This is a genomic window from Phaeovulum sp., assembly GCF_047638075.1.
Classification (GTDB): domain Bacteria; phylum Pseudomonadota; class Alphaproteobacteria; order Rhodobacterales; family Rhodobacteraceae; genus UBA6197.
In genome coordinates this window covers 1-46761 of sequence record NZ_JBLJBV010000019.1, presented here as the reverse complement: position 1 = coordinate 46761, position 46761 = coordinate 1, and the positions used below count along the sequence as shown (strand labels likewise).

44 protein-coding genes, 1 tRNA gene and 2 pseudogenes are annotated in these 46761 nt (G+C 58.2%); 31 read left to right on the top strand and 16 right to left on the bottom strand.

Annotated features, from left to right (window positions below):
• From ACM62R_RS02710 to ACM62R_RS02685, 6 genes and pseudogenes are all read right to left on the bottom strand, one after another.
• A pseudogene (locus ACM62R_RS02710) lies at positions 1-519 on the bottom strand (transposase zinc-binding domain-containing protein); the annotation flags it as partial.
• 10 nt (positions 520-529) lie between these two features.
• Entirely contained in the window at positions 530-1399 is an 870-nt protein-coding gene (locus ACM62R_RS02705) for a tyrosine-type recombinase/integrase (protein WP_415182534.1), read from the bottom strand.
• A 124-nt stretch (positions 1400-1523) separates the two neighbouring features.
• On the bottom strand, positions 1524-3443 hold the full coding sequence (locus ACM62R_RS02700; protein WP_415182533.1) for a polysaccharide biosynthesis protein: 1920 nt from the start codon (positions 3441-3443) through the stop codon (positions 1524-1526).
• A 110-nt stretch (positions 3444-3553) separates the two neighbouring features.
• Positions 3554-4159 (bottom strand): sugar transferase, encoded by a 606-nt coding sequence (locus tag ACM62R_RS02695; protein ID WP_415182532.1) that lies wholly within the window; start codon positions 4157-4159, stop codon positions 3554-3556.
• Positions 4156-5055 carry an NAD-dependent epimerase/dehydratase family protein gene (locus tag ACM62R_RS02690; RefSeq protein WP_415182531.1) on the bottom strand — a complete coding sequence of 300 codons (900 nt, stop codon included), beginning with the start codon at positions 5053-5055 and terminating at the stop codon, positions 4156-4158. The genes ACM62R_RS02695 and ACM62R_RS02690 overlap by 4 nt, the downstream gene beginning before the upstream one ends.
• A gap of 36 nt (positions 5056-5091) precedes the next feature.
• On the bottom strand, positions 5092-5376 hold the full coding sequence (locus tag ACM62R_RS02685) for a hypothetical protein (RefSeq protein ID WP_415182530.1): 285 nt from the start codon (positions 5374-5376) through the stop codon (positions 5092-5094).
• On the opposite strand from ACM62R_RS02685, the gene ACM62R_RS02680 reads away from it, so the two are divergent.
• The 12 genes from ACM62R_RS02680 (at position 5363) to ACM62R_RS02625 (ending at position 15801) form a co-directional block, all read left to right on the top strand.
• Positions 5363-6229: a branched-chain amino acid aminotransferase gene (locus ACM62R_RS02680; protein ID WP_415182529.1), complete on the top strand. Its 867-nt coding sequence runs from the start codon at positions 5363-5365 to the stop codon at positions 6227-6229. The two genes, ACM62R_RS02685 and ACM62R_RS02680, sit on opposite strands and share 14 nt — an antisense overlap.
• Before the next feature lie 60 nt (positions 6230-6289).
• Positions 6290-6745 (top strand): universal stress protein, encoded by a 456-nt coding sequence (locus tag ACM62R_RS02675; protein ID WP_415182528.1) that lies wholly within the window; start codon positions 6290-6292, stop codon positions 6743-6745.
• A 102-nt stretch (positions 6746-6847) separates the two neighbouring features.
• A complete protein-coding gene (locus ACM62R_RS02670; protein ID WP_415182527.1) occupies positions 6848-7411 on the top strand; it encodes a NifU family protein in 564 nt (187 codons plus the stop codon).
• Entirely contained in the window at positions 7401-8045 is a 645-nt protein-coding gene (gene tsaB, locus ACM62R_RS02665) for a tRNA (adenosine(37)-N6)-threonylcarbamoyltransferase complex dimerization subunit type 1 TsaB (RefSeq protein WP_415182526.1), read from the top strand. The genes ACM62R_RS02670 and tsaB overlap by 11 nt, the downstream gene beginning before the upstream one ends.
• Positions 8046-8047: 2 nt before the next feature.
• On the top strand, positions 8048-8458 hold the full coding sequence (locus ACM62R_RS02660; protein ID WP_415182525.1) for a GNAT family N-acetyltransferase: 411 nt from the start codon (positions 8048-8050) through the stop codon (positions 8456-8458).
• A 189-nt stretch (positions 8459-8647) separates the two neighbouring features.
• Entirely contained in the window at positions 8648-9637 is a 990-nt protein-coding gene (locus ACM62R_RS02655; protein ID WP_415182524.1) for a BMP family lipoprotein, read from the top strand.
• Between the two features lie 6 nt (positions 9638-9643).
• On the top strand, positions 9644-11215 hold the full coding sequence (locus ACM62R_RS02650; protein WP_415182523.1) for an ABC transporter ATP-binding protein: 1572 nt from the start codon (positions 9644-9646) through the stop codon (positions 11213-11215).
• Positions 11215-12306 (top strand): ABC transporter permease, encoded by a 1092-nt coding sequence (locus tag ACM62R_RS02645; RefSeq protein WP_415182522.1) that lies wholly within the window; start codon positions 11215-11217, stop codon positions 12304-12306. Before ACM62R_RS02650 ends, ACM62R_RS02645 begins: the two co-directional genes overlap by 1 nt.
• Entirely contained in the window at positions 12306-13271 is a 966-nt protein-coding gene (locus tag ACM62R_RS02640) for an ABC transporter permease (protein ID WP_415182521.1), read from the top strand. The genes ACM62R_RS02645 and ACM62R_RS02640 overlap by 1 nt, the downstream gene beginning before the upstream one ends.
• Complete coding sequence (locus tag ACM62R_RS02635) at positions 13255-14058, top strand: purine-nucleoside phosphorylase (RefSeq protein ID WP_415182520.1); 804 nt, start codon at positions 13255-13257, stop codon at positions 14056-14058. Before ACM62R_RS02640 ends, ACM62R_RS02635 begins: the two co-directional genes overlap by 17 nt.
• 73 nt (positions 14059-14131) lie before the next feature.
• Entirely contained in the window at positions 14132-15049 is a 918-nt protein-coding gene (locus ACM62R_RS02630) for a sulfite exporter TauE/SafE family protein (RefSeq protein ID WP_415182519.1), read from the top strand.
• Positions 15046-15801: a TIGR02186 family protein gene (locus ACM62R_RS02625; protein ID WP_415182518.1), complete on the top strand. Its 756-nt coding sequence runs from the start codon at positions 15046-15048 to the stop codon at positions 15799-15801. Before ACM62R_RS02630 ends, ACM62R_RS02625 begins: the two co-directional genes overlap by 4 nt.
• Positions 15802-15988: 187 nt before the next feature.
• Here the strand turns inward: ACM62R_RS02625 and ACM62R_RS02620 are convergent, their stop codons facing one another.
• A complete protein-coding gene (locus ACM62R_RS02620) occupies positions 15989-16924 on the bottom strand; it encodes a DMT family transporter (RefSeq protein ID WP_415182517.1) in 936 nt (311 codons plus the stop codon).
• A gap of 731 nt (positions 16925-17655) precedes the next feature.
• Between ACM62R_RS02620 and ACM62R_RS02615 the strand changes: the two genes are divergently transcribed.
• The 10 genes and pseudogenes from ACM62R_RS02615 to ACM62R_RS02570 all read left to right on the top strand — a co-directional run bounded on the left by ACM62R_RS02615 (position 17656) and on the right by ACM62R_RS02570 (position 29982).
• Entirely contained in the window at positions 17656-18918 is a 1263-nt protein-coding gene (locus ACM62R_RS02615; RefSeq protein WP_415182516.1) for a tyrosine-type recombinase/integrase, read from the top strand.
• Between the two features lie 309 nt (positions 18919-19227).
• A complete protein-coding gene (gene tnpA, locus ACM62R_RS02610; RefSeq protein ID WP_415182515.1) occupies positions 19228-19602 on the top strand; it encodes an IS66-like element accessory protein TnpA in 375 nt (124 codons plus the stop codon).
• Complete coding sequence (gene tnpB / locus ACM62R_RS02605; RefSeq protein ID WP_415182514.1) at positions 19599-19892, top strand: IS66 family insertion sequence element accessory protein TnpB; 294 nt, start codon at positions 19599-19601, stop codon at positions 19890-19892. The genes tnpA and tnpB overlap by 4 nt, the downstream gene beginning before the upstream one ends.
• Before the next feature lie 16 nt (positions 19893-19908).
• A complete protein-coding gene (locus ACM62R_RS02600; protein WP_415182513.1) occupies positions 19909-22668 on the top strand; it encodes a DEAD/DEAH box helicase family protein in 2760 nt (919 codons plus the stop codon).
• The gene (locus ACM62R_RS02595; protein WP_415182512.1) at positions 22665-24011 is read left to right on the top strand and encodes a restriction endonuclease subunit S; all 1347 of its coding nucleotides are present in this window, start codon (positions 22665-22667) and stop codon (positions 24009-24011) included. Before ACM62R_RS02600 ends, ACM62R_RS02595 begins: the two co-directional genes overlap by 4 nt.
• Positions 24004-25002 (top strand): DUF4917 family protein, encoded by a 999-nt coding sequence (locus tag ACM62R_RS02590; RefSeq protein ID WP_415182511.1) that lies wholly within the window; start codon positions 24004-24006, stop codon positions 25000-25002. Before ACM62R_RS02595 ends, ACM62R_RS02590 begins: the two co-directional genes overlap by 8 nt.
• Positions 24999-26477, top strand: coding sequence for an N-6 DNA methylase (locus ACM62R_RS02585; RefSeq protein ID WP_415182510.1), 1479 nt, complete (start codon positions 24999-25001; stop codon positions 26475-26477). The genes ACM62R_RS02590 and ACM62R_RS02585 overlap by 4 nt, the downstream gene beginning before the upstream one ends.
• A 392-nt stretch (positions 26478-26869) precedes the next feature.
• On the top strand, positions 26870-27283 hold the full coding sequence (locus tag ACM62R_RS02580; RefSeq protein WP_415182509.1) for a hypothetical protein: 414 nt from the start codon (positions 26870-26872) through the stop codon (positions 27281-27283).
• 1082 nt (positions 27284-28365) lie between these two features.
• A pseudogene (locus tag ACM62R_RS02575) lies at positions 28366-29393 on the top strand (IS110 family transposase).
• Between the two features lie 463 nt (positions 29394-29856).
• A complete protein-coding gene (locus ACM62R_RS02570; protein ID WP_415182535.1) occupies positions 29857-29982 on the top strand; it encodes a hypothetical protein in 126 nt (41 codons plus the stop codon).
• 181 nt (positions 29983-30163) lie between these two features.
• Here ACM62R_RS02570 and ACM62R_RS02565 read toward each other — a convergent pair whose 3' ends face one another.
• From ACM62R_RS02565 to ACM62R_RS02545, 5 genes are all read right to left on the bottom strand, one after another.
• On the bottom strand, positions 30164-30433 hold the full coding sequence (locus ACM62R_RS02565; protein ID WP_415182508.1) for a helix-turn-helix transcriptional regulator: 270 nt from the start codon (positions 30431-30433) through the stop codon (positions 30164-30166).
• A 69-nt stretch (positions 30434-30502) separates the two neighbouring features.
• Complete coding sequence (locus ACM62R_RS02560) at positions 30503-31558, bottom strand: hypothetical protein (protein WP_415182507.1); 1056 nt, start codon at positions 31556-31558, stop codon at positions 30503-30505.
• A gap of 71 nt (positions 31559-31629) precedes the next feature.
• On the bottom strand, positions 31630-31992 hold the full coding sequence (locus tag ACM62R_RS02555; protein WP_415182506.1) for a hypothetical protein: 363 nt from the start codon (positions 31990-31992) through the stop codon (positions 31630-31632).
• Positions 31993-32090: 98 nt separating this feature from the next.
• Entirely contained in the window at positions 32091-32666 is a 576-nt protein-coding gene (locus tag ACM62R_RS02550; protein WP_415182505.1) for a hypothetical protein, read from the bottom strand.
• Between the two features lie 45 nt (positions 32667-32711).
• Positions 32712-32788, bottom strand: a tRNA-Arg gene (locus tag ACM62R_RS02545).
• Positions 32789-33147: 359 nt separating this feature from the next.
• Here ACM62R_RS02545 and ACM62R_RS02540 point away from each other — a divergent pair.
• A complete protein-coding gene (locus ACM62R_RS02540) occupies positions 33148-34179 on the top strand; it encodes a LacI family DNA-binding transcriptional regulator (RefSeq protein WP_415182504.1) in 1032 nt (343 codons plus the stop codon).
• A 71-nt stretch (positions 34180-34250) separates the two neighbouring features.
• Here the strand turns inward: ACM62R_RS02540 and mog are convergent, their stop codons facing one another.
• Complete coding sequence (gene mog, locus ACM62R_RS02535) at positions 34251-34775, bottom strand: molybdopterin adenylyltransferase (protein ID WP_415182503.1); 525 nt, start codon at positions 34773-34775, stop codon at positions 34251-34253.
• Positions 34772-35998, bottom strand: coding sequence for an argininosuccinate synthase (locus ACM62R_RS02530; RefSeq protein WP_415182502.1), 1227 nt, complete (start codon positions 35996-35998; stop codon positions 34772-34774). Before ACM62R_RS02530 ends, mog begins: the two co-directional genes overlap by 4 nt.
• Before the next feature lie 123 nt (positions 35999-36121).
• On the opposite strand from ACM62R_RS02530, the gene ilvA reads away from it, so the two are divergent.
• On the top strand, positions 36122-37369 hold the full coding sequence (gene ilvA, locus ACM62R_RS02525; RefSeq protein ID WP_415182501.1) for a threonine ammonia-lyase IlvA: 1248 nt from the start codon (positions 36122-36124) through the stop codon (positions 37367-37369).
• 53 nt (positions 37370-37422) lie between these two features.
• Here ilvA and ACM62R_RS02520 read toward each other — a convergent pair whose 3' ends face one another.
• Positions 37423-37773, bottom strand: coding sequence for an Hpt domain-containing protein (locus tag ACM62R_RS02520; protein WP_415182500.1), 351 nt, complete (start codon positions 37771-37773; stop codon positions 37423-37425).
• 214 nt (positions 37774-37987) lie between these two features.
• Here ACM62R_RS02520 and ACM62R_RS02515 point away from each other — a divergent pair, with 214 nt between their 5' ends.
• On the top strand, positions 37988-39205 hold the full coding sequence (locus ACM62R_RS02515) for a PP2C family protein-serine/threonine phosphatase (RefSeq protein ID WP_415182499.1): 1218 nt from the start codon (positions 37988-37990) through the stop codon (positions 39203-39205).
• 686 nt (positions 39206-39891) lie between these two features.
• Here the strand turns inward: ACM62R_RS02515 and ACM62R_RS02510 are convergent.
• On the bottom strand, positions 39892-40926 hold the full coding sequence (locus tag ACM62R_RS02510) for an Ldh family oxidoreductase (protein ID WP_415182498.1): 1035 nt from the start codon (positions 40924-40926) through the stop codon (positions 39892-39894).
• Positions 40927-41117: 191 nt separating this feature from the next.
• Between ACM62R_RS02510 and ACM62R_RS02505 the strand changes: the two genes are divergently transcribed.
• From ACM62R_RS02505 to ACM62R_RS02480, 6 genes are all read left to right on the top strand, one after another.
• A complete protein-coding gene (locus tag ACM62R_RS02505) occupies positions 41118-42635 on the top strand; it encodes an aldehyde dehydrogenase (NADP(+)) (RefSeq protein WP_415182497.1) in 1518 nt (505 codons plus the stop codon).
• A 230-nt stretch (positions 42636-42865) separates the two neighbouring features.
• The gene (locus ACM62R_RS02500; RefSeq protein WP_415182496.1) at positions 42866-43672 is read left to right on the top strand and encodes a transporter substrate-binding domain-containing protein; all 807 of its coding nucleotides are present in this window, start codon (positions 42866-42868) and stop codon (positions 43670-43672) included.
• 57 nt (positions 43673-43729) lie between these two features.
• Positions 43730-44395: an amino acid ABC transporter permease gene (locus tag ACM62R_RS02495; protein WP_415182495.1), complete on the top strand. Its 666-nt coding sequence runs from the start codon at positions 43730-43732 to the stop codon at positions 44393-44395.
• A gap of 10 nt (positions 44396-44405) precedes the next feature.
• The gene (locus tag ACM62R_RS02490) at positions 44406-45059 is read left to right on the top strand and encodes an amino acid ABC transporter permease (protein WP_415182494.1); all 654 of its coding nucleotides are present in this window, start codon (positions 44406-44408) and stop codon (positions 45057-45059) included.
• A complete protein-coding gene (locus ACM62R_RS02485; protein WP_415182493.1) occupies positions 45052-45774 on the top strand; it encodes an amino acid ABC transporter ATP-binding protein in 723 nt (240 codons plus the stop codon). The genes ACM62R_RS02490 and ACM62R_RS02485 overlap by 8 nt, the downstream gene beginning before the upstream one ends.
• Positions 45774-46761: NAD(P)/FAD-dependent oxidoreductase (locus tag ACM62R_RS02480; RefSeq protein WP_415182492.1), on the top strand; the 988-nt coding region annotated here is incomplete at its 3' end. The genes ACM62R_RS02485 and ACM62R_RS02480, both read left to right, overlap by 1 nt.

Genomic DNA, 46761 nt, shown 5'->3' with positions numbered 1-46761 from the left:
GATATGGTCGCCTAGTCGTTGAACAAATCACCCTCCGGTAAACCCGGGGCGGTTCTGTGCAATGGAGGTGAGGATGGGAACTCAGGGTCTGACCCCAGCTGTGCAGGACCGCGATGAGGCCAATCCCGGCGCCGAGATGCCGGGGATCGGCGGCGGACTTGAACAGGATGCCGTAGACGACCGTCTTGTTCTGGAAGGCTATCGCCGCGATCTCGGCGGGCAGTGTGAATACCACGTGGAAATAGGGAACCGGTAGCAGATCGTCCGTACGTGCCGCCAGCCAGTCGCGCGCGACCGCACCCTGGCACTTCGGGCAGTGCCGGTTGCGGCAGGAATTATAGGCGACATGAACCGTACCGCACGGCAACCCTCAACATGGCCGCCAAACGCGGACGTGCGGCACAGCTCGATTGCGGACATCACGCGGTGCTCCACCCGACCGAGATGGCCGTCGTGGGCCTGGACATAGGCAGGGCCATGGCGGCGGAAGATATCCGCCACATCCAGCGTGGGGCGCATGAAGCCGCCCTCAGCCGGGCGGCACCACCTCCAGGCTCAGGCGACCGAACGGGCTCTGCATCTTCGCGATCGTCGTCGTGGCAACCTGCGTGTAGCGGGCCGTGGTCGACAGACTATTATGCCCGAGTAGCACCTGGATGATGCGGATATCGACTCCGCTCTCCAGCAGATGGGTGGCGAAGCTGTGCCGGAGCGTGTGCACGCTGACCTTCTTGGTCAGACCTGCCGCCCTGGTCGCGGACCGGCAGGCGGAATGGAGTACCTGCACGTAGACCGACTTGTCGCCGCGCCCGGGGAACAGCCAGTTCGTCGGTCGCGCTAGGCGCCAGTAGGTCCGCAGGATAACAAGAAGCTGCGGCGAGAGCATGACGGTTCGGTCCTTGGCCCCCTTGCCGTGACGAACCTGGATCAGCATGCGATCGCTATTGATATCCGCGATCCTCAGGCTGACTGCTTCCGAGGCGCGCAACCCTGCGGCATAAGCAGCCGTCAGGGCCGTGCGCGCCTTCAGAGACGGCACCGCCTCGAGGAGACGCACGACCTCATCGGCGCTCAGGATCATCGGCAGCTTGCGGGGCGTGCGCGCATAGGCAATCCGTTCGGGGATCTCTGCCCGGTTCAGCGTCACGCTGTAGAAGAAGCGTAAGGCACAAACCGTCTGGTTTAGCGCCGGCCAGGAAATACCCTGCGATACCAGATAGACTTGGAAGGCGCGGATATCCTCCAGCCCCAGCCGATCCGGCGAACGGTCGTAATACCGGCTGAACTTCGTGACGGCATGGAGATAGAATCGCTGCGTGGTTGGCGACAGGTTACGAAGCGTCATGTCGTCGATCATACGGCGGCGCAGCGGGCTTACCGCTGGTGTGGCATCAGCCATGGGATGGTCTCCTGATAAAGGTTGGTCTTGAGCAACCAAACCTTCCCAGCAGAAGGCCATTCCCGCCAACCCCGACACCACTCCCGCGTCGGCGGGTTCGTTCAATCCCTTTTGTCAACACGCCCTAGTGGATTTGTTGATGAATTTGGGATGCCCGAACAATCTGCATGGGAAGCGCCATAGCAGGATGGCCATGGGGGTCATACTCGGGCACTGCACTGGCTAGCGCCATAAGCGCTTCGTTATCCGACCCTGTATTGATCGCGTAGCGCAGATTGCGCAATGCCGTTGCAATTTCCAATTCTGACAGGGCAGTCTCGCGTACGCAAATGATTTTGGGATGCGCTGTGACCCGTGTGGCTGTTTGCAATGTTAACTCCTCATGTAATTTTTCGCCCGGTCGAAGCCCGGTTATTATGATCTCTATATCTCCTGACGGGGTATCGGCATCACGCACTTTATATCCTGAGGCTTCAATCATGCTGCGTGCAAGATCACGGATCAAGATGGGTTTGCCCATGTCCAAAATGAAAACTTCTGCACCCTCAGCAAAAGAGCCAGCCAGAAGAACCAGTCGGGCGGCCTCTTGAACAGTCATGAAATAACGCGTGACACCTTGATCAGTTAGCGTCACCGGACCACCACAAGAAATCTGCTGTTGAAACAAGGGGATGACCGATCCAGATGAGCCCAGCACATTTCCAAAACGAACAATCGAGAAGATAGTTGAAGAGGGGCGTGACGCCAGATCCTGGACCACAAGTTCGGCAAAGCGTTTTGTTGCCCCCATAACATTGGAAGGGCGAACGGCTTTATCCGAAGACACCAGAACAAATCGGCTAACTCCTGCCTCGCGTGATTTTTGTGCCAATATAGCGGTGCCTAATACATTATTGGCCATGCCGATGCGCAGATTAGCTTCAACCAGGGGCACATGTTTGTAAGCGGCCGCATGAAGCACAATATTGATTTGCTGATTCTTCAATACTTGGGCCACTAGGATCGGATCAGCGACTGATCCCAAGATAGAAACAATCTCAACATTAAGATCACTTGCCAGCGTCAGCATCTCTGAAGCGACATTGTAGAGTGCCAATTCGCTCATCTCAAACAAGACGAGCCGTGCGGGGTGGCAACGCAGGACCTGACGGCAAAGCTCCATCCCGATTGAGCCCCCAGCACCCGAAACAAGAACATTCATGTCAGCATATTTACCGTCACTGATATCCATTCCCTCATCCAGCGCCGGACGTGAAAGCAAGGTGACAGCCGCGTCTGGATCTAGTTTTTTCAGCAAAGTTTCGCCACCGACACAGGTAGCGAACGCCGGCAGAGATTGCATCTCCAATCCCAGTTTTTCCACCCGCCTGGTCAGCAGGGCCTGCTTGTGGGCGGGCAGAGATGGAATTGCCAGAATAACCCGATCAATCTTGAAGTCGGTGGCAAGACGCTTAAGGTGCGCACCTGAATGAACCGGCAGACCGCAGACATTGACACCGCGCAGGGATGTATTGTCGTCCAAAAAAAGGTAGGGTATGATATGGGGGTGATTTCGCAATGCGTTCACCAACATAATTCCGGTTTGACCCGCACCGTAAATGGCCACCCGGGTTACCACACGACTGCGGCGATAGATTATACGTAGCATTTGCAACATTGCCAGTCGTAAGCCCGCATAAAGTGCAAAAAAGGCAAGAGTCAAAATCACATAAAATCCCGCTGGGCTGACTATGCCGCCAAACGTCATCAGTAGCGCCATCGTTACCCCTAATAGTGCAGCCAGCCCACCCGAGCGCGTTACACAGACCAGATCATAGTCTTTCAGCCGGACCCAGCGCAGACCCAGTGCAGCTGTAAATGCGGCTAGGGCAATCATTAATAGCGGCACAAACGCCCATAGTTCGGAAAATCGCGAAAACGGCGACAATGTGGAATACTGAAGCATGATTGCCAAAGCCATGGCTGCAGGTACGGTCGATAGATCGGCGATAAGAAGAATAACGTTTTTTTGTATCCGAGTCAGCGAGATTACTTTCTTCATCATTTACATATACCTCGCATGATTGCTTACGGGTCGATCCCGCGGTCAGATACTGAATCTTGGCTAAGACATCGTAAAAGCAGATGGTTAAAAATAAACTTATGCGCGCAATCTCAACGCAGCACCCTTCCTACGGTTTGAAAGATCAACATGATATCGAACCAAATCGTCTGATTACACTGGTAAATCAGATCCAGGCGCGATTTGACGGGAATGCAGCGGTTGACGTAAGTGGCCTCAGTCTGTGCCGAAGTTTTACAGGCTGACAAGATGCGCTCTTCGTGCCGGTGATAAAGCAGACTGGCAAGGCCAGTGACGCCGGGGCGGTTTTTGAGGATCACGCTGTAGACCTCGGGGAATTGTTCGACATATTGGCGCAACGGCGGACGTGGACCGACAAAGCTCATGTCCCCTCGTAAAATGTTCAGCAGTTGCGGCAATTCATCAGCCCGGAACCGGCGAAGAACGCGGCCAATTCGTGTAACCCGCGATTGTTTGTCGCCGCCGGAAACGCCAAAGTCCTGCGCTACAACCCGCATCGTCCGAAACTTCCAAAGCCCAAAAGGCACCCCCGGCGCTTTCATGCGTTCGCTGACGTAAAAAATCGGCCCGCCGCCAGTCAATGCCAGTCCCAAGGCGATCAGCACGATCAGCGGGCCAAGCAAAGGCAACAAAAGCAGGGCAAAACCAATATCAAAGGCGCGTTTGGCGGGACTCATGCAGGTCTTCCCTTCAATGTGGTTGCAAGATCCGCCCAGATTGCGGCAGCATCGGTCATGGCATCGGGCACCAATCCCAGCGCGACAGCACGGTTAACATCCAGGCAAACTTCGGCGATTGCATTTACAGGGGCCGCACGGGCCCTCCATGGCTCGGCTTTGGCGCCCAGCAGATCCGCCATCGCGACGGTGCCCGGCAGCGCAAGGTTCAGCCTATTGGGCAAAGCCAAACTCTTGGCGGCCCGGGTAACAAGCAGTTGCAACGCCCGCGCAAGGGCTGACGGTCCGATATAACTGCGCCGGGGCGTAGCGCCGGTTGCGAAGGTATCCAGCAGGCGCCTTTCGCGTGGCACAGCACCCCCCAAAAGGGCATCCGCGCCTGCCACATTGCCGATACGCAAACAGCATACTTTGGCCCCTGTGGCCTGCGCTACCGCCAGGGCAGCCCTTTCCATCGCGTGTTTGGCACGACCATAGGGAGAGATTGGACGCGCCTGACAATCTTCGCTTAGCGGCCCCGCGTCGGCGCCGTAAATCGCCGCAGAAGAGGCCAACAACACGAGGCGCCCCCCCGCCGCTGCCACCGCAGCAAGGGCCAAGTCCGTATTCAGCGCCAACTCTGCCTCGGTGCCCGCCGTGACCCCTGCCAGATTGAGTATCACATCGGCCGTTTTCGCAGCGCGCCGATATGCTTGGGGCTGCGACAGCGGGTCGAAAAATTCCACACCGACACCGCTATCAGTAGCCGCCACCCCTGATCGGCGTTGCCAGACGATATCTATGCCACCATCACTCAGGGCAAAGGCGCGCTGCAAAAGCCGCCCCAAACGTCCGGTTCCACCGACAACCAACAGGCGATCACGTTTGGGATAGGGGTTTTGCGAACTGTCCATCATGCCTGTCGAATCAATGAATGAATGGTTTTTTCCAAACTACTCACGATCAAGTGAATGCTGTCTTAAGATGCGTAAGGGGAACGCTGCTCTTTTGCGCCGCGGCACCAATTGCACCATGCTCGCCTGCGCCAGTTGCCCCAAAAGCATCGGCGTCTGGATGAAAACCATCCGCCAATCAAAAACCCTCAGGGTCAGCCCGAAAATCGCGCCTCCAATAGCCCCGCGACGCACGGCGATGGATTGCTCTACCCCGCTGGACGTGCGCACCTCATCCTGATTATATCGCAACAAAACCGAAGGAGGCCCCATGTCGATCGGCAAGAATATCCGCACCTGGTTTGACGGCAACTGGCACGAAGGCGACATTCCGGTGATGCGCGCGGCCGATCATGGCATCTGGCAAGGCTCATCGGTGTTTGACGGGGCGCGGCTGTTTGAGGGGATGGTGCCGGACCTTGATGCCCACCTCGCGCGGGTTAACCGTTCGGCCCAGGCGTTAATGATCACCCCCACCATGGACCCGGCCACCCTTTATGAAATCGCCCGCGAAGGGCTTAAGCGCTATGCGCAGGGGGCGGCAGTCTATGTGCGCCCGATGTATTGGGCCATCCACGGTTCGGATCTGGGCGTGGCACCGATGGAGGGGGTAACGGGGTTTGCACTATGCCTTGAAGAGGTGCCGATGCCCGCGCCCGAGGCCAGCACCACGCTGACCACAACCCAATTTCGCCGCCCGGTTCTGGCTGACAACGTCTGCAACGCCAAGGCCGGATGCCTTTACCCCAATAACGCGCGGATGCTGGTCGAGGCCAAGCACAAGGGCTTTGGCAATGCCCTGGTGCAAGATGCGATGGGCAATGTCGCTGAAAGTGCCACGGCCAATGTCTTCATGGTGCGCGACAACGTGGTATTTACCCCCATCGCCAACGGCACCTTCCTTTCGGGAATAACCCGTGCGCGCCACATGGCCAACCTGCGCGCCGATGGTATTGACGTGCGCGAAGCGGTGCTGACGCTCGATGATTTCCGCGCCGCTGATGAGGTTTTTCTGTCGGGGAACTTTGCCAAGGTCACCCCGGTCGCGGCCTTTGATGATGTCACCTATGCCCATGGCCCCATTACCCGGCGCGCGCGCGACCTATACTGGGATTGGGCGGCATCAAGCCGTCTTTGATCGACATTCTTGCCAAACCGGGGGCAACTCGGCCATCATCGCGCAAACATCGGAGGGCCTATGCGCAAGTTTCTGGTTGTGTTGGACGACACCCGTGAATGCCTGAACGCGATGCGCTATGCCGCAATGCGCGCGGCCCACACCGGGGCCGGTGTTACAATCTTGTCGGTGATCCCGCCTGAGGAATATCAGCACTGGATCGGCGTTTCCGAGATCATGCGCCAAGAGGCACGCGAAAGGATCGAGGCGCATTTCGAGGTCTTTGCAAAATGGATGCGTGACCGGCAGGGGGTCAACCCCGACCTGGTCATCCGCGAAGGCGAACCGCTGACCGAGATCCTTGATGCAATCCGCGACAATCCCCAGATCGGGGTATTGGTATTGGGCGCGGGCACCGAAAAATCGGGCCCCGGCCCGCTGGTCACGCAACTAAGCCGCAATTCGGGCAACCTTCCCTGCCCGCTGACCATCGTTCCCGGCGACATGTCAAAGGAACGGCTGGAGAAGATTACCTGAGTGTTTTTCATGATATTGGAAGATACCACCATTTAGAACGATTCCAAACTTGACTAAACCCCTGCTTGCGCCCATATCTTGGTCCAGCCAAGGAGCGCCAAGATGTTTATCCAGACCGAGTCGACACCCAACCCCGCCACGCTGAAATTCCTGCCCGGCCTTACCGTGCTTGAAGCGGGCACCGCCGACTTCCCTAATCTGGAGGCAGCCCAAAAGTCGGCACTGGCGCGCCGGATATTTGCGGTAGCGGGGGTTACCGGGGTATTTTTAGGCTCGGATTTCGTGACCGTCACCAAAGATGCGGGCACTGAATGGGACCATGCCAAACCCGCCATTCTGGGCGCGATCATGGAACATTTTCAATCAGGTGCACCCGCAGTGGATGGCGAGGCGCCCGCTGATGGTGGTCATGCGGCCCATTCTGGCCCCGATGCTGAAATCGTGGCCCAGATCAAGGAACTTCTGGATACCCGCGTCCGTCCGGCAGTTGCCCAGGATGGGGGCGACATTACCTTTCAAGGCTTTGAACGCGGCGTGGTCTATCTGCATATGCAAGGTGCCTGTGCCGGTTGCCCATCCTCGACCCTGACGCTGAAAATGGGGATCGAGAACCTGTTGCGGCACTATATCCCCGAGGTGGTCGAGGTGCGGCCCGTTGCCGTCTGATCCACTCATACTGGGCTTTGACACATCGGCCGCGCATTGCGCGGCCGCTTTGCTGCGGGGATCAACCTTGCTTGAGACCCGCTCGGAAGACATGGCCAAGGGTCAGGCTGAACGGCTGATGCCGATGCTGGAAGAAATGTTGGCGCGCCATGGCATCCATTGGCGCGATCTGACAGCGCTTGGCGTCGGCATCGGGCCCGGAAACTTTACCGGTGTCAGGCTTTCGGTTTCAGCCGCGCGCGGGCTGGCGCTGGCACTGCGTATCCCGGCCATAGGGGTATCCCTGCTGGAGGCGCGGGCGCTGGATCTGCCGCGCCCACTGACCGTGGTCGAGGATGCCCGCCGGGGGCAGGTCTATGCCCAGCATTTTGGCCCCGATAGCGCGCCGGAACTGATTTCGTTGGATCAGCTAACGGTTGTGGCGGGGGCGCTGACCGGCTCTGCGGCGGGCGCGTTGGGGGCACTGCTGCCGGGGGTGCCGGTGCTGGCTGCGGCGCTTCCGCTGCCCGTCGCCATCGCCCGTATTGCCGCCGCCCGTTACCCGCACCCCCAACCCCGCCCGGCGCCGTTATATCTGCGCGCGGCAGACGCCAGCCCACCGTCAGACCCGGCGCCGCTGATCCTTGAGGGGTAACCATGACCCCCGTCGACCTTGCCACCCTGCATGCAGCCTGTTTCGTTACGCCGCGCCCGTGGTCGGCATCCGAAATCGTGGCGCTTTTGGCACTGCCGGGCTGTTTTTTGGAAACCGGACCGCACGGTTTTTTGATAGGCCGCGCGATTGCAGGCGAGGCAGAGCTGTTGACCCTTGCAGTAGCCCCCACAGCCCGCCGCCTTGGCACCGGGCGCGCGCTGGTGGCGCGCTTTGCCCAATCGGCGCGCACCCTGGGGGCCGATACCGCCTTTTTAGAGGTCGCAGCCTGCAATACTGCCGCCCGCGCCTTATATTTGGGCCTTGGTTGGCACGAATCCGGGCTGAGGCGGCGCTATTATCACCACCCCGACGGCCGCGCCGAAGATGCCATAGTGATGACGCGCGCGTTGTAACGAAACCGGCTGCACCGCGTTCGGCGGCGGCCTTGCGCGCCGCAGATACTGCCATCTACTCTGCCGAAAGCGTAAAATCGCGCTTGACCGTCTGCGCTGACTCGGCCCTAATCCATTGGTCTGCGGACGTGTTGTCCGCCAACAGGTGCCCTTTGTTGCAGGTGCCCTAACAAGACCGGGAGATACCCTATGACCCTGATGAAACAGTTTCTGGGCGCGGCTGCCACGCTGGCGCTTTGTTCTGGCGCGGCTTTGGCCGACCCGGCACTGATCTACGACCTGGGTGGCAAATTTGACAAATCCTTCAACGAAGCCGCCTACAATGGCGCCGAGCGTTGGAAGGAAGAAACCGGCGGCTCTTACAAAGAGCTGGAAATGCAATCCGAGGCACAGCGCGAACAGGCCCTACGCCAGTTGGCCGAATCTGGGTTGAATCCGATTGTGATGACGGGGTTTGCCTTTGGTGATGTGCTCAATACCGTGGCGCCCGACTATCCGGACACCAAATTTGCAATCATCGACATGGTCGTTGATCAGCCCAACGTGAAATCTGTGGTCTTTACCGAAGAGCAGGGATCTTACCTTGTAGGCATGATGGCGGCGATGGCGTCGAAAACCAATACCGTCGGCTTTATCGGCGGCATGGACATCCCGCTGATCCGCAAATTTGCCTGTGGCTATGTGCAGGGCGTAAAGGCCCAGAACCCCGACGCCAAAGTAATCCAGAACATGACGGGCACCACTCCCGCTGCCTGGAACGACCCGGTGAAAGGGGGCGAGCTGACCAAATCGCAAATATCGCAGGGCGCCGATGTGATCTATGCTGCGGCGGGCGGCACCGGTATTGGCGTGCTGCAAGCGGCCGCCGATGAGGGCATCCTGTCGATCGGCGTGGACAGCAACCAAAACCACCTGCATCCGGGCCAGGTGCTGACCTCGATGGTCAAACGGGTCGATAATTCGGTCTTTGACATCTTTACCGAAGGTGCCGACATGACGACGGGCATTGATTTGATGGACCTGTCAAAAGATGGCGTCGCCTACGCGCTGGATGACAACAACGCCGCCCTCGTGACGCCGGAAATGAAAGCGGCCGTCGATGCGGCTGCCGCCAAGATCATCGCGGGCGAAATCACCGTACATGACTACATGACCGACAACACCTGCCCGGTGAACTAAGCCACCATGGCAAAGGTAAAAACCCCGGGGCGGCAGGAAACTGCCGCCTCAGCCGCCACCGCACCCGCAATCGAATTGCGCGGCGTGTCAAAGGCCTTTGGCGCGGTGCAAGCGAACAAGAATATCTCAATCCGGGTGATGCCCGGCACGATCCACGGTATTATAGGTGAAAACGGCGCGGGAAAGTCCACGCTGATGTCCATTCTCTACGGCTTTTACAGGGCCGACACGGGCGAGATCCTTATCTCGGGGCGCGCCACCACCATTCCTGACAGTCAGGCCGCAATCCGCGCGGGTATCGGCATGGTGTTTCAGCACTTCAAACTGGTGCAGAATTTCACGGTTCTGGAAAATGTCATACTGGGCGCGGAAGACGGGAAGCTGCTGCGCCCCTCGTTGACCAAGGCCCGCCGTGTGCTGACCCAACTGGCCGAGGAATATGAGCTGGACGTAGAACCCGATGCGCTGATCGAGGATCTTTCCGTCGGGCATCAGCAGCGCGTCGAAATCTTGAAGGCGCTTTATCGTCAGGCCGATATCCTGATTTTGGACGAACCGACCGGCGTCTTGACCCCGGACGAGGCCGACCATCTGTTCCGCATCCTCAACGGCCTGAAAGATCAAGGCAAAACCATTATCCTGATCACCCATAAACTGCGCGAGATCATGGAGATCACCGACGCCGTTTCGGTCATGCGCCGGGGTGAGATGGTCGCAACCCTGAAAACCGCAACCACCACCCCCGAAGAACTGGCCGAGCTGATGGTGGGCCGCAAGGTGCTGCTGGACGTGGCCAAGGGCCCGGCCAATCCCGGCGCTACCGTGCTGAGCGTTGAAAACCTGCGCGTGGTCGACGAGGACAAGGTCGAACGCCTCAGGGGTATCAGCCTGACCATCCGCGCGGGCGAGATTTTGGGCATTGCCGGTGTTGCCGGAAACGGCCAATCGGAACTGCTGAAGGTGCTGGGTGGTTTTGCCACTGCCACAGGCCGCATCACCCTCAACGGTGCCGAGATCGACGTTTCGGGCAAACACTCGGACGGGCAGACACGGCGCGCGCAAGGCATCGCCCATGTGCCCGAGGACCGCCAGCATCTGGGCCTGATCATGGATTTCACAGCCTGGGAAAACATCGCCTTCGGGTATCACAACGACCCCGCCTACCAGAAAAACGCGCTTTTGATGGATAACGCCGCGTTGATTGCCGAAACCGAAGGCAAGATGGAACGCTTTGACGTGCGCCCCCCCCTCCCAAACCTGCCGGCGAAATCCTTTTCAGGCGGCAACCAGCAAAAGATCGTGCTGGCCCGAGAGATTGAGCGCAACCCGGACCTGCTGCTGATCGGCCAGCCGACACGCGGCGTTGATATCGGCGCAATCGAGTTTATCCACAAACGCATCGTCGAGCTGCGGGACGCAGGCAAGGCAGTGTTGCTGGTATCGGTCGAGCTGGACGAGATTTTGTCACTCTCGGATCGGATCGCGGTGATGTTTGACGGGCGCATCATGGGCGAACGCCTACCCGATGAAACCGACGAACGCGAATTGGGCCTGTTGATGGCCGGGGTGAACGGTTGATGGAAAAACTACCAAAATGGGCTGACCTGATCCTGATCCCGGTGATCAATCTGGCAATCGCCTTTGCCATTTCCGCGCTGGTCATTCTGGCAATCGGCGAAGACCCGGTAAAGGCAATCCGGCTGATGGTGTCAGGGGCGCTCGGGTCGGCCTACGGCTGGGGCTATACGCTTTATTACGCGACCAATTTCATCTTCACCGGACTGGCGGTTGCGGTGGCCTTTCACGCCAGCCAGTTCAATATCGGCGGTGAAGGGCAGGCAACACTGGGCGGGCTGGGTGTGGCGCTGGTCTGCCTTGCGCTGCCGTGGCCCCATTGGACGCTGGCGCTGTTGGCCGCCACGCTGGGTGCGGCGTTGTTTGGGGCGGCATGGGCGGCCATTCCGGCATGGCTTCAGGCCAAACGCGGCAGCCATATCGTGATCACGACGATCATGTTCAACTTCATCGGTGCCAGTCTGCTGAACTATGTCCTGGTCAACGTGATGCGCCCGGTGGGTAGCATGGACCCTGCCACGGCGCGGTTTCCGGCGGGGGCCAAGTTGCCGTCGCTTCACGATATTCCGGGCCTTGGCGCGATCTTTGGCAGGTTCACCCCGGCAAATGTGACGCTGTTCATCGCGCTGGCGGCCTGTGTCGCGGTCTGGGTGCTGATCTGGCACACGAGGCTGGGCTATCAGATCCGCGCCTTTGGAAAATCCGAGCCCGCCGCGCGCTATGCCGGGATCAGCCCGGTCAAGATCGTCATGGTGTCGATGCTGATTTCAGGCGCATTGGCGGGGATGATGGCCATCAACAACGTCATGGGCGAAAGTGAGCGGCTGGTGCTGAACGCTGTCGAAGGGGCGGGGTTCATTGGCATCGCGGTGGCGCTGATGGGCCGCAACCACCCGTTTGGAGTGTTCTTGGCCGCTGTCCTTTTTGGCTTTCTGTATCAGGGCGGCGCCGTTTTGGCGCTTGAAACCAAAATCCCGCGCGAACTGATCACCGTTATTCAGGCGCTGGTGATCTTGTTCACCGGGGCGCTGGACAACATGGTCCGCCGCCCTGTCGAACACGCGTTCCTGCGTATCGGCAAGGGGGCGAAGTGATGGATTTCCCCACGCTGATCCAGATCCTCGACTCCACCGTCCGGCTGGGGGTGCCGTTGCTGCTGGCCTGTCTTGCGGGGCTTTATTCGGAACGGGCGGGCGTGTTCGACATCGGGCTGGAAGGCAAGATGCTGATGGCCGCGTTTTTTTCCGGCGCGATTGCTGCGGTCACCGGCTCGGCCTGGCTGGGCCTTTTGGCCGGTATCGCCGGGTCAATGAGCCTTGCCATCGTGCATGGTCTGGCCTCGATCACGTTTCGCGGCAACCAACTGATTTCCGGCGTTGCGGTCAACTTTCTGGCGTCGGGCTTTACCGTGCTGATCGCGCAAAGCTGGTTTCATCAGGGCGGGCGCACCCCGGCGCTGATGTCGGGGGGGCGGTTCGGCCCGATCACCCTGCCGGGCGCCGAGGCGCTGCGTGATGTGCCGGTGCTGGGGATGGTGTATTACGAGCTGATTTCGGGCCATTCGCTGCTGGTCTATGCGGCTTTTGCCTGCGTGCCGCTGACGTGGTGGGTGCTGTTTCGCACCCGCTTTGGGCTGCGGCTGCGCGCGGTGGGGGAAAACCCCGCCGCGGTTGATACCGCCGGGGTGTCGGTGGTGCGGCTGCGCTACGCCGCCATCGCCATTGCGGGTCTGCTGTGCGGCATTGCGGGCACCTACCTTGCCATCAGCCTGTCCGCCGGGTTCGGCAAGGAAATGACCGGCGGGCGCGGCTTTATCGCGCTGGCCGCGTTGATCTTTGCCAAGTGGCGCCCGGTTCCGGCCTTGGGCGCGACCATGCTGTTCGGCTTTCTTGAGGCCATTGCCAACCGTTATCAAAACATCGACCTTGGCATTATCGTGCTGCCGGGGCAGTTCATGCAGGCCCTGCCCTATATCCTGACTGTCATCATCCTTGCGGGCTTTGTCGGCAAGGCCATCCCGCCACGCGCGGGCGGAGAACCCTATGTCAAAGAGCGCTGATCTTGCCGCCCTGATCCAGTCGCGCGCCGGGGGGGCTGCGCCACGCCTAGGGCTGATCCTGGGGTCGGGCCTTGGCCATCTGGCCGAAGCGGTCGAAGGCGTCGCAATCCCCTACACTGACCTGCCGGGCTTTCCCCATGCGGGGGTGTCGGGCCATAACCCAAAGCTGGTTATCGGCACGCTTGAAGGGGTGCGCGTAGCCGTCTTTGGCGGTCGCGCCCATTACTACGAACGTGGCAACCCCGCCGAGATGCGCCTGCCGCTGGAGGTGCTGGCCGCACTGGGCTGCGACAGCCTGATCCTGACCAACGCTGCCGGGTCTCTGCGCGGTGATATTCCGCCGGGCGGGCTGATGCTGCTGGAAGACCATATCAACCTTGCCGGCGCAAACCCCCTGATCGGAGAGCCGTCAGACGCCCGCTTCGTGCCGATGACCGCGGCACATGACCCCGACATCCGCACCCGATTGGCCAAGGCCGCAGCGGCCGAACATGTCGACCTGCCCGAAGGGGTCTATTGCTGGTTCTCCGGCCCCAGCTTTGAAACCCCCGCCGAAATCCGTGCCGCCAAGGCGCTGGGGGCCGATGCGGTGGGCATGTCCACCGTCCCCGAGGTGATCCTCGCGCGGTTTCTGGGGCTGAAAGTCGCTGCGGTGTCGGTCATTACCAACATGGGCGCGGGGATGAGCGCCGAGTTGATCAGCCACGAACACACCAAATCCATGGCCCCTGTTGGTGCTGCAAAACTGGAACGTGTTTTACGACGATATCTGCGTAATCTTGATTGATCGTGATAGCGGGGTTTGACACTGCTCCCGCATCAAGGCACCCTTCCCGTCTGGCTAACCCCCAAGGTCCAAGATGCAGATCTACCTGCCCATCGCTGAGGTTTCGATAAATATTTTCCTGCTGTTGGGGCTGGGGGGATTGGTTGGGGTATTGTCTGGCCTGTTCGGCGTTGGCGGCGGGTTTCTGATTACGCCGCTGCTGTTTTTCATCGGTATTCCGCCAACGGTGGCAGTGGCAACCGGGGCCAATCAGGTTGTCGCCTCCAGCGTGTCAGGGGTTTTGGCCCAGTTCAAGCGCAAGGCCGTGGATGTGCGCATGGGGCTGGTGCTTTTGGCCGGGGGGTTATTGGGATCCGCTGTCGGGATCTGGGCGTTCAACCTGCTGGCCCGGTTAGGCCAGATTGATCTGGTAGTGCAGCTTTCTTATGTCGTGTTCCTGGGCGCGATTGGCCTGTTGATGCTGCAAGAGGGTTTGCGCGCAATGAACCGCGCGCGCAAGTCCATCAAACCCGTCAAGCGCCACACCCATAATTGGGTTCACAACCTGCCGCTAAAGATGAAGTTTCGCGCCTCGGGGCTTTATATCTCGGTTATTCCCCCGCTTTTGGTAGGGCTTTTGGTGGGGGTTTTGGCGGCGATCATGGGGGTCGGCGGCGGCTTCATCATGGTGCCAGCGATGATCTACCTTCTGGGAATGCCAACCAAGGTCGTGGTTGGCACGTCGCTGTTTCAGATCATCTTCGTGACCGCCTTTACCACGATGATGCATGCCATCACCAACCAGTCGGTGGATGTGATGCTGGCGTTGATGCTGATTTTGGGCAGCGTAATCGGCGCCCAGATCGGCAGCCGGTTCGGGGCGCGGTTAAAGGCCGAACAGTTGCGTATCCTGCTGGCGCTTTTGGTTATTGTCGTAGCCGCAAAGCTGGGGCTGGATTTGCTGATCCGCCCGTCCGAGCTTTATTCCCTTTCCGCCGGGGGGCAGCCATGATCCGGGCGTTTTTGTTGCTGTTGCTGACCGCCCTACCCTGCGCGGCAGAACAGATTGTCGCCGGGCTGAGCCAAGACAGGATCGGCATTACTGCAAGGTTTGATGGCTCTACCATTCTGATTTACGGCGCCGTCAAACGGGACGCCCCAGAACCCACAGGCCCGAAACTTGAAGTGATTGTCACATTGGAGGGGCCCTCGATCCCGGTGACGATCCGCCACAAAAGCCGCGAATCCGGCATCTGGGTCAACACTCAGGCAGTTGGCGTTGCCGCCTCGCCCAGCTATTACGCCGTTGCCAGCACAGGCGCGCTGGAGTCTATCCTTTCAAACGACGAAGACGTTCGGCAGCGGATCTCCATCCCCTTGGCTATTCGTGCCTTTTCCGGCCCGATCACGGTTGAGGACGTACGCCCCTTTACCGAGGCGATGCTGCGTATCCGCGAGGCAGAGGGGTTGTACCAGATAGATCAGGACGGCGTGAAGCTGGTTGATGACACCCTGTTTCGCGCAGACTTCGACCTGCCCGCGAACCTGACCGAGGGCAATTACAAGGCGCGCATCTTTTTGCTGCGCGGTGGTGTTGTCATTGATCAATACCGTGCCGCGATTCCGGTGCACAAGGTCGGGCTTGAGCGGTGGCTGTTTGCCTTGTCACGCGAACAGCCTGCAATCTATGGGGTGATGTCTCTGGCGCTGGCGGTGTTTGCCGGCTGGGCCGCTGCGGCATTGTTCCGGTTGATCAGAAACTGACGCTTTACAAGACGCCCCGCGGGTCGTCCATATCCGGCCCACCCGTGGCTGATGCGTGGCTACACGCCGCAAAACTGCACCAGACCTGATCCGCATTTATGGTCGCACAGGAGGCGAAAACCGTCACACCAAAGGGCGGCGTTGGGTGCTGGCCCAGGTTCTTGGAACGGGGTTCACTCTCATGGGTTTAGAACGCGTCATGCGGTGCCGGCTGTTCAGTGCCGCCCATAGGCCGAAGGGTCCGTATCCGGGGCCGGCTGCGACCGCTGGCCCAAAGGTAGATCGCAATGCTTCCAATAACGATGGCGCCCCCCAACAGCATCGCCGGTGTGGGCGCTTCATCGACACCCCACCAGACCCAAAGTGGGCCAAAGACCGTTTCCAAAAGGATCAGCAGGCTGACGTTCGAGGCTTGGGTATGGCGCGAGGCCAGCGAAAGCGCGCCAAAAGACAGAGGAAGGATGACAGCACCGGTCACGATAATCGGCCAGACAGTCCCGTTTGTCATCGCGCCGGGGCCCGTAATGACAAGACCCGTAACACCCGCAAGCGAAACACCGACCCCCATGACCAAAAGCAAAGGTAGTTGTGGATGATGGCGTAGCATCACAAAGTAGAACGCCAACGCAGCTGCAACACAAAGCCCGGCCATCGCCCCGAGCGCAGAGTTCAGATCAATCCCGATGCCACCGGTCTCTTTTCCGAACATCGCGATGCCAATCCCGGTCAAAACCGCCACAATCGTGATCCAGGTTGCACGGCGGGTCGGCTCATTGAAAACGATACGCGCAAAAATTGCGGCGAATATAGGCGACGTCGCCACCGCAAAAAGCACGATAGTGACCGGCGCCGTCGCTATGGCAAGGTTGAAAAGTGTCGAATTGGTAAACTGACAAGCGATCACAATCAGCCCCGCACCCGAGATCACGGCCCCGATATCGCCCCGCCGATTGCGGCTGCTCACTACCCATACAAAAAGCATGATTGACCCCATCAACAGGCCGCGCCACCCCACCATCTGAAATCCCGACATGCCGGAAAGCCGCATGAATAACGTATCCGGCGTCAGGACCAGGGCACCGAACAAGGCAAGCAGTAGGCCAAAGAGGGGATGCGAACGCATGGCAGAACTCCGACTTCGGGTAAAATGACGGCGCGCCCCCGTCGGTCTGATCAAGATTGCGCAGGCAGACCCAGCCGAAAGGAACTGGACCGCCCCGCCCTATTTGGGCCACCTTAGGTCAAGCATCATAAGCATTCAATTGATGCATAGCGCATTGCACGGAATTAACGGACGGCCGACAGATCCGCGATATCCGGCCCCCTGACGGCCAAACCAGATCATTGGCGAAATACACTCGCGCCTGGCAGACCCTTCCGGCCGGCCTCTGGCTTTGGCCCCCAGATCTCATGAAAGTTCTCGCAAAAATTTCCGGGCCTTGGATCTGAACCCGTCAAGCGGCCTCTGATAGCGGCGCAAACCCGCGAAGGGGCGCTTGCACCAGCCAAAACCTGACCGCGACATGGGGCAACGCGGTTAACAAAATAAAGAAAGGCATTCGCACAAGCTGAAAGTAAAACTTGCCTGCGTCGCAGATCAGATTCCCAAAAGGGTAAATCAACGCGCACGATCAGCATTGGCCAAAGGGATGGCGGCCCCGATAGGATTCGAACCTATGACCTACCGCTTAGGAGTTGGTAGACCTGTATTCGATATCACCCGATATTGCCACTTATCCCATTGAAGTAGAACAATTATCTATTTCGTCATTTGGAAATTGGCCAATATCACCTGTAGCTTCCGCAGTTCGAATGCGGTTCGCGACAAACAGTAACACGGTGCGAGGATATAGTATGCCGGTCAAACTCACAGAAGAGATTATTAGGAAACTCGAGTGGGAAGGCAAGCCCAGCCTTATCAGAGATGCAAGGCTTCCGGGCTTCCTGGTTGCGGTCAACAAGACGTGCAAATCCTACAAGATTCAGGCCGACCTTTGGCAAGGCGTAAGAGGAAGGAAAAAGTTGATTAGGACAGTGCGTCATACGATCGGGACGACGGATCAATTCTCGCTCGTAGAGGCAAGATCGTCTGCGAGCGACATTCTGTCGATGATCAGGAGGGGAAACGATCCGTTTCCGCCTAAAGGAAAGGATGCATTGAAGAATCTCGGGACAAGTGACCCTGTCAACTGGACGGTCGACGAAATGATGAACGAGTATGCCGCTGACCTCATTTCACGTGATTGCGCACCTCGAACTCTTGCAAATATTGCTGAGGTCCAAGCACGGTATCTCTATCACTGGGACGGCCTGCCGGCACTTAGCATTAAGAAGAAGGATGCACGTGATCTTCACGCTCTGATATCCAAGGCGCATGGCAAGATATCCGCTAACCATGCATTGAGGTATTTTCGCGCCGCGTTCAATTTCGCCGAGGTTCTTTCGGATGATGAAGAGGCATTTACCGCAAATCCGGTAAAGGGAGTTCGGTTCCACAAAGAACGTTCAAGCAACCGCGTGCTGCTGCCTGACGAGCTACCGACCTGGTGGGAGGACATCCAGCAGATCGGTAATCCTATTCGCCGCGAAATGCACTTGCTGAACCTGTTGTCTGGTTTGCGACCTGGCACCCTTATGAAAATTGAGAAAGATTGGGTGGACCTGCCTCAGCGGGCCATCAAGTTTCCTATCATGAAATCTGGGCGTGGATTTCATCTGCCGCTTTCGGAACAGATGGTGACTTCCGTAGAAAGATCGCTGGAAGTTGGCGACACGCTGTATCCCAGCTCGCCCTGGCTGTTCTCAACACGCAAAAGCAAAACCCGTGAGATTACTCATGTTATGGTGATCCATGAGAAGTCCATGCCAAGCCAGACAGGACACATTTGCCGACACACGCACCGCACAATTGCCCAAAGGGAGCGGATCGACAAAACCAATGCGATGCTTTTGCTCGACCACAAGGTCCCCGGAATTAGCGGTGTTTATATTCACGATAAAGCACTGTTCGAGCCACTCCTGGAAGATCAGCAAAGGATCTCCAATGCCATTTGCCGTCTGTTTGAGAGGCGAAAGGGCGATGGCAATGTAGTGCCTCTTATTGTGAAGCGGCCGTAAGGCTTAGCAAACACGAAGGCGCAATTCTACATATATTGACCTGCCCCCCGGTCGTCCCTCGTTCATAACGAGAGTCCTTGGGGTTGGTAATCTTCGGTTTGGGACCTAAATACCTGTTTGACCCAATCGGATAGCGCGGCGGTTTCCCCGCCGCGCCTAATGTCAGATCAAGGACTTGGCTTCTTCGTCCAAGCCTTCGGCGCCTGAATCGTAACGGCCCGGTTGGCACCGCCTGCCTAAGCGTGGGGTGATCGTTTAAGGCACGTGCATAACGACGTCGTTAATGACGTGTCTTATGCGGGGCTTGTGATGCGTGGTGACATTCTTGGGCTGGAGCGGCGGCGGCGGTGGGGCGACGAGGAGAAGCTCGAGATTGTCTTGTCGGTCGGCGTGGGCGGCGCGACGGTGACGCAGGTTGCGCAGCGGCATGATGTGACGCGGCAGCAGATCTACGCTTGGCGGCACGAGATGAAGAAGAAGAGCCTGCTTTCGACTTTGCCGGAGGCGCTGTTCCTGCCGGTGGAGTTGGACCGGCGGGCGGAATCGGCGGTGCCGACGGCGGTAGCAGCACCCCGCTCTGCCCAGATCGAGTTGCAGCTGGCGAATGGCCGCCGCCTGCGCTTCGAGCCGTCCCTGGACGCGACCACACTGACGCAAGTGATCCGGGCGGTGGAGGCGGCATGATCGGGCCGGGAACCGGCGTCCGCGTCTATCTGGCCTGTGGCGTGACGGACATGCGGAAGGGCATCGAGGGGTTGGCCGCCCTCGCGCAGGATCATCTGCGCCAAAAGCCGACCGGTGGTGCGGTGTTCGCGTTCCATGGCCGTCGCGGCGAATCGTGTAAAGCACACAAATGGTTCGCCGGTAGGCTCTCGGAAGACAACTCGCATACTTGGAGTTTGGAGGTGAACTTGCCTTTGGTTGGGGCGAGATGGCGCAATTGCAAAACCTCTCGGAACCCCTACAGTGCCTGAAGAACTTTAACTCCGAGTGCTTAAGACCTTGTCTACGTTGAACCAAACTCCAGAACAATTGGCGCGCGATCGAATAGATCGACGGCTGCACGCCGCTGGGTGGCAGGTGCAAGACAAGAGCGGCCTCGACTTCGCCGCAGGCCCTGGCATCGCTGTGCGGGAATATCAGACCGATATCGGACCTGCCGACTATGTTCTGTTCGCAGACAGGCGGGCGGTGGGCGTCGTCGAAGCGAAGCCCGACGACTGGGGCGTTAGGCTTACATCAGTCGAGGAGCAATCTGAAGGCTACGCCAACGCCAAGCTAAAATGGGTCGAGAACAACGAACCTCTGCCTTTTATTTATGAGAGCACCGGCGAGATCACCCGCTTCACCAATGGGCGGGATCCGCACCCCCGCTCTCGGGAAATCTTCACCTTCCATCGCCCAGAGACGCTGAAATCCTGGGCGCAGGCACAGCAGTCCTTCCGGGCGGGCATTGCAGCGCTGCCAGCGCTTGATCCCGACGGTTTGCGTGATTGCCAGATCACGGCGATCACCAATCTGGAGGCTTCCCTGAAGGCTGACAAGCCACGCGCTCTGGTCCAGATGGCGACGGGATCAGGCAAGACATTCACCGCAATCACGCAAGCATATCGCCTGCTGAAACATGCGGGCGCACGGCGGATCCTGTTTCTGGTCGACACCAAGAACCTTGGCGAACAGGCCGAGCAGGAGTTCATGGCCTTCCTGCCCAACGACGACAACAGAAAATTCACCGAGCTTTATAATGTCCAACGCCTGACATCCCCGACGATTGCATCCGATAGCGAGGTCGTCATCTCCACGATCCAGCGCATGTATGCCACGCTCAAGGGCGAAGAATTGAAGGAGGGCGCTGAGGACGATAATCCGGCCGAGCAGACATGGCGCCGCAAGGAACCGCTGCCCGTCGTCTACAACGCCAAGCTGCCACCTGAGTATTTCGATGTCGTCGTGATCGACGAATGCCACCGCTCAATCTACAACCTCTGGCGCCAAGTCATCGAGTATTTCGACGCCTATCTGATCGGCCTCACCGCGACGCCCGACAACCGCACCTACGGTTTCTTCCAGAAAAACGTCGTCAGTGAATACACTCACGAAAAGGCCGTCGCCGACAAGGTGAACGTCGGCAACGAGATTTACCTGATCCAGACCGAGGTCACCCAGGGCGGCAGCACCATCAAGGCCCAGCAGCTGATCGAGAAGCGAGAGCGCGACACCCGCGCGCGGCGGTGGGAGACGCAGGACGAGGATGAGGCCTACGCCGGCACAAAACTCGACCGCTCCGTCGTCAACCCTGACCAGATCCGCACCGTGATCCGCGCCTTTCACGACAACTGGCCCAACATCTTCCCGGGCCGCAAGGAATTGCCGAAAACCCTGATCTTCGCCAAGACCGACAGCCATGCCGACGACATTATCCAGACTGTCCGGCAGGAATTTGGCGAGGGCAACGATTTCTGTCGCAAGATCACCAATGCCGCGAAGAACCCGAAATCGTCGCTCTCGGCCTTTCGCAACGAGTATTACCCGCGCATCGCCGTGACCGTCGACATGATCGCCACCGGCACCGACGTCAAGCCGCTCGAATGCCTGATCTTCATGCGCGATGTGAAATCGAAAAATTACTTTGAGCAGATGAAGGGGCGCGGCACCCGGGTGGTCAAACCGGACGACCTCAAGAAGGTCACCCCCTCCGCCCAGGCCAAGACCCATTATGTGATCGTCGATGCCGTCGGCGTCACCAAGTCGCTGAAGACTGCCAGCCAGCCGCTCGACACCAAGCCATCGATCCCCTTCAAGGACCTCGCCATGGGGCTGATGATGGGCGACCGCAGCGAGGAAACTGTCAGCTCCCTCGGCGCCCGCCTGTCGCGGCTCGACAACAGGCTGGGGGACGCCGATCAGGCAAAGATCACCGAAACCGCCGGAACATCTCTCACCGCCATTGTGCGCGATCTCTTCGATGCCATCGACCCAGACAAGGTCGAGGCCGACGCCAAGGCCGCTGGTCACCCCGAGCCGGACGATGCCGCCATGCAGGCCGCCCGCGAAGAGCGGATCAAACAGGCCGCCAATGTCTTCACTGGTCCGCTCATCAACCTGATGGATACGATCCGGCGCGACACCGAACAGACCATCGACCATGACAATCTCGACACGCTGTTGCGCGCCGAGTGGGCGGGGGATGTGGCGGAAAATGCCAAGAAGATCGCGCAGGAATTTGAGGAATATCTGACCGAGAACCGCGACCAGATCGAGGCGCTAAAGATCTATTTCAACACCCCCGCCCGCCGGGCGCAGGTGACCTATGCCATGATCAGGGACTTGGTGAGGAAACTGTCCGAGGACCGCCCCCGCCTTGCCCCGCTGCTTGTCTGGCGCGCCTATGCGCATCTGGACGATTACAAGGGCGACACTCCGGGCGGTGACCTCACGGCCCTTGTCGCGCTCATCCGCCGGGTCTGTGGGCTGGATCAGACCCTCACCCGCCATTCCGACCGGGTGCGGCGTAATTTTCAGAACTGGGTTTTGAGACGCCATTCCGGCGCGGGCGAGAAATTCACTGAGGAACAGATGGCCTGGCTGCGGATGATCCGCGACCACCTCGCCACCTCCTTCACCATCGAGCGCGACGATCTGGAGATGTCTCCCTTTGACGGCAAGGGCGGATTAGGGCAGATGTACGCGCTCTTCGGCGACGGTATGGAGGACATCATGACCGAGATGAATGAGGCGCTCTCGGCATGACGGATTTGCCTAATAGCTGGCTGAATTGCCGTTTCGGCGAATTGATAAAGGTGCGCAACGGCTTTGCTTTCAAAAGCAAGGAATTTCTCAAGGCAAGAGAACGAGATGACGACATCCCGCTTGTCCGACAATCTCAGCTTCGCGGCAGCACTGTAGACTTGTCAAACGCGGTTTATCTTCCAGCAGGGTACTTAGAAAAGTTTGCGGACTACCGGATTGATCAGGGTGACATACTGATTGGTATGTCGGGATCAATTGGCAAGGTCTGTTACTACACCAATGAGGCGCCTGCTCTGCAAAACCAGCGAACTGGGAAGCTGGCGACTGTCGCTGGCGACGCATTAGAGGGCCGATTTTTCGGATTTTGTCTTTTAAGCGTGGAGAAGCAACTTCAAGAATTAAGCAAGGGCATGGGTGTTCAAAACATCAGTGCCAAAGATATCGAAAATCTTACAATACCGCTCCCTCCCGTCAACGAACAACGCCGCATCGTGGAAAAGATCGAAGCGCTGTTCGACGAGATCGACAAGGGGGTCGAGAGCCTTGGCTCGGCGAAAAACACCCTCGGCCTCTACCGCCAATCCCTGCTAAGTTCCCTTGTCCAGCCTGAGGTTGAGGATTTTGGTCCAAAGGTTGATCTTGCCTTTGTGGTCAAAAAAATTGGTCAAGGATGGTCCCCCAAGTGCAAAAACAACCCGTCCCCTACCGATGAAACATGGGGCGTCATTAAGACGACGGCTATTCAGGCAGGGCGATTCAATGACGAAGAAAATAAAGAGCTTCCAGAAGCGCTTGCTCCGCGAGAGCAATTGGAACTCAAGGAAAACGATATTCTGATCACGCGAGCCGGGCCGCGAAACCGGGTAGGAATCGCCTGCATGGTCAGAAAAATCCGACCTCGATTGTTGCTTTGTGATAAAGCATACCGCCTTACTGTCGACTGCAACCGTATATTGCCTCAGTTTCTTGAAGCTTTATTGAATGCACCGAAGATTCAGCAGTCAGTTGAGGACCTGAAATCCGGCATTAACGACAGTGGCCTAAACCTGACACAAAATCGCTTTCTTTCGTTGCAGTTCCGCTTACCAACCCTTGACAAACAAGCCGAAATTACCCGCATCCTCGACGCCCGCCTCGACGCCGCCGCGCGACTTGAAGCCGAAATCGACGCCGCCCTCACCCGCGCCGACGCGTTGCGCCAGTCCACCCTGAAAAAAGCCTTCTCCGGCCAGCTCGTCCCCCAAGACCCCTCGGATGAGCCCGCCGCGGTCCTGCTGGAACGGATCAAGGCTGAGCGCGTAATCACGCCAAAGACAAAGAAAAAGAGGAATGCCCATGCCTGATGTCATCAGCTTCCAAGACGCCATCGACGCGACTGATGGCGAAGACCGCGCCCTGCTGATCGGCAACGGATTTTCGGTAGAGTATTTTAACTACTCAAACCTGTTGGCGGAAGCCAAATTGGAAGATGGTGGCCCGATCAAAGCTCTATTCACTGCCTTGGACACAAGAGATTTCGAAGCAGTCGTCCGATCAATTGAAGACGCCGCTATCGTCGAACGGGCCTATGGCAATAAAGAACACGCGGATCAGTTAGTCAGAGACGCGCAGACGGTTAGGGAAGCGCTCGTTACTGCCGTTAACGAAACACACCCGGAACATCGCGAGGACCTTGAACTCAGGTACGAGAGCGCTTTGGCTTTCCTCAGTCATTTCGGAAACGTGTTCTCCTTGAACTATGATCTTTTGCTCTATTGGGTAAAGATAGATATGCCCAAAATGTACGACGGTTTCGCTCGAGGAGATAGGATCGACGATGGGCGCTTCCTTGGGCCATTTGACGAAGACGCATATTGCCACGTATTCAATCTTCATGGTGGCCTGCATCTTTTCCAAAGTGAAATCGGCGATGTTTATAAAGCGCTAAATGATGGCGATGGTGTAATTGGAAACATCACTCACGAGATCGCAAAAAAAGGCCGCTTGCCGCTCTACGTCGCCGAAGGCACTTCGACGTCTAAGCTTAGGAAGATTAACTCCGTCGAATACCTCCGCCATTGTTATCGTAAGCTACAAGAAACAACTGCCACTGTTTTTGTCTTCGGACACAGCGCCGACTCGAATGACTCCCACATTTACCATGCCATCTTCGGCTCCAAGGCTAAGCACGTCTATTTTGGCGTCTTTCAGCCGAATGCCAAAAAGATCACGGCCTTGGACGCCGAACTCGCAAAGTACAAGAAGCTCGGTGGTGACGACGTGCCGTATAGCTTCTTCGATTCCGAGACAGCTCATGTCTGGGATGGGCCATCAGCAGTAGAGGAAACAAAATGAGCACCGCCCCGATCGTCTCCAAGGTCTGGAGTTTCTGCACCACGCTGCGCGATGATGGTGTCGGCTACGGTGATTACCTCGAACAGCTGACCTATCTCATCTTTCTCAAGATGGCGGATGAATACGCCAAGCCGCCCTACAGCCGTGATGTGGGTGTTCCTGCGGGCTACGACTGGACCAGCCTGACCACCCGCCGCGGCGCGGATCTGGAGGCGCATTACGTAGCCCTCCTGCGCAAGCTCGGTGAGCAAAAAGGCATGCTGGGCCAGATCTTTACCAAGTCGCAGAACAAGATCACCGATCCGGCCAAGCTGTTCCGCCTGATCGACATGGTAGACGGCACACAATGGGTGATGCTGGGTGCCGACGTGAAGGGCGACATCTATGAAGGCCTGCTGGAGCGCAACGCCGAGGACACCAAATCGGGCGCCGGTCAGTATTTCACCCCGCGCGCCCTGATCCGCGCTATGGTGGAATGCATGCGGCCCGAGCCGGGCAAGACGATCGCCGATCCGGCCTGCGGCACCGGCGGCTTCTTCCTCGCGGCCCATGATTTCCTGACAGACGATGAGAATTTCGCGCTCGACAAGGCCCAGAAGTCATTTCTGAAGCATGAAACGTTCTTCGGCAACGAAATCGTCGCTGGTACGCGGCGACTGTGCCTGATGAACATGTTCCTGCATGGGATCGGCGAGATGACCGGCGACTCTCTGGTCTCGCCCGCCGACGCGCTGATTTCACCACCGTCCGAGACCTTCGATTATATTCTGGCGAACCCGCCCTTCGGCAAGAAAAGCTCGATGAGCTTTACCAATGCTGAGGGGGAGCAGGAAACCGACGATCTGACTTACAACCGGCAGGATTTCTGGGCGACCACCTCCAACAAGCAGTTGAATTTTGTGCAGCACATCCGCACGATGCTCAAAACAACTGGTCGCGCGGCCGTAGTGGTGCCCGACAACGTGCTGTTCGAGGGCGGCGCTGGCGAGACAATCAGGCGCAAGCTTTTGCAGAATACCGATCTGCACACGATCCTGCGCCTGCCAACCGGGATTTTCTATGCCCAGGGCGTTAAGGCAAATGTGATCTTCTTCGATAACCGCGCGGCCAGCCCCGATCCGCAAACAACAAAGGTTTGGTATTACGACTACCGCACGAATGTGCATCATACACTCAAGCAGAAACCCCTGACCTTCGCGCACTTGGAAGATTTCATCACGTGCTACAATCCAGCCAACCGGCATGAGCGCGAAGCAACCTGGAACGAGAACAACCCGGAAGGTCGCTGGCGGGCCTACTCCCGCGAAGATCTGCTGCAACGTGACAAGGCCAGCCTCGACTTGTTCTGGCTGCGCGATGCTTCGATGACCGACCTCGAAAACTTACCTGATCCAGAGGTCCTGGCGGAAGAAATTCTCGAGAATTTGGGAGCCGCGATGGAGAGCTTCAATTCAGTTGTGCAGAGCCTAAGATGACTTGCACGATGGCAGATGGAAGATGGAAGATGGAAGTTCTTGCCTCTATATAGAACTAACTTCACTCGAAGGGCTTATTCCGTTCAAAAACCCTTGCTGATCTTGAAACTGACCGCTGTTTCAATTCTTCCAATGATAAAGAGGGAGGCATCCAAGCTCTTTCCCAGAGGTCGATCCCAAAAGCCTGACAAGAAAGGCGCTCGCGCGGCCTTCACCACCAAGTTTTCTGCGTCAGCAACACGGTGTTTTTCCACAGAATGGGCGGATTCCGGACATTCGCGGCACGAAGCACAGAAGTCGGCTATGCACAGATGTATCTGCGCCGGTCTCTGCTCGCGGATGGATCAAAGACACGTCGCAGATCTATTGGTAAAACGCTCAAGGAGTGCATCTTGAAAAGTACCCATGCGGTCAAGATTGATATCGAAGGACTTCCTGAAGGATATTCTGGGCTGCTGTTCGTCGTCGGCCCGGGCTTCGAAACTGGTATCTACCCGCCAATGAATGAACTGATCGCTCCCAGTTCGACAGCTCAAGGGAAGCATCACGAAACCATTTGGGCGTTCGTTTGGCCCACTGATCAACAGCACAAATGTTGTGGATGGTTCAGCTTCGACTGCCTTCCAGATCGAGTAATCCCTGACAATGCTGATGTCGCCCCAGCACACCAACAGCGAGGGATTGCCTCATCTGTCTATCGCTATGTAAGACAGGTGACCGGGCTCGACTTGATTCCCAGTTCTGTCCAGACACCTGAAGCAGTCGCATTTTGGAAAAGCTTAGCGCCTAATTTAGGGAAACTGTAGTTGAACTGCTCGGCCAGGAAAATCCAAGACGGTATTTCAAAACAGGGATAATTAGAATGACCTTGAACACGCTGTTCCCGCACAAGTATTTAAGACCTCTGCCTGAAGTGTATATTCGACTGCGTTATTTCGCCGTGGCAATATTTCTGCTCTTGTTCGCAAGCCACGCCTGCGCTCAGGATCAGAACCTACCTTGTTTTCCCGGATTCGACGGCTACGAACATGTGAATAGCTCGTTTGTCGTGTGCGGCTGTCTTTATGACGGCTATGCTACAAGCGTGGATGGAACATATGTTTGCGCCGGAGGTCTATATGAGCGGTCGGCAACCAGCCCTGACGGACGCCGAGTTGCATGCGGAGGGCTCTATGACCGCTCTGCCACCAGTCCCGACGGATCTGACGTCTGCGCCGGAGGTCTATATGAGCGGTCGGCAACCAGCCCTGACGGACGCCGAGTTGCATGCGGAGGGCTCTATGACCGCTCTGCCACCAGTCCCGACGGATCTGACGTCTGCGCCGGAGGTCTATATGAGCGGTCGGCAACCAGCCCTGACGGACGCCGAGTTGCATGCGGAGGGCTCTATGACCGCTCTGCCACCAGTCCCGACGGATCTGACGTCTGCGCCGGGGGGCTATACGAGCGTTCTGCAACCAGTCCTGACGGACGCCGAGTTGCATGCGGGGGGCTTTTTCAAGGCACAGCACGAAGCCCAGATGGCCAGCACATGTGTTGGGGTGGTTGGGGACGTCGCTGATGAAAGACGCGTGGCTCACCGAGTCGGTGATAGTGGAATGTAGCCGTATTACAACCCGTTACCCATCGGACTTAGGCGGCAATTGGTTGCGGCGATAGTGACTACTTTGCATGCCTTTCTACGGTTGTGATGCCGCAGAGACACACGACAGCTTGCCGCGTTTAGTGCCAGCGTATCGCATAATGCTGCGCCGAGCACGAATGTCCGATAAGGGCGACGGCGTGACCCACAAAGCTGCGGTCGCGCCTGACCTAATGGGATCAACTGCCTTCCCGCCAAACCGCAGCTATAGTTGCGGTCATCGGTAGGACAGGAAGGAGTATTCCGATGGAAATCGCGGTTCTTGGAATTGACTTGGGCAAGACGGTTTGCAGCGTGGCGGGAGTGGACGGCACTGGTGCTGTCGTGATGCGTAAACGTGTGCAACGTTTCCGGCTTCTGGATTTTCTGGCGCAGTTGCCACCTTGTGTGGTCGCCATGGAAGCCTGTGGCGGCGCCCATCACGTTGGGCGGTTTTGTTTGCAGTTCGGTCACGAGCCACGCCTGATGTCCCCGCTCTATGTGCAGCCTTACGTGAAAGTGCACAAGAATGATGACCGGGACGCCGAGGGCATTGCAGAGGCCGCGACCCGCCCGACAATGAGTTTCGTGCCGATCAAGTCGGAAGAGCAACTTGACCTGCAAGCCCTCCATCGGGCGCGAGAGCGGCTTGTGCAGGATCGGACCCGGCTGATCAATCAGGCCCGTGGTTTTCTGATGGAGCGCGGTATTCGTCCGGCGCAGGGGCGGCATGTGTTCCAGAAATTCCTGACAAGGCTCGCCGAAGATCACAAGGACGATCTGACGCCGCGGATGATGGCGCTGCTGGCGGACATGGCTTCCGAGTTGGGCACGATCAACGAAAAGGTCGCCGCACTGGATAGCGAGATCAAATCAGTTGCAGGAGCTGATCAGGACATGCGCCGGCTGATGGAAATTCCCGGCGTCGGGCCAACGATCGCGACTGCACTGGTGGCGGCCGTCGGCAATGGGAAGACTTTTGGCAAGGGGCGAGATCTTGCGGCTTGGCTCGGCCTGGTTCCGCGGCAAGTTACAACCGGGGGCAAAGCCAAGCTGATCGGCATATCCAAACACGGCAACACGTATTTGCGAAAGCTGTTTATTCACGGGGCCAGAACCGTGCTGCACCTTGTCAGGACAGGTCGACCCCACTCGCCAGCTGGGTCGACGGCTTGAAAGTCAGGATGCATGTCAACGTCGCGGCTGTTGCGATGGCCAACAAGTTGGCACGCATCACATGGGCCGTGCTGACAACGGGCGAGCGATATCGTTCAGCCACGGTGGCGAGCACCTGACCGCACGGATGTAGCGGGGAGAAACAAAGGAATCTGCAAGTGAAAAGGAGATGGACCAACGACCTGATCGGCGTCTTGCAAGTCTGACGGGGGGCATGGCCTTTGAAGGCCGATGAGCTAACGAGACACAGGGCGCGCGACTTCCCATCTTGGTCAGGGGCAAACCAAAGGGCCCCGAGAAAGACCGAATACATAGGAGCAGGGTTTGGGCACATCAACAAATCACTTGCAGGGGAAGGCAGTTCATACATGCTCCCCTGAAAAGTCCTCGATTTGGGGTTAGTCTGTTCCTTGCAAAGGAGACAGATGATGAAGCGGTCAAGGTTCACTGAGGAACAGATCATCGGCATTCTGAAGGAGCACCGTAACGGCCCGGTGGGCACCGCCTGCCTGAGCGTGGGGTGATCGTTTAAGGCACGTGCATAACGACGTCGTTAATGACGTGTCTTATGCGGGGCTTGTGATGCGTGGTGACATTCTTGGGCTGGAGCGGCGGCGGCGGTGGGGCGACGAGGAGATCTTCCTGATGCTCGCCTCCGGCAAGGGCATCTCCTCGGTCGTAATGGCGCGCATCATCGGGGTCTCGTAGAAGACCGCGTGGAAGATGGGCCGCGCGATCCTCGAGATGATGGACAACCGCGGTGAGACCGGTATCGTCCGGTCAAGCCGCCACGTTCCTTTCTAACAGGCGGGATGTTGGGGCACGGAGCTTTAGCAACAGATGATCCGCTCCGTGCCGGTTGCAGTTTGCCTTGATGACAGAGTTGTCCTTAGTGGATGGGGTTTGCCTCCATCCACTTCCGGACATCAGCAGCAAGATACCGAACGTTGTAGTCACGCTTGTAAAATTTCGGCCCCATGCGCGTTGCCCGGTAGTTTTCCAAGGTTGGAACCGTGAAGCCCGTCATCTTGGCCACCTGTGCTGTGGTCAGGTAGTTGTTATCGATCTCTCCAACTTTGTTCTCCAGTTTGATGCTCAGCTTCTCGACGACGCGGTCAGCAATGGTATCGACGAGTTTTGCCAGTTCAAATTGGTTCATATTCGCCTCTTAGCGATGCGACAGCAAATTCGCATGTCAAGAGAAGGAGGCGGGGCCCCCTTCAGGCAGTCATGTGCTCATGTGTTTCCAGAACTCATCCGAAATTTGCTGCTGAGCTTCCTCGCAAGCGGCACTTGCCACGCTCCGTCCGTGCCATCTTCTCAGATAGGTTATACGATACCCCAGAAGGCTGCACGAAATGTCGTGCTGAATGCCGAGACGCGCCGCCATTTCGGAATAGGTGCGGCGAAGAACGAATCCTGTAAGACCCGGCATCGATCTTTCATCGGTCCTTGTGAAATGAAACAACGTATCTGCCGACGACGGAAAGACCCACTGGGACCCTGGAGCTGAGTCATTGCCAGCATTCTGAGCTGCAAACAGGCAAAGTTTCATTTGGCGGGAAATCGGCACACTGAACGACGCATTGCGGTTGCCACTAATGCGCAATGTCGAGTTCGCAAAATCTACATCACTCCAGCGCAACCCCAAAAGACCATGCGGAGTCAGACCTGCCAGAAGGCCAAGCCTGTGCATATATCGACGCACCGGGCTCCTCAGTTTTTCAACTTCATCGGTCCAGAGCCTCAGTTCACTCAAAGGGATGGAGCGGGCTTTCGGGGCTTTTGGGGGCTCGACATGAATGTTCCGCGCAGGGTTCCGTCGCGGATTTCCATAGTTCAGATCACAATAATCGTAGGCGCGGGAATAGTCCGACAGAGCCTTCTGAGCAGCCGCAGGGCCCTGATTGATGACAGTTTGTTCATGCCAATCGACCAGTTCACTCCTGTCAATTTCCGCTACGCAGCGCCCAAGGACCGTGGCATGCGCATTCCTCAGTCGGCCTTGGTAAGCAAGCATCGAGTGGTTTGAGATTCCGCGCCGACGCATTTCCTGTTCCAGCGCACCAAACATGATCGCAGCGGAACAATAAGGAAAGTTCCCAATCACGTTGGCAACTGAAAAGCACTCCATATCGTCAATCATTATTTGTCCTTCGAGAGCAGCAATCGCTGCATTGCGCGCGAACCGTGCGGTTCGGAGAAATCGGTTGATTTCGTCAAGAGCGCCGAGGGAGGTGATTCCCCTTGAAGGCTGAGCGATAGATGGGATGTCGATTTTCATTTGTCAATAGATTTGTTGAAAAATCTGAGGTGCTGCCCGTCATCCGACAGGCAGCTCTCACACAATGCCAGTCAGGCAGCGGCCAAATCCGCAAGTTTTTCAACGTGATGACATACTTCATCGACACGAGGATCTTGAGGATCAAACTCTGCCGCGCATACCCATGAAGGATGATCCACGATATCGGCATATTCGAGTGAAAGCAGACGATGCAACTTTTCGAACCTTGATGAAAAAGCCGAAGACCAACGCCAAGCGTTCCTGACTTCGCAGATCAATCGGCTTGTGAACCGTTCATATTCGTGCCCGCCGACAAAACCGGCGACGGCAATCAGTGATGCACCATGTTCCGCGAGGTAGAGCTGATAGGTGCAGAGTTTCGCATTGTCAGCCACCTTGGTTGCAGCGGGCGGGAAAGAAAATTGCTGTGTCATGGAAGATCTCCTTGGTTGCGGGGTCGCGTCGACCGCGCTTCAAGCTCGGAAGAGATTCCTTCCGAGGTAGGGCAGGAGAAGCCCCGAATATTTTCCGACTACCGGCGAACTGATGCTCGCACTTTTTCCACCTCCGCTTCCGCCGTCAGGAGATCATGAACGAGATGCACAAGCGTCATGACTTCGGCAATCATCCGGGCTCGGTGCTCCAGCTTTTTTCCGAAGTCAGAAAGCTGCTGGTGCACTTCTTCACGATATACCGGGCCGTTGTCGAGCCAGCCGCATTCAACCGGGACGCGCCGCATTGTGGATTCCTTCCGGACGGCGTCTTCGAGCACTTCGGCCAGCAGTTCGAGATCAGAGTTGTTTCGCCCCGAAAAAATCTGCCCCGCCTTGAGTGCCAAACTGCTTGCTCGAAGCAGCGACAAATGCCGACGATCCAGCATGCTTTCGAGTTCGCGGCACGCGGAACTTGCGTCACGAGCCGACGCGAGAGCTGCTGTCGCAGCCGCTTCAGGTGTCAGATATTCAGCGTTACATTGAGTCATGGTGGCTTCCTCTTGAGGTTTGCGACCCCCAGGTCGCTTCAAGTTTGCTTCGAGGGAGATCACGACCTGTTCTTGCAGCGCTTTGAAAGGCCCCATTGGTTTCACGAAGAAGACCAATGGGGCCATTCAAGCCACTGGAGAACGAATTCAACTTTCAAGCTTGAGAAGTTTTGGTGACCCCGGCAGGATTCGAACCTGCAACCTGTCCCTTAGGAGGGGACTGCTCTATCCAGTTGAGCCACGGGGCCGTAGAAAACGGTTCGCCTAACGGTTTGAAAGCCCAGATACTAACATCTCGACCTGAATTCAAAGCCAAAAATCTCACTTGACAAACCCCTTAGGAGGCGGTCGCTCTATCCCCTGAGCTACGGGGCCGCATCCGGCCTTAATGCGAGGAATTGCCCGGTTTCGCAACCCGGCATAAGGTGAGTTTGTCTGAAAAACCATATTCACCCGCGTCCCAAACCCGTATGATCGCAACGTTCGACACGCCCCCTATTTCGCGTCGAAACTGCGTTAGCGCCAACACAACCAACAGCATCCGCTTGCGCTGGCTAAACTTTTGGCGCTAATCATATACATCCCCCCCCGACCGAAAGGTATGCGCGTGACCCATCCCCCCGTTACCCCCCGCCGCCCGCTGACCTTGCGTGACGTTTCCGAAGCCTCGGGCGTTTCGGAAATGACGGTAAGCCGGGTGCTGCGCAACCGGGGCGACGTTTCCGACACGACCCGCAAAAAGGTGCTTTTGGCAACCAAGGAGCTGGGCTATGTGCCCAACAAGATTGCGGGCGCGCTTGCCAGCCAACGGGTCAATCTTGTCGCGGTAATCATTCCATCGCTTTCCAACCTCGTCTTTCCAGAGGTGCTGGGGGGGATTTCCCGGGAATTGGAAGATACCGGCCTGCAACCCGTTGTCGGGGTGACAAACTATTCCCCCGAAAAAGAAGAGGCCGTGCTATACGAGATGCTGTCGTGGCGGCCCTCTGGTGTCATTCTGGCGGGGTTGGAACATACCGCAGCGGCCCGCTTGATGATGGAAAGCGCGGGTATCCCGATTGTCGAGATCATGGATGTCGACGGGCCCGGCGTCGATTCCGTCGTCGGCATTTCGCACCGGCGCGCGGGGCTGCATATGGCCGAAGCGATCGTTGCTGCTGGCTACCGCCGGATCGGATTTTTGGGCACGAAAATGCCCGAAGATCACCGCGCCCGAAAACGTCTGGAAGGCTTTGAAGAAGGTTTGGGGGCCGCCGGACTGACCTTGGTTGACCGCGAATTCTACCAAGGTGGGTCGGCGTTGCTAAAGGGCCGCGAAATGACCGAAAGCATTTTGACCCGCAATCCTGATCTGGATTTTCTCTATTATTCCAATGATATGATTGGGGCTGGCGGGCTTTTGTGGTGCCTTGAAAAGGGCATCGATGTGCCGGGCAAACTGGGCCTTGCGGGGTTCAACGGGCTTGAGTTTCTGGATGGCCTGCCCCGCCAGCTTGCCACGATGGACGCCTGCCGCCGTGAAATTGGTCAGCGTGCCGCCGAAATCGTTGCCGGGCGCAGCCATTCGGGCCTGATCGGCGGCGAAGTGATTGAGCTGCAGCCGATCTTGCAGCCGGGCGACACAATCCGCAAAGCCTGATCAGGCCGCCCCTTCTTTCGCAAAAATAGGCCCTGCGCTTTTGGCCGGAGCAGTTGGGTCACGTCAAACTGTCAGCTTTTGGGGCGAAAGGCGGCGATTTTGGCGGGGTCCGTCTCAATCCGGGCCGCGCCGATCAGATCAAGGCAGTAGGGCACCGCCGCAAAGACCGCGTTAAGGCAGGTGGCAATGGCCGCAGGCTTGCCGGGTAGCGTGATGATCAGGGATTTACCTGCAATACCAGCAGCTTGGCGCGACAGAATCGCCGTTGGAACCTCTAACAAAGAGGCGCGGCGCATTTCCTCACCAAACCCCGCCAGCTCTTTTTTCAGCACGTCGGCCACCCCTTCCGGCGTCTCATCACGCGGTGCCGGACCGGTGCCGCCGGTGACCAGAATAAGATCGGCCCCTTCAGCCACCAGACGGCGCAGGGTTTGTGCCACGCTGGCGCGGCCATCCGCGATGATGTCGCGCGTCACCTTGAGCGGCGAGGTTATGACCTCCCGTAGCCACGCCTCGCAGCCGGGGCCGCCCTTGTCTTCATATTCACCGCGGCTGGCACGATCGGATACGGTTACAATGGCGGCCCAGGCGGTCATTTCGCGACCCGTGCGTTGCGGGTAGCAATCAGCTTCAGGCGCAGCGCATTCAGACGGATGAATCCCGCCGCATCCTTCTGATCATAGGCACCTGCATCCTCTTCGAATGTCACATGCTTTTCGGAATAAAGGCTGTGATCGGACCAGCGCGCGACAGTGTGCACCGAACCTTTGTATAGCTTCATGCGGACGGTGCCGGTGACGTGTTCCTGGCTTTTATCAATCAGCGCTTGCAGCATTTCGCGTTCGGGGCTGAACCAGAAGCCGTTGTAGATCAGTTCGGCATAGCGCGGCATGATGCTGTCTTTCAGATGACCTGCGCCAGCATCCAGCGTGATCTGCTCGATACCGCGATGCGCCTCAAGCAAGAGGGTGCCGCCCGGCGTTTCATAGATGCCGCGCGATTTCATCCCGACAAACCGGTTTTCCACAAAGTCGAGCCGCCCGATCCCGTGCTTGCCGCCCAGCTCATTCAGCTTGGTCAGGATCGTCGCCGGGCTCATCGCCTCGCCGTTGATTGCCACGGCGTCGCCACGTTCAAAGGTGATCTCGACCATTTCAGGCGTGTCGGGTGCATCCTCGGGGCTGACGGTGCGCTGATAGACGTATTCGGGGGCCTCCTCGGCCGGGTTTTCCAGCGCCTTGCCCTCGGACGAGGTATGCAGCAGGTTGGCATCAACCGAAAAGGGCGCCTCGCCCCGCTTGTCTTTGGCGATCGGGATTTGGTTCGCCTCTGCAAACTCCAGCAACTTGGTGCGCGAGCTCAGATTCCATTCACGCCACGGTGCGATAACCCGGATCGCAGGATCAAGCGCATAGGCGCTTAGTTCAAACCGCACCTGATCATTACCCTTGCCAGTCGCGCCATGGGCCACCGCATCGGCGCCATGTTCATGCGCAATCCGCACCAGATGCTGCGAAATCAGCGGCCGCGCGATTGATGTGCCCAGCAGGTAAAGCCCTTCATAAAGCGCATTGGCCCGGAACATCGGAAACACAAAGTCGCGCACGAATTCTTCGCGCACATCAACGATATGGATGTTCTCTTCCTTGATCCCCAGTAGCAGCGCCTTTTTGCGCGCCGGTTCCAGCTCTTCGCCCTGCCCGAGGTCGGCGGTAAAGGTCACGACTTCGCAGCCGTATTCGGTTTGCAGCCATTTCAGGATAATCGAGGTATCAAGGCCGCCCGAATAGGCAAGGACGACTTTTTTGGGTGCGGACATGGGGCTGCTCCGGTGTGCGAATATGTTGCAGGCGGAATAGAGGGTTTTGGGCCGTCAAACAAGGGCCGCAGGCATATAGCAATAGGGCTTGCTTTTGCGCTGCAGTGGTTGCAGACCTGCGCCATGACCCATTTTGCTGCCCACGCCCGTGCCGCCACCGATGCCTTGCGCGATCTGTTCGATCCGACGCCATTGCAGCGTAATGATTATTTATCGGCCCGCTACGGCGCTGAAATCTGGCTGAAACGTGAGGATCTGACCCCGGTGCGCAGCTACAAATTGCGCGGCGCTGTCAATGCTATGCGCAAAGTGCGCACCAATCGGCCCGATCAAAAGCACTTCGTTTGCGCAAGCGCGGGGAACCACGCGCAGGGCGTCGCCTTTGCCTGTCGTCATTTTGGCGTCAAGGGCACAATTTTCATGCCCGTCACAACGCCGCAACAAAAGATAGACAAGACCCGCACCTTCGGGGGCGACACCATCGAGATTGTCATGACCGGTGACTATTTCGACCAGACCCTGGCCGCCAGCCAACGTTATTGCGCTGACGTGGGGGCGCATTTTCTGTCGCCTTTCGATGATGCCGACGTGGTCGAGGGGCAGGCCAGTGTTGCCGTTGAAATTTTTGCCCAGCTAGGGTGCGCCCCTGATCTGGTGGTTCTTCCGGTTGGCGGGGGCGGGCTTGCCGCTGGGGTGACGGGGTATTTCCGGGAAGTGGCGCCTGATGTCGACTTTCGTTTTGTCGAGCCCGCCGGCGGGGCCAGTCTGACGGCGGCGGTGGCCGAAGGCGCGCCCGTCACGTTGAAACGGATAAACAGCTTTGTCGATGGCGCCGCTGTCGCCCGAATTGGCACACTGACCTATGCGCGACTGGCGTGGGTGCGCCCGGAACAGGTGTTGCTGGCCCCAGAAGACCGGATCTGCGTGACCATGCTGGAAATGCTCAATATCGAGGGCGTGGTGCTGGAACCGGCCGGCGCGCTTTCCCTTGATGTGTTGCCGCAATTGGCCGATCAGATCCGCGGGAAAACGGTGGTCTGCGTCACATCAGGCGGTAATTTCGATTTCGAGCGTTTACCCGAAGTCAAAGAGCGCGCCCAGCGCTTTGCGGGATTGAAGAAATACTTCATCCTTCGAATGCCACAGCGCCCCGGTGCATTGCGGGAGTTTCTTGCAATGTTGGGCCCTGAAGACGATATCGCCAGGTTCGAATATCTTAAAAAATCGGCACGCAACTTTGGCTCAGTGCTGATCGGGATCGAAACGAAGGCTGCCACGAACTTCAATGCGTTTATTGCGCAGTTGGATAATGCCGGTTTCAGCTATCGTGACATTACCGAAGATGAGACACTGGCCGAGTTTTTGGTCTGAATTACACCTACGGGAATGAACAAACCCGATTTCGGTTTCGCCGTGATATAGCATTACGCAGCAGCAGGGTGAGACAAGCACCCGCTACAGTATCCTGCAACGCGAGCCATAAATTCCCTTTTTGATATGTCATAGCATTCACGAATCGCGGACGAATCCACGGCTGAGACGCTTCCCGTAGCCAAGGCGCGCTCTCCTTCCTGACACATTTCCCCAAATTGCCGAAAACCAAAATTCCACGCACTCCCTTTGAGAAAATGCAGATCATCGCTTAACTTTCTTGTTGGCTGTCCCAGGCACGCAACAGCATCTTCCACCTCGTCCAGAAACAAATCCAACACCTCGGCAAAGCCGTCATCTCCTATCTCGGATCGTAGTTCTGCGACCCGTTCCCAATCAATCATCCCCACCTCCACCATTCACGCCTTCACCATCTGCAAACCTAGGGCACAAAGATTGCCGAAGCGTTAAGACCAAAAGGCGACGAGGCTTCACCGCACCTTAACTCTTTTGCCCTTACGTTCATCAGGCCATCCCGAAGAACAGGTTGCTCAAGTGCCGCATCAGCCCATTCCCACCTGCGCTCAGGACCTACCTCAAGAAGGTATCAGCCGGCGCGTGCTGGTCGTAGACGACAGTCGAATGCAACGCCGGATATTAACGACACTGCTGGCGCGCTCAGGGTATGAGGTGCTAGAAGCGGCATCCGCCGAAGAAGCATTGAAGATTTGCGCAACGATCGAGCCCGATCTGGTGCTGTCAGACTGGATGATGCCGGGCATGTCTGGCATCGAGTTTTGCCGGGCATTTCGCGCGATGCCACGGCAGAGCTATGGCTATTTCGTCTTGTTAACCTCCAAAACCGAAAAAAATGCGGTAGCATTGGGGCTGCAAAGTGGGGCTGACGACTTTCTGGCCAAACCCGTCAATGGCGACGAGTTGCGCGCGCGCTTGGCTGCGGGCGAGCGCATCTTGTGGATGGAGCGCGAGTTGAGACAAAAGAATCGGCTGGTATCTTCGACACTGGCTGAGTTGCAGGGTCTTTACGACTCTATCGACCGCGACCTGACCGAGGCTTGCAAGCTTCAGCAAAGCCTGGTCAAGGAGCGCCATCGTAGCTTTGGCAACGCAGAAGTGTCGTTGCTTTTACGCCCCTCTGGGCATGTGGGGGGCGATTTGGTGGGGTTTTTCCCGATCAACGCCCAGCGGGTCGCAATATATGGCATTGACGTTTCTGGCCATGGCATCACGTCGGCGCTGATGACCGCGCGGCTGGCCGGCTATCTGTCGGGGCACACGCCTGAACAGAATATTGCCCTGATCCAAAACGAGGACGGCACCTTTGATGCCATCGCGCCTCACGAATTGGCAGCCCACCTGAACACGCTGGTCCTGGAGGAAATGGAAACCGAAAGCTATTTCACATTGATCTATGCTGACGTCGATCTAGCTACGGGGCGCGTTCAACTTGTTCAGGCGGGCCACCCGCATCCAGCAGTTTTGCGCGCGGATGGATCAGTCGAGTATGTTGGCAGCGGCGGCCTGCCCGTGGGCCTGTTGGAAGGTGCCAGCTATGAAAGTTTTGACGTCACCCTGACTCCGGGGGATCGCCTGTTTCTAATGTCGGATGGGATTACCGAAGCCATCAACCCGAAGGGCGAAATGTTGAGTGAAGATGGCTTGGCAGCAATGATGGTGCAATACGCGCTTTTGGGCGGACCCGCATTTTTAGAGGGGCTGATGTGGGACTTGAACAGCTTTGTGGAGGGCGACATGGCAGACGACATCTCGGGCGCGTTCCTTGAATTTCGTGACATCAAGGAAAGGGCAGATTAGCGGATGGGGCGCGCGCCACATCGTCAGCACGCCGGGAAAACGGCGTTGCGTGCAGTTGGATTGGCAAACCGTTGGACATGGCGGCTGGACATGGCGGCACGTTGAGTTGCTCTCCAACATGACCGAAGAACAAGTTCGGGCCGCAAACAATTTTCAGATATTCCTGTTACCGTACCGAAAGTTACAAACAACCAAGGGTATACGGTCACAAAGGGGCACGCAGCCCATGGTATTCATGCACGCTCAGACCGCCATGAAGACACCGCACCTTATGGTCTAGCCGTCTCACCCAGTCTCGTGCATGTCTCCCCGTGTGCGCTTGGCGCGCGCGGTAACGTGACCCACATCTTTCATGCGCCTGCACCAAATTGGCTGCCCATTGATACTGCGCATCGGTAGTCAGCTAGGCAGTCAGAACGCTTGTCGCAGGCCGTGCGCCAGAAAAAACCGGACCGGGCTTTCATGCACCGGTGCGACGCGCTTCCTGTGGCTGCATGAAGTGAACCTGTAGGCCTTGGTGAACCGGCATCCGTTCACTGCCGAACAGCCGGGCTTGTGAAGCCAGCCTGTCAGCCATCAGCGCGGCAGTTCGACGCAGGCCATAACGCAGGGCCAGCCAGCAGCAAAAGGCCTGAAGCGGGGCTTCAAAGCCGTTTTGCGTTTGCCAGGCTGGTTCGTTTTTGAGGCTAACTTACCGCATCCATCCCATCGCGCCGCAGACGCTCCAACTGCGCCATTTCATCGGCGTTTAGCGAAATTCCGTTTGCCAATGCCTTACCGCGTGCCGCGAAGCGGCGCTGTGATGGCAGGCGCGCACCCTGACCTATAAACGTCTCGAACAGGGTTTCGGCCCGGTCCAGCGTGTTGGCGCCGCGCCCGGCTGCAAATTTTTCGGGACAAAACGCGATGATCAGTTCGCCGTGGCGTGGCGTAATCGTTGTGGCACCCAGAAATTCCAACGCTTCGGGGCTGGTCAGATCACCGATCATGACCCCGGCCAACAATTCGATCATCGTGGAAATCGCAGAACCCTTGTGCCCGCCGAAAGGCAGCATCGCCCCGGCCAACGCCAGATCGGGGTTGGTAGTCGGTTGGCCATCGGGGTCAACGGCCCAACCTTCGGGCAGCGGCGTGCCAGCGCGGCGGTGCAATTCTACCTCACCGCGCGCGGCAACACTGGTTGCAAAGTCAAAGACATAGGGCATCCGCCCTTTGCGCGGCCAGCCAAAGGCCAGCGGGTTGGTGCCCAACACCGGCTTTGTGCCACCGGTCGGCGCCACCGTTGCATAGCTGGGGCACATCGCAATCGCCGCCAGCCCCATATCCGTCAGCGCCTCGATCTCTGGCCACAGCGCCGAGAAATGGTTGCAATCATTGATCACCAGCGCCGCTAGCCCCAAGGCCCGCGCTCGCTCGGCCAAGACCGGTGCGCCCAATTCGAACGCCGGGTTGGCAAAACCGCCCTTCGCCTCTACCCGCACGATCGCAGAATCGTCCTGGCTCAGAACCGGCACCGCATCGGGCACTACCTTGCCCATCTTAAGGGTCCGCAAACAGCCCTCGATCCGGTAGACCCCATGCGATTTGCACGCATCGCGTTCGCCTGCGACGATGACGCGGGCAATAGGGCCGGCCTGCGTCGCGCTGAACCCTGCATTGGTGAAAATATCTTCGACCATCTCGGTCAGGGCGGCTGTTGTCAGAATCGTCGCTACGCTCATCAAACCATTCCTTTTCTATTGTTCGGCCCCCGCTTTTTTGTAAAAGCGTGATATGTTCTGGCCCAAGTGGGTTGCGTCATTGCATACATATTGTATGCATAAGAAAAGGTTTGCAAGGCACCCAATATGCCCAAACTTACCACAACCCTCCCGACAGCGGGCTTTTAGAAAACGGCACAAGGAACGCGGATATGAGCTTTACCCCCCATGGCAAGCATTTGATCGCCGGCGACTGGATCGGCAGCGATCAAACCTTCAAATCAGAACCGGCGACCGGCCCTGCGCATGATTTTTGCGTTGGCACCGTCGACCTGGTGAACCGCGCCTGCGACGCCGCAGAAGACGCGTTCTGGATCTACGCCTACACCAGCCGCGCCGACCGCGCCGCATTCCTGAACGCCATCGCCGATGAGATTGACGCGCGCGCCGACGCCATCACCCAGATCGGCAGCCAGGAAACCGGCCTGCCCGAAGCCCGCCTTCAAGGCGAGCGCGGCCGCACCGTGGGCCAGCTTCGGCTGTTCGCCTCGCATATTCTGAAGGGCGACTATCTGGACCGCCGCGTTGATCCGGCCCTGCCAGACCGTCAACCCGCACCGCGCCCGGAAATTGTGATGGTCCAGCAGCCGATTGGCCCGGTGGCGGTTTTTGGGGCCTCGAACTTCCCGCTCGCGTTTTCGGTGGCAGGGGGCGACACGGCAGCCGCACTTGCAGCGGGTTGCCCGGTTGTGGTCAAGGGCCACTCGGCCCATCCCGGCACGGGCGAAATCGTGGCCGACGCAATCAAGGCCGCCGTTGAAAAGACCGGCATGCCCAAAGGCGTATTTTCGATGATCCAGGGCGGCAAGCGCGACGTGGGGCAGTCACTCGTGCAGCACCCGCTGATCAAGGCCGTCGGCTTTACCGGTAGCCTCGCTGGTGGGCGGGCGCTGTTTGATCTGTGCGCAGCGCGCCCTGAACCGATTCCCTTCTTTGGCGAACTGGGGTCAGTCAATCCGATGTTCATCCTGCCAGAGGCCGCCGCCGCGCGCGCCGACAGCATGGGCCAGGGCTGGGCAGGGTCGTTGACCATGGGCGCCGGTCAGTTTTGCACCAATCCGGGCATCGCGATCGTGATCGAAGGGCCAGATGCCGACCGTTTTGCCGCCTCGGCCAAGGACGCGCTGGAAAAGGTTGCACCGCAGATGATGCTGACCCCCGGCATCGCCCAAGCCTATCATGAAGGGCAGGCCCGCTTTGCCGGTTCCAATTCGGTCGGCCAGCTTATGGGCGAAGCCACCGAGGGGCGCAGCGTCAGCCCGAACCTCTTTGAGACGACCGGCGCCGTCTTTGCGCAAGCCCACGGCCTGAGCGAAGAGGTTTTTGGCCCGCTGGGTCTGATCGTTCGGGTTGGCTCGGTCGACGAAATGGTCACGCTCGCCAAGGGCTTTGAGGGGCAGCTGACAGCAACCCTGCATATGGATGAAGGGGATATGGAGGCCGCCCGCGCGCTACGCCCCGTGCTGGAGCGCAAGGCCGGTCGGGTGCTGGTCAACGGCTTTCCCACCGGGGTCGAGGTTGTCGATTCCATGGTTCACGGCGGCCCCTACCCCGCCAGCACCAACTTTGGCGCGACCAGCGTCGGCACGCTTTCCATTCGCCGGTTCCTGCGTCCTGTCGCCTATCAGAACATGCCTGCCGATCTGTTGCCGCAAGACATGATGGGCTGACGCCTACCTGACAAATTGCATCGCAATTGGCCAAGCACGCGCCATCGGGCCCGGTATTCTTACCGGGGCCGGTGGCTTTTTGCGTTTTTGTGGCATGACGGGATCGTGGTCGCCTCAAGAATTATACAAGATATATACAGGTAATATTTTTTGTTGATTCAAACCTTCTGTGTCCACATAGTTACCAGACCAAGCGAATCATAATCATCGCCACTTAGGGAGAGAGACTGATGAAACTGACGCTCATGACGGGTAGCCTTTTGGCTGCTGCCTGCCTTGCCACCGCCGCCAATGCGGACAAACTGGACGACATCATGGGTTCGGGGACGCTGCGCTGCGCCGTGACGCTTGATTTCCCGCCGATGGGGTCGCGCGACGCTGACAACAATCCGATCGGCTTTGATGTGGACTATTGCCGCGATCTGGCCGCTGCGCTGGGGGTTGAGGCCGAAATCGTCGAAACGCCGTTCCCCGACCGTATCCCCGCGCTGGTTTCGGGCCGGGCCGATGTTGGCGTCGCCTCGACTTCGGACACGCTGGAGCGGGCCAAGACCGCCGGCTTTACCATCCCCTATTTCGCCTTCACCAACGTTGTGCTGACCCGCGAAGACGCCGGCATCACCGATTTTGACGGCCTCAAGGGCAAGACCGTGGGCTCTGTTGCCGGCACGTTTGAAGGCATTGCGCTGGAAGGCAACGTCAAGGAATGGGGTGAAGGCAGCTACCGTCCGTATCAGTCGCAGGCGGATGTGTTTCTGGCCCTGTCGCAAGGCCAGATCGATGCGACCGTCGTGACCTCGACCGTGGCATCGTCGGTTGTGGCGTCGGGTTCCTATCCGGGCCTGACGATCAAGGGCGATGCGCCCTATGACGTCGACTATGTCGCGCTGATCGCGCTTCGCAATGAATACGGCCTGCTGAACTACCTCGATCTGTTCATCAACCAGCAGGTTCGCACCGGTCGCTATCAGGAACTGTTTGAAAAATGGGTTGGCGGTGACGCCCCCGATCTGACCGTTTCCAAAGTCTACCGTTAATGCGGTCGGGGGCCTTAGGGCCCCCTTCCCCACATTCCTCCCACCCATGGGGCAGCGATGTTCAATTACACATTCCAATGGCGTCAGGCGCTACGGGCCTTGCCGCAGATGCTGGACGGGGCGGTCGTAACCCTTCAGATCGCGATTTTATCGATGCTGATCGGCATCACCTTTGCGGTGTTGCTGGCGGTGGCCCGCAATTCCCCATCGCGCTGGCTGCGGGCCCCGGCAACCGCATGGGTCGAGGTGGCGCGAAACACGCCGGCGCTGTTTCAGATCTATATGGCGCATTTCGGCTTGGGCACTTTCGGTATTCACCTTAGCCCCTATATCGCGCTTTTGGCTGGGATCACCTTTAACAACGCAGGCTATCTGGCCGAAACCTTTCGCGGTTCCTTGCGCGCCATTCCAGGCACGCAGGTGCGGGCGGCACGGTCGCTGGGAATGCGGCAGGTACAGGCCTTTCGTCTGATCATATTGCCGCAAATGTTCCGCATCGCGTTTTTGCCGACCACGAACCAGATGGTCTGGGCGATCCTGATGACCTCGCTTGGGATCACGGTCGGGCTGAACTCTGACCTTGCGGGGGTGACCCAGGATCTGAACGTTCGCAGTTTCCGCACGTTCGAGTTTTTCGCGCTCGCGGCGGTGCTTTATTATCTGATTGCAAAAGCGGTGACGATTGGCGCAAGGCTGATCGCATGGCGCATGTTCCGGTATTGAGGAGGCAGCCATGTTTGACACCGCACTAACCCTGAACGATCTGATGTTTCTGGCCAAAGGTGCCGGCATGACGCTGGCCGTCACTGCCGTGGCCGTTGTTGGCGGCACCTTGCTGGGCATGCTGTTTGGCGTGATCCGTAGCCAGATCAGCCCGTGGCTGGCGCTGCCGCTGACCTTCCTTCTGGATATCTTCCGCTCGGTTCCGCTGCTGATCCAACTGGTTTTGGCCAATGCGTTTCAGGCCATCGTCGGGCTGAACATGCCGCCCTTTACCACGTCCTGCATCGTGCTATCGCTTTATACCTCGGCCTATTGCACGGAAATCGTGCGCGGGGCGATTGCGGCGGTGCCGATGGTGACGCGTCGCGCGGCCCGCTCTTTGGGGCTGAGCTGGGGTCAGGACATGACCCATATCGTCTTTCCCATGGCGCTGCGCGTCGGCCTTCCCAGTTGGATCGGCCTGACCCTTGGCGTGATGAAAGACAGCGCACTGGTGCTGTGGCTGGGCCTGATCGAGCTGTTGCGCGCATCGCAGATCCTTGTGACCCGCCTGCAAGAGCCGATGTTCATCTTGCTGGTGACAGGTGCAATCTACTTTATCCTGAGCTTCCCTATTGCCCGGCTTGGCGGCCAACTCGAAAAAAGGTGGCGTGAGAATGATTGAGATTAAAGACGTTCGCAAATCCTTTGGCCCGCTTGAGGTGCTGAAAGGGATCAACCTGACCGTTGACAAAGGCGAGGTGGTATCAGTGATCGGTGGCTCGGGGTCGGGCAAATCGACCCTGCTGACCTGCATCAACGGGTTGGAGCCGATCAACGCCGGCAAGATCTTTATTGACGGCACCGAGGTTCACGCGAAAAGCACTGACCTGAACAAACTGCGCCGCAAGGTTGGCATCGTGTTTCAGCAGTTCAACGCCTTTCCGCATCTGACCGTGCTGGAAAACGTCACCCTGGCCCCGCGCAAGGTGCTGGGCATGAGCAAAGCCGAGGCCGAGGAAATCGGCATCAAGCAACTGACCCATGTGGGTCTGGGTGAAAAGCTGTCGGTCTATCCGGGGCGCCTGTCGGGCGGGCAACAGCAGCGTATGGCGATTGCCCGTGCATTGGCGATGTCACCCGCCTACATGCTGTTTGACGAGGTAACCTCGGCGCTTGACCCGCAACTGGTGGGCGAAGTTCTGGATACGCTGAAATTGCTGGCGGATGAGGGTATGACAATGATCTGCGTCACCCACGAAATGGGCTTTGCCCGCGATGTTTCAGACCGGGTCGCGTTTTTCCACCAAGGGATCATGGCCGAAATCAACACCCCCGATAAGTTCTTTGGCGCGCCGCAGCACGCTGAAACGCAGAAATTTCTGGCGAGTGTGCGCTGATGGATAACCCCGATGTCATCGTTATCGGCGCGGGTGTGGTTGGCCTTTCCGTCGCGTTGGCGGCACAGGCCCGCAGGTTGAATGTCCGCGTCATTGACCGCGAAGGCCCGGGCGCGGGCGCATCGGCAGGCAACGCCGGTGCCTTTGCCTTTACCGATATCTTGCCGCTCGCCTCGCCCCGGATCATCCGGCAGGCCCCGAAATGGCTGCTTGACCCCTTGGGCCCGCTTAGCGTGCCGCCAAGCTATGCACTAAAAATCGCGCCGTGGATGCTGCGGTTCTGGCGGGCAAGCTGGCCGGCCAGGGTGCGCGCCTCGACGGTGGCGCAGACGGCGATGATGGGGTTTTCCAAAGCCGCGCTGGAGCCGTTTTTGGACCGCGCCGGTCTGACCCATATGCTGCGACACCAGGGTCAGTTGCAGGTCTATGAGGGCGAAGCCGAATTCAACGCCTCGCTTGCCGGCTGGAAAACGCGGGCAGAGGCAGGCATCGAGGTGCAACACCTGAAGGGCGACCAGATTGCCGAGGTTCAGCCAGGCCTTGACCCGCGCTTCACCCATGCAAGTTTTACCCCCGGTTGGTATTCAATCTCGGACCCGCTGGATTACACATTGGCACTGGCCGACCGTTTCCGCGAAGCGGGCGGTCAGATCGTCATTGCAGAGGCGCAGGCGCTGACTGATGGCGGGGTGCAGACCAGCGTTGGCAAGATGACCGGGCGCATTGTGTTGGCGGCGGGCGCTTTCTCGCATCTTCTGGCGCGCACGGCGGGGGTCAAGATCCCGCTGGAAACCGAGCGCGGCTATAACACGACCCTGCCCGCAGATGCGTTTGACTTGCGCACGCAAATCACCTTTGGCGGACACGGGTTTGTGGTGTCTTCGCTGGGCTCGGGCATCCGTGTCGGCGGGGCGGTGGAACTGGGGGGGCTTAAGCTGCCGCCCAATTACGCGCGCGCCGATGCGATGCTGACCAAGGCAAAGCGGT

What these genes read in the sequence shown, in the direction of transcription:
- ACM62R_RS02690 (WP_415182531.1), bottom strand. Translation starts at nt 5,055, where the DNA reads ATGATGGACAGTTCGCAAAACCCCTATCCCAAACGTGATCGCCTGTTG.
- ilvA (WP_415182501.1), top strand. Translation starts at nt 36,122, where the DNA reads ATGACCCATTTTGCTGCCCACGCCCGTGCCGCCACCGATGCCTTGCGC.
- ACM62R_RS02645 (WP_415182522.1), top strand. Translation starts at nt 11,215, where the DNA reads ATGGAAAAACTACCAAAATGGGCTGACCTGATCCTGATCCCGGTGATC.
- ACM62R_RS02680 (WP_415182529.1), top strand. Translation starts at nt 5,363, where the DNA reads ATGTCGATCGGCAAGAATATCCGCACCTGGTTTGACGGCAACTGGCAC.
- ACM62R_RS02495 (WP_415182495.1), top strand. Translation starts at nt 43,730, where the DNA reads ATGTTCAATTACACATTCCAATGGCGTCAGGCGCTACGGGCCTTGCCG.
- ACM62R_RS02520 (WP_415182500.1), bottom strand. Translation starts at nt 37,773, where the DNA reads ATGATTGATTGGGAACGGGTCGCAGAACTACGATCCGAGATAGGAGAT.
- ACM62R_RS02620 (WP_415182517.1), bottom strand. Translation starts at nt 16,924, where the DNA reads ATGCGTTCGCATCCCCTCTTTGGCCTACTGCTTGCCTTGTTCGGTGCC.
- ACM62R_RS02590 (WP_415182511.1), top strand. Translation starts at nt 24,004, where the DNA reads ATGCCTGATGTCATCAGCTTCCAAGACGCCATCGACGCGACTGATGGC.
- ACM62R_RS02660 (WP_415182525.1), top strand. Translation starts at nt 8,048, where the DNA reads ATGACCCCCGTCGACCTTGCCACCCTGCATGCAGCCTGTTTCGTTACG.
- ACM62R_RS02615 (WP_415182516.1), top strand. Translation starts at nt 17,656, where the DNA reads ATGCCGGTCAAACTCACAGAAGAGATTATTAGGAAACTCGAGTGGGAA.
- ACM62R_RS02670 (WP_415182527.1), top strand. Translation starts at nt 6,848, where the DNA reads ATGTTTATCCAGACCGAGTCGACACCCAACCCCGCCACGCTGAAATTC.
- ACM62R_RS02570 (WP_415182535.1), top strand. Translation starts at nt 29,857, where the DNA reads ATGCGTGGTGACATTCTTGGGCTGGAGCGGCGGCGGCGGTGGGGCGAC.
- ACM62R_RS02655 (WP_415182524.1), top strand. Translation starts at nt 8,648, where the DNA reads ATGACCCTGATGAAACAGTTTCTGGGCGCGGCTGCCACGCTGGCGCTT.
- ACM62R_RS02510 (WP_415182498.1), bottom strand. Translation starts at nt 40,926, where the DNA reads ATGAGCGTAGCGACGATTCTGACAACAGCCGCCCTGACCGAGATGGTC.
- ACM62R_RS02500 (WP_415182496.1), top strand. Translation starts at nt 42,866, where the DNA reads ATGAAACTGACGCTCATGACGGGTAGCCTTTTGGCTGCTGCCTGCCTT.
- ACM62R_RS02555 (WP_415182506.1), bottom strand. Translation starts at nt 31,992, where the DNA reads ATGACACAGCAATTTTCTTTCCCGCCCGCTGCAACCAAGGTGGCTGAC.
- ACM62R_RS02585 (WP_415182510.1), top strand. Translation starts at nt 24,999, where the DNA reads ATGAGCACCGCCCCGATCGTCTCCAAGGTCTGGAGTTTCTGCACCACG.
- ACM62R_RS02560 (WP_415182507.1), bottom strand. Translation starts at nt 31,558, where the DNA reads ATGAAAATCGACATCCCATCTATCGCTCAGCCTTCAAGGGGAATCACC.
- ACM62R_RS02490 (WP_415182494.1), top strand. Translation starts at nt 44,406, where the DNA reads ATGTTTGACACCGCACTAACCCTGAACGATCTGATGTTTCTGGCCAAA.
- ACM62R_RS02550 (WP_415182505.1), bottom strand. Translation starts at nt 32,666, where the DNA reads ATGGCCCCATTGGTCTTCTTCGTGAAACCAATGGGGCCTTTCAAAGCG.
- ACM62R_RS02640 (WP_415182521.1), top strand. Translation starts at nt 12,306, where the DNA reads ATGGATTTCCCCACGCTGATCCAGATCCTCGACTCCACCGTCCGGCTG.
- ACM62R_RS02565 (WP_415182508.1), bottom strand. Translation starts at nt 30,433, where the DNA reads ATGAACCAATTTGAACTGGCAAAACTCGTCGATACCATTGCTGACCGC.
- ACM62R_RS02530 (WP_415182502.1), bottom strand. Translation starts at nt 35,998, where the DNA reads ATGTCCGCACCCAAAAAAGTCGTCCTTGCCTATTCGGGCGGCCTTGAT.
- tnpB (WP_415182514.1), top strand. Translation starts at nt 19,599, where the DNA reads ATGATCGGGCCGGGAACCGGCGTCCGCGTCTATCTGGCCTGTGGCGTG.
- ACM62R_RS02625 (WP_415182518.1), top strand. Translation starts at nt 15,046, where the DNA reads ATGATCCGGGCGTTTTTGTTGCTGTTGCTGACCGCCCTACCCTGCGCG.
- ACM62R_RS02705 (WP_415182534.1), bottom strand. Translation starts at nt 1,399, where the DNA reads ATGGCTGATGCCACACCAGCGGTAAGCCCGCTGCGCCGCCGTATGATC.
- ACM62R_RS02505 (WP_415182497.1), top strand. Translation starts at nt 41,118, where the DNA reads ATGAGCTTTACCCCCCATGGCAAGCATTTGATCGCCGGCGACTGGATC.
- ACM62R_RS02700 (WP_415182533.1), bottom strand. Translation starts at nt 3,443, where the DNA reads ATGATGAAGAAAGTAATCTCGCTGACTCGGATACAAAAAAACGTTATT.
- ACM62R_RS02650 (WP_415182523.1), top strand. Translation starts at nt 9,644, where the DNA reads ATGGCAAAGGTAAAAACCCCGGGGCGGCAGGAAACTGCCGCCTCAGCC.
- ACM62R_RS02675 (WP_415182528.1), top strand. Translation starts at nt 6,290, where the DNA reads ATGCGCAAGTTTCTGGTTGTGTTGGACGACACCCGTGAATGCCTGAAC.
- ACM62R_RS02635 (WP_415182520.1), top strand. Translation starts at nt 13,255, where the DNA reads ATGTCAAAGAGCGCTGATCTTGCCGCCCTGATCCAGTCGCGCGCCGGG.
- ACM62R_RS02485 (WP_415182493.1), top strand. Translation starts at nt 45,052, where the DNA reads ATGATTGAGATTAAAGACGTTCGCAAATCCTTTGGCCCGCTTGAGGTG.
- ACM62R_RS02695 (WP_415182532.1), bottom strand. Translation starts at nt 4,159, where the DNA reads ATGAGTCCCGCCAAACGCGCCTTTGATATTGGTTTTGCCCTGCTTTTG.
- ACM62R_RS02630 (WP_415182519.1), top strand. Translation starts at nt 14,132, where the DNA reads ATGCAGATCTACCTGCCCATCGCTGAGGTTTCGATAAATATTTTCCTG.
- mog (WP_415182503.1), bottom strand. Translation starts at nt 34,775, where the DNA reads ATGACCGCCTGGGCCGCCATTGTAACCGTATCCGATCGTGCCAGCCGC.
- ACM62R_RS02595 (WP_415182512.1), top strand. Translation starts at nt 22,665, where the DNA reads ATGACGGATTTGCCTAATAGCTGGCTGAATTGCCGTTTCGGCGAATTG.
- tnpA (WP_415182515.1), top strand. Translation starts at nt 19,228, where the DNA reads ATGCGTGGTGACATTCTTGGGCTGGAGCGGCGGCGGCGGTGGGGCGAC.